This is a genomic window from Micromonospora sp. NPDC049275 (assembly GCF_043197115.1).
In the GTDB taxonomy this organism is placed as follows: Bacteria; Actinomycetota; Actinomycetes; order Mycobacteriales; family Micromonosporaceae; genus Micromonospora.
The window spans coordinates 1-56,682 of record NZ_JBICSN010000023.1 but is presented as its reverse complement, the minus strand read 5'-3'; the positions used below and the strand labels follow the sequence as shown (position 1 = coordinate 56,682).

Sequence of the window (56,682 nt, the reverse complement as noted above, 5' to 3'; positions counted from 1 at the left end):
GATGCCCTGCGCGGCGTCGACAAGCAGCACGGCGCCCTCACAGGCGGCAAGCGACCGGGACACCTCGTAGGTGAAGTCGACGTGCCCCGGGGTGTCGATCATGTTGAGCACCGCGTGCTCGCCGGCCCGCTCGCCCTCGCGGATGGTCCACGGCATCCGGACGGCCTGGCTCTTGATGGTGATGCCGCGCTCGCGCTCGATGTCCATCCGGTCCAGGTACTGCGCGCGCATCTGCCGGGGGTCGACCACGCCGGTGAGCTGCAGCATCCGGTCGGCCAGGGTCGACTTCCCGTGGTCGATGTGGGCGATGATGCCGAAGTTCCGGATGCGACCGGGGTCGGTGGCTCCAGGGGCGTTCGCGCCGGGATCGAGCTTCGGTGGCACAGCGGTCCGTTCTGGTCGGCTGACGTGAACAGGCCGGCGCGCCGCCGACCCCCTCCATGTTCCCACGCCGTCGGGGTACGCCCGCTGCGCGGGCGACGGATGGGCCCCGAGGACCTCTCACTCCAGGGGCGGCTCGACGAACAGCGCGGCCAGCCGGGGCAGGCGACGACGGGCCTCCTCCTCGTCGTCGAAGTCCCAGAAGTCGTTCAGATCGGGCGTCCGCACCGGCTCGCGGTCCTCCGGCAAATCCGACGCGGTGGCCTTGCGGTACGCGTCCCACGGCACCGAGAGCATCTGCTCGGCGGAGAACTCCTCCCCGCTGAGCGAGGCGGCCCGCACCTGGGCCAGCTCGGCCAGCGAGTCGGGGTCGCTGACCGCGCGGGCGAAGACCGCCCGCCCCTGGGTCATCAGCCAACCCCGGAAGTGCTCGAAGCCGTCCGCCGAGGCACCGCCGTTGATCAGGTACGCCGCGCCCCACAGGTCCGCCCTGTGCGAGGCCGCCAGCACCCTGCGCTGGTGGTGGGCGTACCCGATGATGTCCTCCGGGTCGCGCTCGGCGAGCAGGGCGACGGCCCGCGCGGCGACCGGCCCGGGCTCTCCCCCGCCCCCGGCGCGGGCCTGGTCGATCAGCTGCCAGAAGTCCTCGGTCCTCATGGCTTGGCAGTCTGGCAGTGTCGTCGCGCGCCGCGCACGTACCCCGGGGCAGCATGGTGTGGTGTCCTCCCCGCCGCTGCCCCCGCTGCCGTACCACGCGGGTGCGCTGCGCCCGTCGTGGCCGGCGCTGCCGACGGCGCTGCGGGCCGCGATCGCCGGCCGCCTCGGCGCGCCGGTGGTCGCCGCCCGGATCGCCGCCGCCGGCTTCACCCGCGGCTTCGCCGCCGTGCTCGACACCGCCGACGGAGGCCGGGCCTTCGTCAAGGCGGCACCCGCCGTCGCGCAACCGCGCCTCGCACAGGGGTACGCGCGGGAGGCCGCGATCCTCGACCGGCTGCCGACCGGCCTGCCGGTGCCCCGCCTGCGGTGGACGCTCGACGAGTCCGGCTGGTTCGCGCTCTGCACCGACGCGGTCGACGGCCACACCCCGCGCCTGCCCTGGGTGCCCGCCGAGCTGGACGCCACGCTCGCCGCGTACGCCGAGGTCGCCACCGCCCTGGCCGCCCCGCCGGCCGGGCTGACCGCGCTCGGCCTGCCACAGCTCGCCGAGCTGGCCCGCTCGGACATCCTCTGGTGGGAGGAGGTCTTCGCCGGCCGGGAACCGTCCCCGGCGCTGCCCGCCGCAGCCCGGGGTCGACTGCCCGAGCTGGTGGCGCTGGAGTCCCGCCTCCCCCGGTACGCGGACGGCGCGACCGGCATGATCCACGGCGACCTGCGGGTGGACAACGTGCTCATCGACGGAGACGGTCGCGCCTGGTTCTGCGACTGGACCTGGGCCTGCTCCGGGCCGGCCTGGTTCGATCTGGCCGGCCTGCTGCTCACCGCGTACGCCAGCGGCCTGGACACCGACCGGCTCTTCGCGGGGCACCCGGCATCGGCCGGCGCTCCCCCGGACGCGCTGGACGCCACCCTTGCCGCGTTGGCCGGCTACTACCTCACCGGAGCGGACGCGACACCTGTGACTGCCTCTCCGCACCGCTCGGCGCACCAGCGGTGGAGCGGCGAACAGGCTCTCGACTGGCTCGCCCGCCGGCAGCGCTGGCGGTGACGGGACATAACGGCCCGTGACCGCGGCGGCCCGTGACCGCGGCAGACCGTGACCGCGGCAGACCGTGACCGCGGCAGACCGTGACCGCGGCAGACCGTGATCGACTCGGGTTCCTGGAAACCGGGCTTTCGACCGCGGGCGGATACCCTGGTTTCCAGGAACCCGAGGCGCCTGGGTGCCGCCTGCGAACCGGGCGGACGCCGCTTCCGACCGAGCCGTTTTGGCTCGTCCCGGGCGACCTGGTAACCTGGCTCTTCGCGCAGCGATGACGCATGGTCGTCATCCGGCGCACAGAAGCTGACCAACCCGAGCTATCAAGACGAGGCTGTCGCGTGGCGAACATCAAGTCCCAGATCAAGCGCAACCGGCAGAACGAGAAGGCCCGGCTGCGCAACAAGTCGGTCAAGTCGTCGTTGAAGACCGCCGTCCGGAAGTTCAACGAGGCTGCCGAGGCCGGTGACGTCGAGAAGGCCACCGCGCTCATGCTGGACGCCTCTCGCAAGCTGGACAAGGCCGTCAGCAAGGGCGTGATCCACTCCAACCAGGCCGCGAACCGCAAGTCCGCGATCGCGAAGCGCGTGGTGGCGCTCTCCGCCTGACGGCTCACCGTCAGACTGATTCGGAAAGCCCCGGACCCCGGTCCGGGGCTTCCGTGTGCCCACGGACGGGTCGGCGCGCGCCGGCGGTGCGTCGGCGGCGGATCGGCGCGCGAGTGACGCCAGCGGCCCGGCCGGAGCGCGAGTGACGCCAGCGGCCCGGTCGGCGGGCCTGCGGCGTTAGCGAAGCGGCGGATCGGCACGCCTGCGGCGTCAGGGCTGATCAGCGCATCCGTGCTGTCGGCGACGCCGTGGCCCACCGGGCTCGTCGTCCACGACGGCAGCGCGCTCGGCGGCGGTCAGTCCGACTGGTCGGTGCGGCGGGCGGGGCGTATCGGGTCGGCCGTGACCATCACCGGTGTCATGGCGTTCGCGACCCGGGCGCGACCGACCACCGGCTCCATCTGTCGGCGGAAACGGTCCCGCTCCTGCTCGGGCACGAGCGCGGCGGAACGCACCACCACGGCGGCCACCATGTCGTTGAGCTTGACCATCGCCGCCACCACGACGGGCAGCACCAGCACCGCCCACCAGGTCACCAGCTCCGCGAGGGCGAGCAGCACCGCCAGGGCGATGGCGCCCTCGAAGAAGAGGAAGCAGAGCACCCCTCCCGGGTTGACGAACCGCAGGCCGAGGAGCCGGGCGTAGAGCGGCCGGTACCGCTCCTCGTCGGCGGGCATGGTGGCCCACGCCGTACGGTTCGGCCCCGTCACCGGCTGCTGCCCTGCCGGGCGGCCGCCACCGAGAAGACCGCCCGCTCCAGGGCGTACGCCCGGTCGTCCGAGCCGCCCTTGACGGCCGCGTTGCACTCGGCGGCGACCTGCATGGCCCGGACCAGCCCCTCTGGCGTCCAGCCGCGCCCCTGCCGCTGCGCTCGCTCAATCTTCCAGGCCGGCATCCCGAGACTGCTGGCGAGCTGGTACGGGTTGCCCCGCCCGGCCGACGCCACCCGTGCCACCGTACGCACCCCGTCGGCCAGGGCGTCGGCGATGGGCACCGGGTCGACGCCGACGTGCAGGGCCCAGCGCAGCGCCTCCAGAGCGGCCGGCACGTCGCCGACCATTGTGGCGTCCGCCACCGTGAAGCCGGTCACCTCGACCCGGCCCCGGTAGTAACGGGCCACCGTCTCGGCGCTGATCCGCCCGTCGGTGTCGGCGATGAGCTGGGAGCAGGCGGCGGCCAGCTCACGCATGTCATTGCCGACGGCCGCGATCAGCGCCTCGGCGGCGTCGTCGGTGCACTTTCCGCCGGCCCGGCGTATCTCGTCGCGGACGAAGGCGACCCGTTCGCGGTGCCCCTTGAGCTTGGCCGCCGGGACTACCGTCGCGCCGGCCGACCGGAGCCCGTCGGCGAACGCCTTGCCCTTGGCCCCGCCCAGGTGCAGCACCAGCAACTGGACGTCCGGGTCGGGATTCTTCGCGTACGCCAGCAGCGCCGCGACCAGGTCCTTCCGGGCGTCCTGACCGGAGCGCAGGATGAGCAGCCGCCGCCCACCGAACAGCGACGGGCTGAGCATCTCGGCGATCTCACCGACGGTGAGCGCACCTGCCTGGTACTCGCGAACGTCCGCCCCGGCGTCGATGCCGCGGACCCGCTCGACAGCTTCGGTCACGGCGCGCGTGGCGAGCAACTCCTCGTCGCCGAGGACGAGCAGAATGGGTGCGAGGCTGGCGGGGGTCACGTCGCCCATATTCGCACGGCCCATGGCGGGTACGGGCCTGCTCATTCGCCGCCCGGGCGGGGCAGCCCGCACTTAGCGCAAATCCAGACATTTACCTCGGTTCACCATCTAATCCGCAAGACGGCCCTCATTTCACTCCCGGTGCTGCAATTTCCACGCCAGGGCAGGCCGAATGGCGGCGGTCGCCTCCTATGGCGGTCGTCCGGGTGGCACCCCTCGGTGGGCCACCGCGAGGCCGGCGCCGGTTCGGATCGCTGCCAGGTCGCCGTCGGTGTCGGTCCGCAGGACCCGGGTGCCGCTCCTGCTCAGCCGGGCCAGCAGCGCCGGGTTCGGGTGCCCGTAGGTATTGCCCGCACCGACCGGCACCAACGCGACTGCCGGCCGGACGGCGGCCAGGAAGCCGTCGTCCTGATACGCCGAGCCGTGGTGGGCGACCTTCAACACGTCCGCACGTAGCTGTTCCGGCGCCGTACGGGCCAGCACGGCGTGCTGCTCCTCGGTCTCGGCGTCGCCGGGCAGCAGGATTCGTACACCGGCGACGGTGGCGCGCAGCAGCAGCGAGTTGTTGTTCGGGTCGGACCTGGTGCCGGCCAGCGGGTACGGAGGACCGAGCACGAGCAGGTCGACACCGCCGACCCGATGCAGCGCCCCGGCGGTGGTGCCGAGCAGCGCGGCCCGCCCGCTCATCGCCGCCGCGCGGACCGCGTCCCGGCCGCTCGCCGGGTCCGTCGATGGTGGCGTCAGCACGGCGGTCACCCGCCGGCCTCGGAACACCCCGGCCACACCGCCCACGTGGTCGATGTGGAAGTGACTGACCACCAGCAGCGGCACCTCCCGGATGCCCAGCCGCCGCAGGCACCCGTCCACCGCGCCCGGGTCCGGTCCGGCGTCGACCACCACCGCCCGACCGGGGGCGACTGGCAGCACCAGGGCGTCGCCCTGCCCCACGGCACAGGCCACCACCACCCAGCCGGGCGGCGGCCAGCCGGTGGCCAGCAGCCGGACCGGGAGGGCGCCGAGCAGCGCGGCGAGAGCGACGACCGCCACCAGTCGGCGTACCAGCGGTCGACGTGCGGCGACCAGCAGCGCCGCGGTCAGCCCGGCCAACAGCAGGGCACCCCACGCGCCGCCCGGCCAGGGCAGGGTGCCGGCGGGGAGGCGGGCGCCGTGGCGGGCGAGGACGACGAGCCACCAGGCCGGCCAGCTGGCCAGCCACGCGACGAACCCGGCGCCGGCCGGCCAGACCGGTGACAGCACGGCAGCCGTCACGCCCAGCACCGTGGCCGGAGCGATGGCCGGCACCGCCAGCAGGTTGGCCGGCACCGCCACCAGGCTGACCGTGCCGGAGATGCCGGCGACGACCGGCCCGCAGGCCACTTGGGCGGCCGCCGGCACCGCCAACGCCTCGGCCAGCCCGGCCGGGACACCTCGGCGGCGCAGCCCGTCCCGCCAGCGCGGCGCGAGCAGCAGCAGACCCCCGGTGGCCAGCACCGACAGCGCGAACCCGGCGTCGCCGGCCAACTCGGGGTCGGCCAGCACCAGTACCGTGACGGCGGCGGCCAGTGCGGGCAGTGCGGCCCGGGGCCGACCGGCGGCCAGCGCGACGAGCCCGATCGCCCCCATCGTGGCGGCCCGGACGACGCTCGGCGACGGGCGGACCAGGATGACGAAACCCACGAGCGCCACCGCGCAGACCAGGCCGGCGAGCCACGGGCCGGCGCGCGCCCAGCGGGCCACCAACAGCACCGCGCCCAACACGATCGCGACGTTGCTGCCCGAGACGGCATTGAGGTGTGTCATTCCGGTCGCCCGGAAGTCCTCCTCGACGGCGGGTGGCAGGCGGCTGATGTCCCCCACGACCAGCCCTGGCAGCAGGCCACCCGGGTCGTCGGGGAGGGGCGCGCAGGCCCGCTGCAGGCCGGCTCGCAGCGTGCCGGCGGCGCGCTGCGCCCAGGACGGCGCACCGTGACGCTCGGGGGGACCTGTGACGCCGAGCACCGCCGCGGTGAGATCGCCGCCGCGCGGAACACCGAGGCGACCCTCGGCGGTCACGCGCTGCCCGGGCAGCAGACCTCGCCAGCCCGGGTCGGTGGCCAGGACCAGCAGTCGCGCCGATGTGTGGACCCGCTGGCCGTTCGGCCCGGTCAGCCGTTTCAGCTCACTCGACACCAGCAGCATGCCGGGACGGCCGGCGGATCGGATCGGGCGTGGATCATCCCGGACGACCAGCTCGGCGGTGACCGGAGCACGCTCCTCGGCCAGGACGCGGATCGGCGGCGCGTCCCGGACGGCCAGGCGGCCGGCGGTCGCCGCCGCGCCACAGAGCACGCCGAGGCCGACCGCGACGACGATCCAGCCGTGCCGACGGGCGGAAGCCCCGGGGTGACCGAGTCGGCCGAGCAGGTGCAGGGCGCTCAACGCCGACAGCACGGCCGCTGTCCCGCCCACCAGCAGGAGCGGGCGGACGCCGACGTGCAGGCCGGTGAGCGCGGTGAGCCAGGCGGCCACGGCCAGCCCGGCGAGCCGAAGATCGGGCGGCGGGGCCCCGCGTGGGGCAGCCCCGCGTGGGGCAGTGGCGGCGCGACGCGACGGTGCCGGGTGACCGCCGCTCACACCGTCACCAGGTCCTTGAGCTGCTCATAGCGCGCGTCACCGATCCCGTCGACCTGGCGCAGGTCACCGACGCCCTTGAACCCGCCGTGCTGATCCCGGTAGGCGAGGATCCGTTGGGCGAGCACCGGTCCCACCCCCGGCAGCGCGTCGAGCTGGGCCAGCGTCGCGGTGTTGAGGTTCAGCGGACCGCCGGCGGCCGGTGCTCCGCCGGCCGCCGGATCGGCCCCACCGCCCGGTGCCGGTGGTGGCGTCCCCCCGACCACGATCAACTCGCCGTCGGTGACCTTGCGGGCGGGGTTGAGCAGCGCCACGTCGACCCCGGGCAGCGGGCCGCCTGCCGCCTGCACGGCGTCGGCGAGCCGGGCCCCGGCCGACAGGCGCACCAACCCGGGCCTGCGGACCTTGCCCGCGACCGCCACCACCAGCTCGCCGGCCGCCGAGGCGCTCCCCTGCTCCGCCGCGACGGCCGGGGCCGCCTCGGCGGTCGACGGGGCGACCGGTTCCGCGTGCGGCCGGGACCGCCAGGCCCAACCGGCGGCGGCCAGCACCACCACGAGGGCGACGACCGCCAGCGCCCGTACGCCGCGCCGCCCGGGATCGAACGCCCCGGGGCCCGGCAGCCGTGCCGCACCGCCGTCGTCGGGTTCGGGGGGCACGTCCGCCGGGTTGGCCAGCGGCGCACCGGCCCGCGGTGACGGCGAGAGCGCCTCCCCGAACGGCCCGCCGCCACCCGCCCGGGACGTCAACCGGCGCAGACGCTGGCGTACCTCTGTCTCCTCGTCCTGCGACACACCGCGACGCTAGGACGACGGGCGGAACGGCGGGGCGCTGCGACCTCGGCCTGTGGACAACCGGCGCCACTGTGGACAACGCCCTGATCATGTCCGGATCTGCTATCGGCAACCCGGGGCAACGACAGGTCGCGGCGCACCGGGGCCGGGCGCGAGAGGTAGCGCGGGTGCATGGACAACCATTAATGTGAGAGGTGTGACGTGTTACGTCACGGTGAACCAGCGCCCAGCGGATCGATCCGTACCGCGCCCACCCACCGGAAACCCCTCCGTTGACGTCCGTGGGCTCCCCGACCGCCTGGCCGCCACCCGTCCCCACCACCCCACCAGCAGTGAAGAGGAATCCATGGACGTCAAGAGAAGGCTGAGCCGTTTGCTGGCCGCCGCGGGGACCCTGGTGGTCCTCGCCGCCGGCGCCGGCGCCTACGTGGTTTCGGAGACGCCCGGCGTCGCCCGTGCCGCCGGGACCGGCCCGTGCGACATCTACGCCGCCGGCGGCACACCGTGCGTGGCCGCGCACAGCACCACCCGGGCCCTGTACGGCGCGTACAACGGCCCGCTCTACCAGGTCCGCCGCTCGTCGGACAACACCACGCGCGACGTTGGCGTACTCGCTGCCGGCGGCGTCGCCAACGCCGCGACGCAGGACACGTTCTGCGCCAACACGAACTGCGTGATCACGGTCATCTACGACCAGTCCGGCCGCAACAACCGCCTCACCCAGGCGCCTCCGGGCGGCTTCAAGGGTCCCGCCGCCGGCGGGTACGACAATCTCGCCGACGCGAAGGCGGCACCTGTCACCATCGGCGGCCAGAAGGCGTACGGCGTCTACATCGCCCCCGGCACCGGCTACCGCAACAACAACACCAACGGGGTCGCGACAGGCGACCAGCCCGAGGGCATCTACGCCGTCGTCGACGGCACGCACTACAACCAGTGGTGCTGCTTCGACTACGGCAACGCGCAGACGAACGTCCTGGCCGACGAACGCGCCATCATGGAGACGGTCTACTTCGGCGCGAACAAGCAGTGGGGCTACGGGGCAGGGGCCGGCCCCTGGATCATGGCCGACCTGGAGTGGGGGCTGTTCTCCGGCGTGAACGCCGGCTACAACAACATCGCGCCCATCAACCACCGCTTCGTGACCGCCATGGTCAAGGGCGAGCCGAACCACTGGGCGATCCGGGGTGGGAACGCGCAGTCGGGCGGTCTCACGACCTACTTCGACGGTCGACGCCCCAACGGCTACAACCCCATGAAGAAGGAGGGGGCGATCCTGCTCGGTATCGGTGGCGACAACAGCATCACCGGCCGCGGCACCTTCTTCGAGGGTGTGTTGACGTCCGGCTACCCGTCGGCGGCCACCGACGACGCCGTCCAGGCCAACATCGCCGCTGCCGCCTACACCCCCGCCGGCGGCAGCAGCAACCCCCAGCAGAACGTCCAGGTCGTGGGCGCCCAGTCCGGCCGCTGCGTCGACGTCCCCAACGGCACGACCACCAACGGCACCCAGGTGCAACTGTGGGACTGCATCAGCAACAGCGCCGCCCAACGCTGGACCTACACCGCCGGAAAGCAGATCCAGGTGTACGGCAACAAGTGCCTCGACGCCAACGGCCAGGGCACCACCAACGGCACCCAGGTCATCATCTGGGACTGCAACGGCCAGGCGAACCAGCAGTGGAACATCAACTCCAACGGCTCCATCAGCGGCGTCCAGTCGGGGCTCTGCCTCGACGCCAACGCCGCCGGCACCGCCAACGGCACGAAGGTCATCCTCTGGGCCTGCAACGGGCAGCAGAACCAGCAGTGGGCCCTGCGTAGCTGATCACGCAGCCGGGCGTGCTGCCTCGGCGTCAGCACCACGACGCGGAGGCAGCACGCTCGCGCCGAACCAACCGGCCAACCGGCCAACCGAGCAACCGAGCAACCGAGCAACCGACGAGCAGCGGATCAGCGGGCCTCCGGGTCGAGTCCGAGCACCGCTCGTCCGCCGTCGACCGGCAGCGTCACCCCGTTGACGAAGCTGGCGGCCGGTGACAGCAGGTACGCGACCGCCTCCGCCACCTCCTCCGCACGCCCGATCCGGCCCACGGGATGCAGCCGGGTCAGCTCGGCGTCGATCCACTGGGCCTGGGACGGCTCCTGCGCGGCGAGGAACTCGGCGTGCCGCTCGGTGGCGATCGAGCCGAGCGCGACGGCGTTGGCGCGGATGCCGTGCCGCCCGTACTCGACGGCCAGCGCCCGGGTCAGACCCTCCACGGCGGCCTTCGCCGTGGCGTACGGCAGGGCGCCCGACACCGGTCGGCGGGCCTGGTGCGACGAGACGTTCACGATGGCCCCGCCCGTGCCGTGCGCCAGGAACCGGCGGACCGCCACCGCCGCGCCCACCACGGCCGGGCGCAGGTTCAGCCCGATCAGGTCCAGGACGGTGTCGGCCGAGGCCGAGTGCAACGCCGCGTCCCGGAAGACCGCCGCGTTGTTCACCCAGCCGGTGAGTCGGGCGGCGCGCTCCGCCACCTCTGCGGCGTGCTCGGCCACCCGCTCGTCACCGGCGTCGCCGACCACCGACAGCAGGCGGTCGGCTGCCGGATGTCCGGCCAGCCAGTCCACCGCCTCGGCGTCGCGCTCCACGACGACGACTGTGACGCCTGTCGTCACCAGCCGTTGCACCACGGCCCGGCCGACGCCGCGGCCGCCCCCGGTCACCACGCAGGCGGTGGCCACCGGCTCAACCCTCCGACCGGCGGTGTACGACCACGCACGCCAGCCCCGGCCCGGCGTGCGCGGCGACCACCGCGCCGGCCTCGGAGACGTACGTGTCGCGTAGCCGGGCACCGAGCCGCTCGGTGAGCGCGGCGAGCAGCGCCTCGGCGCGCTGCGGCGCGGCCAGGTGGTGTACGCCGAGGTCCACGTCGTCGTCGCCGGCGGCCTCGACGGCCAGGTCGACGAGACGGGCCACTCCCCGGCTGGCGGTACGCACCTTCTCGCGCAGCACGATCGCACCGTCCGGCATGTGCATGATCGGTTTCACCGACAGTGCGGTGCCGAGCAGCGCTTCGGCCGCGTTGATCCGGCCACCCCGGCGGAGGAACTCCAACGTGTCGACGTAGAACCAGACGCTGGTCCGGGCGACGGCGGCGAGCGCCGCGTCGCGTACACCCGTGAGGTCTGCCCCGGCCTCGGCGGCCGTGGCGGCCGCGATGGCCGGGAAGCCGAGTCCCATGCCGGCGGAGCGGCTGTCGACGACCTCGACGCGACCGTCGAGGTCGGCGGCGGCCAGCCGGGCCGCCTCGACGGTGCCGGACAGGCCGGAGGACAGGTGCACCGAGACGATGCCGTCGGCGCCCTCGTCGAGGAGGCGGCGGTACGTCCGGGCGAACTGCTCGGGCGCCGGGCGGGAGGTGGTCGCCGTGACCCGGCGGGCGCTCAGTGCCCGGGTGGCGTCGGCGGGCTGGGTCTCCACCCCTTCCAGCCCTTCCGCGCCGTTGAGCACGACGGTCAGCGGAATCACCGTCAGCCGGTGCGCGTGCGACAGCTCGGGCGGAAGGTAGGCGGTGGAATCGATGACGACCGCGACGGGCATGCCCGGCACGCTAGCCGATCGAGGCCCCGAACGCCGAAGCGCGAACCCTCAGATCGCGTCGACGGCGACCGGCGCGCTGATCAGGCCGACATTGTGGGCCCGCAGCTGCCAACCTCGGACGTCCTGGGGACGGCCGACGGCCGGCGCGCTGGGTGCGCGCCGCAACTCGGTCCAGTGGCAGTTGGCCAGGGAGCCGACGCTGCGCAGCACGCCCGAGTCCCAGCCGAGCAGGTGACCGATGCCCTGCCGGGAGCCGCCACCGTGGGTGGCGATGACCACCGTGCCGTCGGGGGCCGCGTCGGCCGCTTCCCGCAGGGCTGCGGCGACACGTTCACCGAGATCGTGTAGCGGTTCCAGATCGGCGCCCGGGTCGGGGTCGCCGGCTCGCCAGCGGGCGTACTCGGCGGGGAAACGCTCGGCGACCTCGGTGAGGTGCAGGCCCTGCCACTTGCCGAAGTGCCGCTCGCGTAGCCGGGCGTCGGTGCGGACCGGCAGCCCGGTCAGCGCGGCCAACGCCGCAGCGGTCTCCGCGGCGCGGCTCAGGTCGCTGGACACGATGGCGTCGGGATGCAGCGCCGCGAGCAGCGGCGCGGCGGCGCGGGCCTGGTCGCGGCCCCGCTCGTTGAGGGGTACGTCGGTCTGCCCCTGGACGCGGTTGGCGGCGTTCCAGTCGGTGTTGCCGTGCCGCCAGACGATCAGCCGGGTCATTCGGCGGCGGCGGTCCCGCCGGCGTCGGCCTCGACCAGGTCGCGGTCGACGAACGGGATGGTGGGGCAGTCCTTCCAGAGGCGGTCGAGCCCGTAGAACTCGCGCTCCTCGGTGTGCTGGACGTGCACCACGATGTCGACGTAGTCGAGCAGCACCCAGCGGCCGCCCCGCTCACCCTCGCGCCGGATCGGCTTGGCCTTCTCCGGAAGCTCCAGCAGGCGCTCCTCGATGGCGTCGACGATGGCGAGCACCTGACGCTCGTTGGGGGCGGCGGCGAGCAGGAACGCGTCGGTGATGGCGAGCTGGTCGCCGACGTCGATGATCGAGATGTCCTGCGCCTTCTTGTCGGCGGCGGCCTGGGCGGCAGCGATAGCCAGCTCGTGAGCGCGTTCGGAAACTGTCACCGTTCTCCTTCGATCAACCTGCGATGCTCCAAGCGTCTCACACCCGGCGAGGTCCCGACCCGTCAGTTCTGGTCGGTTAGGGGCACGAAACGGTGCATACCGGGCGGGATCAGGACTGATAGAGGCTCCGCTTGGCGATGTACTGCACCACACCGTCGGGCACCAGATACCAGACCGGCTCGCCCCGGGCCACGCGGGCGCGGCAGTCGGTCGACGAGATGGACATCGCGGGCACCTGGATCAGGCTGACCGTGTCCGCCGGTAGGTGCTTGTCGGTCAGCGGGAAGCCGGGCCGGGTCACCCCGATGAAGTGGGCCAGCTCGAAGATCTCGTCCAGGTCCTTCCAGGACAGGATGCGTTGCAGCGCGTCCGCGCCGGTGATGAAGAACAGCTGCACCTTGGGGCCGTACTCGGCCTGGAGGTCGCGCAGGGTGTCGACGGTGTAGGTCGGCCCGCTGCGGTCGATGTCGACGCGGCTGACCTGGAACCGGGGGTTGGAGGCGGTGGCGATGACCGTCATGAGGTACCGGTCCTCGGCGGGGCTGACCGGCTCGTCAGCCTTCTGCCAGGGCTGGCCGGTCGGGACGAAGACCACCTCGTCCAGGCCGAACCGGTCCGCCACCTCGCTGGCCGCGACGAGGTGCCCGTGGTGGATCGGGTCGAAGGTGCCGCCCATGATCCCGATCCGCCGGATATCTTCCTCCACCCCGTGATCGTAGGCCGGGCGTCCGGGGCGGCCATCCCGGCCCGGCAACGGGCGAGGCCGGCCCGGCACGCGCTGATCGACTCGCTTCCCGCGGTGATCGAATCGGCTTGCTGGAAATCGGTGGGTCGCACCGGCCCGGAATCCGCAACTTCATGGAACGCGAGTCGATCACTTGCAGGCGGACCCGGTGCGCGTATACTCGTTTACGAGTAATCGTTCACGAGCAAGGGAGGCAGGTCATGCCGAAGCGGCGCAAGGTCGGCAACCTGCTGGCACTGGCCGTGCTGTCCGCCCTGGTCCAGCGGCCGATGCACCCGTACGAGATGGCCACCACACTGCGCGCCTGGGGCAAGGACCAGGACATGGAGTTCAAGTGGGGCTCCTTCTACACAGTCATCGGCAATATGGACAAACACGGCATGATCGAGGCGGTCGAGAGCCTGCGCGAGGGACGACGCCCGGAACGCACCGTCTACCGGATCACCGATGCCGGGCGGGCGGAGCTTGTCGACTGGGCGCGCGAGCTGGTCTCCACCCCGATGCCGGAGCATCCCCGCTTCCGGGCCGGTCTGTCCGTGCTCGCCGCCCTGCACCCGGACGAGGCCATCGACCTGCTGCGGCAGAGGCTGGACCGGCTGGACGACGCGCTTCGCCGGGACCGCGAGACGCTCGACACCCACCTGTCGGAGATCCCCCGGCTGTTCCTGGTGGAGTCGGAGTACGACCTGGCCATGCGAGCCGCCGAGGCGACCTGGCTGCGGGCCCTGCTCGCCGAGCTGACCTCGGGCACTTACCCGGGGCTGGACATGTGGCGGGCCTTCCACGAGACCGGCGAGATACCGGCCGAGCTGATCGAGCTGGCAGAGAGGACCAGCAGCGCCCCGGACACCACCGACTGAGAAAGACAGCTCCGGCGGGGTGCGCCAACACCCCGCCGGAGCCCTACCTCGAACCGACACCTGAGCAGGCACCCGGCCCGAAGCGGCAACCACGAGGATAACCGGGTTCCCTCCCAGGTCGGTTCGCGCGCACGCACCGACGACACCCAGGGAGAGAGCATGACCACGGTACGAACCGCGATCGTCATCGGCGGCGGCATCGCCGGCCCGGTGACGGCACTCGCACTGCACCGCGCCGGCATCACCGCCACCGTCCACGAGGCGTACCCGGCCACCGCCAGTGGGGTGGGCGGCATCGGCGGCACCCTCGCGCTCGCGCCCAACGGCGTGGCGGCCCTGCGGGCGGTCGGCGCCGACGAGGCGGTGACGGCGACCGCCACCCCGATCCACAGCAGTGTCATGGCCGTCGGCCGTCGACGCATCGACCTGCCCACGCTGGCCGGGGTGCCGCCGCTGCGGGTGGTGCACCGGGCCCACCTGCACCGCGTGCTGCACGACCGGGCGGTCGCCGAGGGCGTCGCCTTCGCGTACGGCAAGCGGCTGGTGGCCGTCGAGCAGACCGACAGCGGCGTGACCGCCCGCTTCGAGGACGGCAGCACGGCCACCGCCGACGTCCTGGTCGGCGCGGACGGGATCCGGTCGACGGTCCGTGGCCTCATCGACCCGGCCGCGCCCGGCCCCCGGTTCACCGGGCTGCTCAGTTTCGAGGCGGTGGCCCGGCACGACGTGGGTGTCGCGCCGGGAACGATGACGTTCGCGTTCGGGCGACGTGGCTACTACCTGTACTGGCCGGAGCCCGGCGGCGGCACCCGCTGGGGCGCCAACCTGCCGCAGCAGCGACCCATGAGTCTCGTCGAGGCCCGCGCGGTGCCGGCGGACCAGTGGCTGGACACGCTGCGCACCAGCTACGGCGACGACGACCCGGGGCGCGAGCTGATGGCCACCAGCGCCGCCGACGAACTTCAGGTGGTCGGCTCGTTGCAGATCATGCCGCCGGTGCCGCACTGGTACCGGGGGCGGATGGTGCTGGTCGGCGACGCGGCACACGCGCCGTCGAACAGCTCCGGGCAGGGCGCCTCGCTCGCCATCGAGAGTGGCGTGCAGCTCGCCCGCTGCCTGCGGGACCTGCCCGACGTGGCGTCGGCGTTCGACGCGTACGTGCGGCTGCGCCGCAACCGGGTCGAGAAGGTCGCCGCCCGCGCGGCGCGGATCAACCACGCCAAGGCGCCGGGGCCGGTGGCCCGCACGCTGATGCCGCTGCTGATGCCGCTGCTGATGCGGACGGCGATGGACCCGGAGCGGACCATCGCCCACGAGCAGCGCTACGTCATCGACTTCGACGCGCCGGTGACGGCGGAGCCCGCGCTGGGCTGAACGCCTGGCGCGGGGTGGCCGTCACGCCACCCCGCGCCCGCCTCGGCTCAGGCCGCCGCGGCGGCCACCGCCGTCCGGGCGACGAGCGCGCGCCGCAGGTCGTCGTCCGCGTCGGTGACCACCCGGCGCAGGCCCGGGGTCAGGTCGTCGCGGGCCAGCAGCGCCGCGGCCGCCTCCCGCGTCGGCTGCGCCACGGCGTAGTGGGGAAACGCCAGCTTGGCCACCCGGTCGGCCGTCCATGCGGTACGCCGACGCGCGGCAGCCGGCATCTCGGTGAAGTACCGCTCGACGTACGGGGCGGTCAGTTCGCCCTGCTCGGGCTGCCAGAACCCCTCGGCCGTCGCCTCCAGCAGCCGGTTGGACAGTTCGGTGTCGCGCACGATGATCTCCCAGGCCGCCTGCTTCGCGGCCGGGTCGGGCACGGCGGCCCGGCAGCGGGCGGCCCGTTCCGCGCCCGTGGAGCTGACGTCGGCGGCCGCCTCGGCGGCGATCTCGGCCTCGCCTGCCGCGCCCAGCACCACGAGCCGGCGCAGCACCGCCCACCGCAGCTCGGCGTCGACCTTCAACCCGGCCGGCACGTCCCGGCCGGCGAGCCAACCGACGAGCAGGTCCGTGTCGGTGGTCGCGGCGATCCAGCCGCGCGCGGCGGCGAGCTGCAACGACTCCCCCGCCGTGGCGCCGTCCAGCAGCTGCCGGCAGGCCAGGGCGATCCGGGCCAGCGCCGCCGACCGGGCCAGCGGGTCGAGATAGCGGTCCACCAGGGACCGGCTGAGGGTCAGCACGTCCTCCGCGATGATCACCTCGGTCTCGGCGGGCAGCGCCGCGACCATCAGGTCGACCAGGCCGCCGACCGGCCGCTCGCCGTCGGTCACCGCGTCCAGTGCCTCGCTCCAGAGCACCGCCCGGGTCAGCGGGTCGGTCAGGCTCGGCAGAACCAGCGCGACGGCGTCCGCCGACGCCTCATCGAGGCGCACCTTGGCGAAGGTCAGGTCACCGTCGTTGAGCAGCAGCAACCGGGCCGCCGCCTCGCCTGTCAACTCGCCGAGCACGGTCCGACCGCCGTCGACGGCCGGGTCGAGATCCACCTCGGCACGCCGCACGGTGCCGTCCGCCGCGTACCGGCCCACGCCGATCCGGTGCGGACGCAGCACCGGATGCGACTCGGGCGCGGTCTGCACCACTGCGACCTCGGTGTAGCGGCCGTCGGCGTCGACGGCGACCTCGGCGCGCAGCGTGTTCACCTGCGGCCGACGCAGCCACAGGTCGGCCCAACCGGACAGGTCCCGGCCGCTGGCCGCGCTCAGGCTGGCCAGCAGGTCGGCGAGGGTGGCGTTGCTGAAGCGATGCGCGGCGAAGTGCGCGTTCAGCCCGGCGAGGAACGCCTCGTCGCCGAGCCACGCCACGAGCTGCCGCAAGACTGAGGCACCCTTGGCGTACGAGATGCCGTCGAAGTTGAGCAGGCCCTCGTCGGCGTCGGCCACCTCCTCGGGGGCCACCGGGTGGGTGGAGGGGCGCTGGTCGGCGGCGTACCCCCAGGCCTTGCGACGCATGGCGAACGTCGTCCACGACTGGTCGAAGCGTGTCGCCTCGGCGGTGACCCGGGTGCCCAGGTACTCGGCGAAGGACTCGTTGAGCCACAGGTCGTCCCACCAGCGCATGGTGACCAGGTCGCCGAACCACATGTGGGCCATCTCGTGGGCGATCGTGGTGGCCCGCAGCTCACGCTGGGTGTCGGTGACCGCCGAGCGGAACACGTAGTCGTCGCGGAAGGTGACGATGCCCGGATTTTCCATCGCGCCGGCGTTGAACTCGGGGACGAACGCCTGGTCGTACTTGCCGAACGGGTAGCGCTCGGTGAAGAGCTTGTGGAACCGGTCCAGGCACTGCCGGGTGACGGTGAAGATCTCCTCGGCGTCGGCGTCCAGGTGCTCGGCGAGCGACAGTCGACAGTAGAGGCCCAGCGGAACGCCGTCGTGCTCGGCCCGCAACACGTGGTACGGACCGGCGATCAGCGAGAAGAAGTACGTCGAAAGCGGCGCGCTCGGGGCGAACTCCCAGCGCCCCGGGGCCGGGTTGGCGGCCACCTCGGCGTTGCTGGAGACCGTCCACTGCGGCGGCGCGGTGACTGAGAGGGTGAACGACGCCTTGAGGTCGGGCTGGTCGAACGCGGCGAAGATGCGCTGCACGTTGTCGAGGAACGTCACCGCGTAGAGGTAGGTCTCGCCGTCGGCCGGGTCGACGAAGCGGTGCATCCCCTCCCCGGCGTTGGAATACGCCATCTCCGCCTCCACGAACAGGGTGTTCGTCGCGGCGAGATCGGCCAACGGCAGCCGGTTGTCGGTCAACGAGCCGGGGTCGAGGTCACGGTCGTTGAGGCGTACCGCCAGGAGGTTGGCGGGCTTGACCTCGGCGAAGGTCGCGGTGCCGGGCGTCGCCCGGAACCGGATCTCGACGCGGGACCGGAACACGTCCCCGTCGCCGGTCAGGTCGAGGTCCACCTGATAGGACTCGACAGTAATCGCCGCGCCACGCGCGGTCGCCTCTACACGGGTCAGGCTCGGCATCCGCTTATCCTGCCCGATGGGGATCGGCACGCGGTCCCCAGACGGCCCCGGCACTGGAGGAAAGAACCATGGCGCAGCACCCCAAGGGCGACTTCGACCTCTCCCGGGCGGTCTGGCAACGGGCCGAGGGGGACACCTCGGAGAGCGCCGTCGAGGTCGCGTTCGTCGACGATCTGATCGGGATGCGCAACTCCGCCGAGCCGGACGGCCCGGTGCTCGTCTTCACCCAGGCCGAGTGGGACGCGTTCGTCGCCGGCGCACAGGACGGCGAGTTCGACCTGGACTGATCGCGCGGCGGTCGCGGGTGGCGAGGAACGACTGCCGCCCGCGACGCCAGGTCAGGCATCACCGTCGCCCCAGCCGAGACCACCGGGCCCCGGCGCGTGGTGGAAGCCGGGATGCTCGGCGACGTCGACGCAACGCTCCCCGTCCGGGCCGACGGCACCACAGAACAGTCGCTCGGCCCGGTGCCAGGCGTCGGCCGGTGACAGGGCCGCCGCACCGAGGGCCACCTCCGGGCGGAGCAGGCTCAGCGCCTCGGCGTACGCCACCGCCTGCTCGCGGGCGTCGGCCGCGCCAGGCGCGGTGAAGCCCAGGTGCACGGTGAAGAACCGGCGCGGCCTCGGCGGCCGACCGGGCGGGCCGATCAGTGGCCGGGCACGATCCGCGCCCGTCGCCCCTACCGCCCGCCGTTGCCGCCAGCGCGGCGACCTGTTGTCGTGCATTCGCCCTCCCCGTGGTCGTGGCCCACCGGGGCCGCACCGGCCGACCGGTGATGCCGGCTCATGGCGGCCCCACCAGCAAGCCAACCAGGTTTCGCCGCCCGTGGGAGGGGCCAGCCGACGCGCTGTCGGCGCGGGGATTCAGCGGCGGCGACACGGGTAGATGCAGCGGGACGACGACGCCGGCCACCACCCGCACCCGAGGAGGCCCGATGGCGACCATGCCTGCCGACCGCACGCCGGACAGCACCCTCGCCCTGCTCCGGGCCGGCTACCGGTTCATCGGTGAGCGGTGCGACAGGTACGGCAGCGATGTCTTCCAGACCCGGATCCTGCTCGCGCCGACCATCTGCCTGCGGGGCCGGCCGGCGGCGATGCTCTTCTACGACAACGAGCGCTTCCAGCGGGACGCCGCCATGCCCCTGCGGGTCCAGCGGACGCTCACCGGCCGCGGTGGTGTGCAGGGGCTGGACGGATCGGAGCACCTCCGCCGCAAGGCCATGTTCATGTCGATCATGACGCCGACGGCCATCCAGCGCCTCGGACAGCTCTTCGACGACGAGTGGCGGGCGCGGATCCCCGCGTGGGAGGCGGCCGGGTCGCTGCCGCTCTACGACGAGCTGGGCCGGCTGCTGACCCGGGTGGTCTGCGCCTGGGCCGGGGTGCCGCTGGCCGAGTCGCAGGTCGACCGCCGCGCCGTCGACCTGCACGCCATGATCGAAGGTCCGGCTGTCGTCGGCTCACGGCACTGGCGGGGTCTCTTCGCCCGCCGTCGCGCCGAGCGCTGGATCGGCGACCTCGTCGAACGCGCCCGGACCGGCATCCACCCGGCGCCGGCCGGCAGCCCGCTGGAGATCGTGTCCGAGCACCGCGACGCGCGCGGGGCTCTGCTCCCCCGCCGGATCGCCGCAGTCGAACTGCTCAACCTGCTGCGCCCGGTGGTCGCCGTGGACCGGTACATCGTCTTCGCCGCGCTCGCCCTGCGCGACCATCCCGGCTGGCGACAGCGGGTCCACGGCGACGGCGAGGCCACCGAGCAGTTCGTCCAGGAGGTACGTCGCTACTACCCGTTCTTCCCGATGGCCGCCGCCCGGGTCCGACGCTCGTTCGACTGGGAGGGCCACCACTTCCCGCGCGGACGGCGGGTGCTGCTCGACCTGTACGGCACCAACCACCATCCGGCGCTCTGGCCCGAGCCGGAGCTGTTCCGCCCCGAGCGGTTCGCCGGCCGCCACGTCGACCCGTTCGAGCTGATCCCGCAGGGCGGCGGCGACCACACCACCGGGCACCGCTGCGCCGGCGAGTGGATCACCGTCGACCTGATGAAGCGGGCGGTCACCAACCTGACCGGCGGCATGCGCTACGACGTTCCGCCGCAGGACCTGACCCTGGACCTGCGGCGGATGCCCGCGCTGCCGCCCAGCGGCCTGACCCTCACCAACATCCGCCGCGCCTGACCCCGTCCCGTCGGTGTCGGGAGGCGCCGACGGGACGGGGTGCGCGACGTTCAGGGGTGCAGGACGCTGCGCAGACAGCCGTCCTGCTTCTTCTCGAACAGCTCGTAGCCTCGGGCACCCTGTTCCAGGGGGATCGGGTGGGTGGCCAGGTAGCCGGGGTCGATCTCACCAGCGGCCAGCCGGTCGAGAAGCATGGGGATGTAGCGCTGCGCGTGCATCTGCCCCATCCGCAGCACCAGGGCCTTGTTCATGGCCGCGCCGAGCGGGAACTTGTCGATCAGGCCGGCGTACACGCCGACGATGCTCACCGTGCCGCCCTTGCGGCAGGCCATGATCGCCTGCCGGACCGAGGTGGGCCGGTCGGTCTGCAACCGCGCCGACTGCTTCACCCGGTCGTACGCGTAGGTCGGCCCGACGTCGTGCGACTCCATCCCGACCGCCTCGATGCAGGCGTCCGGCCCGCGTCCACCGGTCAGCTCGCGCAGCGCCTCCAGCACGTCGGTGTCGGCGTAGTTGATCGTCTCGACGCCGACCCGCTCCGCCGCCGTGGCCAGCCGGTCCGGGAACCGGTCGATCATGATGACCCGCTCGGCGCCGAGGAGTTGCGCCGAGCGGGCCGCCATCTGCCCGACGCCACCGGCGCCCCACACGGCCACCACCTCCCCGCCGGTGAGCCCGCAGAAGTCCGCCGCCATCCACCCGGTGGGCATCGCGTCGGAGGCGAACACCACCGAGTCGTCCGGCACCCCCTCGGGTACGCCGAACGCGCCGACGTCGCCGAACGGCACCCGGATGTACTCGGCGTGCGAACCGGCATAGCCACCCGCCGCGTGCGAGTAGCCCAGGATGCCGGCCGGCGAGTGCCCCCACAGCTTCTCCGTGAACACCGGCTGCGGGTTGGAGTTGTCACAGAGCGAGTACTGCTCGGTCCGGCAGTACCAGCAGCCACCGCAGGCGACCACCGACCCGACCACCACCCGGTCGCCGACCCGGTGCTGCCGTACGCCCGGCCCGACCTCCACCACCTCGCCCATGAACTCGTGGCCGAGGATGTCCCCCTCCCGCATCGCCGGCAGGTACCCGTTGATCAGGTGCAGGTCCGAACCGCAGACGCTGCTGGCCCGTACCCGCACGATGAGGTCTCCCTCGGCGCGGATCGTCGGGTCCGGCACGTCCCGGACGGCCAGCTTGCCGACGCCTTCCCAGCAGAGCGCCCTCACGCCCGTCCTCCCGTCATCAGCTTCTCCCGCATCCGGTCGGTCGCCCGTTCCTGGGCCGGACTGCGGCCGGACGGGTCACGCCGGGTGTCGACCACCTGGCCGCACTCGACGAGCGCCTTCACCCGGCGCAGCGTGTCCCGCAACGCCAGGTCCGGCTCGTCGCCGCCGACCAGCCCGAACAGCCGGCGTACGGGCCCCGAGCGGTAGCGCAGCTCGGCGCGGATCTCGGTGCCCCGGCCCTTTGGCGCGTCGGTCAACTCGATCCGTCCCTCCTGCGGCGTCGACGTGTCCTCGACCCGCCAGCGCAGCGCACCCGGCTCGTCGACGGTGATCTCCGCCCGCCACTCGGTGCCACGACCGGCGGGATCACGTGCCACACAGCGCCAGCGACGCTCGTCGAGCTGGTCCAGGGTCGCCCATTCGCCGAGGGCGCGGTCCAGCCGCTCGCGATCGGTCCAGAAACCGATCACCGCGTCCCGGGGCCGGTCCACGGTCACCGCGCGGCGCACCACGTACCAGCCGTCCTGCCGGTCGGGCTGGTGTCGACGCCGACGGCGCGCGACCACCCGTCCGACGCCGACGGCGGTCGCCGCGCCGACACCGAGCAGCGCCCACCTCGTTCCGTTGTTGGTCATGTTCGTCTCCTTCACCCGTCGTGCGGGGATGGACTGCCGTACCGGCACCGCTACCCCCGGTCCGGCGGCCGAAACGACATCCCGGTTTGGATCGCGCCAGGGCGGGCACGTGCAGCGGGCGGCCCGCCCACCGCCGGGCGCGGACCGCCTGCCCAGGAGGCGCCGATGCCCTCGAAGGCCACCGGTGACGCCGCCCGGCGAGCCGGGCACGGCCACACCGGCACGCCGCCGACCACCCTGCCGATGACGTACGTGCTGCCGCTGCGCTGGCACACCGACGCCGGTCTGGACGAGCTGACCGGCTACCTGCGCTGGCTAAGCGGCCTCGTCGAGGTGCTCGTCGTCGACGGGTCGCCTCCGGAGCTCTTCGCCCGGCACGTGGCGGCATGGCGAGGGCTGGTCCGGCACCTTCCGCCCGACCCCGCCGGGCGGGGGATCAACGGCAAGGTGGTCGGGGTGCACACCGGCCTCGACGCGGCATGCCACGAACACGTGGTCATCGCCGACGACGACGTCCGGTACGACGAGGCCGGGCTGCGCGCCGCGCACCGACTGCTGGGCCGGGTCGACCTGGTCCGGCCGCAGAACTACTTCGACCCGCTGCCCTGGCACGCCTGGTGGGACACCGGGCGGACGCTGCTCAACCGGGCGCTCGGAAACGACTACCCCGGCACCCTCGCGGTACGCCGCAGCACGTTCCTCGCCATGGGCGGGTACGCCTCCGACGTGCTCTTCGAGAACCTGGAGCTGATCCGCACCGTGCGCGCGTACGGCGGGGTGGAGGTCGCGCCGCCCTGGCTGTACGTACGCCGGCTGCCGCCGGACGCGGCGCACTTCCGTGGCCAACGGGTCCGCCAGGCGTACGACGATCTGGCCCAGCCGGCCCGCCTGCTGACCGCGCTCGCGGTCCTGCCGGCGCTTGCCGCGGCTGTCGCGTCCCGCCGGCCCCGGCTGCTGCTCGGCACGGCGGCCGCTGTCGTCGCCGTGGCCGAGATGGGCCGCCGCCGCGCGGACGGCGGGATCGTCTACCCACCGAGCACCTCGCTGGCCGCCCCACTCTGGCTGCTCGAACGTGGCATCTGCAGCTGGCTGGCGGTCGCCCAGCGCCTCGTGTACGGCGGAGTCCGCTACGGCAACTCCCGTATCCGTCAGGCCGCTCGTCGACCGGGCCGAAGCGGGCGCTGAGCCGGCGTCCGCAACGCGACCCTGCCGGGGTGGACGTGCGACAGCTCGCGGCCACCGGAGTGACCGCGAGCTGTCGGCGATTGCGGTGGGCTCAGGAACTGACCTGCTGGCGGGCCTGCTGGGCCTGGTCCTTGACGTCCTGGGCGGCCGAGCGGCCGTCGTCCTTGACCGCGTGCACGGCGTCCTGAGCCGTGGACTTCACCGACTCGGCGGCGTGCTGGGCCGGCCCGCGCAGCTCGTCCTTGAGCTCGCTGGCCACCTCGCCCAGCTTCTCCTTCACGACGCCGCTGTGCTCGCCGACCTTGTCCTTGACCTGCGCGGCGGCCTGCTGCTCCCGCCGCGAGGCCGGGATCAGCGAGGAGGCCAGCCAGCCGACCCCGAAGGCGATCAGGCCGGCGGCCAGCGGGTTGCCCTGCGACTTCTGCCGGATCACCCGGGGCGCGCTGTGGGCGGCGTCGCCGACCGAGGAGGCCGCCGAGTGCGCGGCGTCGCTGACGCTGGAAGCCGCCGACGAGGCGCGGTCACCCACCGAGTGGGCGGCCTGGCCGGTGCCGTGGCCGAGGTCGGAAGCGGTTCCCATGACCTTGTCCCTCACATTCTGCAGCGCGGAACGGGCCCGCTGCTTGCGGTCGTCGACGATGCGGCTCGGGCTGACCTTGTAGGCCAGGGCGTCCACATCGGAGCTGAGGCTGTTGCGGGTGGCTTCGATCTCCCGGCGGATCTGGTCGGGATCGGTGCTCATCGGGTGACTCCCTCCGGGTGGGGCTTGAGCGCGTCGGGGATCCGCTGCACGCTGTCGTTGGTCTGCTTGAGCCCGCGGACGTGCTGGGCGTTCTTCTTGGCCATCGAGTAGAGGACCGCGGCGACCACGGCCCAGATGACGGCCACGATCAGCGCGGCCAGGCCGGAGTCCATGACGTTGTCCAGGAACTGCCAGATGGCGATGGAGACGAACAACGCCACCATGTAGCCGCCGAAGCCGGCGCCGCCGAAGAGGCCCGCGGCCTTGCCGGCCTTCTTGCCCTCCTGGCGGATCTCGGCCTTGGCCAGCTCGACCTCCTGGCGCATCAGCGTCGACAGGTCGGTGGTGACCTGGCGCATCAGGTCACCGAGTGAGCTGCCCTTCACGTCCGCCGCGGTGTGCGGGGCGCCCGCGTCGGGGTGGTAACCGGAGTCCAGGCCGGACCCCTGCGTCGGCATGGTCATGCCGTCGCCTCCCTTCGGATGACTCGGCGCCTCACGGGCGGGGGCTGCCGCTGGACGGCACGCCCGGCAGCGGGTCGGTCTGGGTCACCGGCGGCAGCGGCTGACCGGTGCTGGCCGGCTCGGAGTAGCCACCCGCACCGCCCGGCGTGGGGTCGCTGTAGCCGCCCGGCGTCGGGTCGCTGTAGCCGCCCGGCGTGGGGTCGACGTAGCCGCCCGAGGTCGGCTCGGTGTACGTCCCGGGGGTCGGGTCGAGGTAGCCGCCCGGCGGGGTGGCGTCGGGGGCCGTCCGGGGCGCCGGCGGCGGCGTGGGGATCACCGCGGTCTGCTCCGGGTCGTACGCCCCGGCGCCGCGGTAGCCCGCGGAGCCGTTGCCGGAGTGGTCACCGGAGTCGGAGATGCTGCGGGTCAGACGCCCGGCCAGTACGCCGAGCACCGCCGCGCCGACCAGGAAGGTGCCCGGGTTGCGCCGCGCGTAGTCGCGTACCTCGTTGATCAGGTCGCCGGGCTCGCGCTCCTCCAGCCAGCCGGCCACGCCGTGCACCCGGTCGGCGGCCTGGCGGGCCAGCTCGCTCACCGGGCCGGCCTGGCCACCCTGCTCGGCCATGGTGCGCATCTCGTCGGCGATCGATCGCAGTCCACCGGCAGCCCGGCGCTGCTGCTCACCGGTCTGGCTGGCGAGCTGGCTGCGGGCCTCGCCGTAGAGGTTGCGGGCCTGCCGGGCGGCCTCGCGGCCGACCTCGGTGCCCTGCTCCTTGGCGGTCTGGGCGACCGCGCCACCGGCGTGCGCCGCTTCGGACCCGACGTGGCGGGCCTGCTCGCGGACGCCGCCGCCGTTGGTGGACTCGTGCCCGTACGTGGAAGACGTGGGTGACAGATCGTAAGTCATGATTTCCCTTCCGCTCAGAGGTGTCGTCGCGGTTGTGCTGGGGGATGCGGCCGTGACGCCGTGGCCGCTGACAACTCACCTACCCTGCGTTTCGGCTTCCATACCTCTTCGTGCATTTCTCTGCGGAGGCGGCGGGATCGACTTCAAAATGGAGGATCGTCGGGCTGCGTCACGTCGCCGCTGCGGACAGCGAGGTTCGCCGGACGGCAGATCCACCGGAGGGGGCAGGAATGGCACGAGACGCGCGAGGTGGCCGACCTGCCGCACCCCGGCCCCGGGTGCAGGTGGTCGCGCTGGCCGTGGCCGGGGTCTTCCTGCTGATCGGTATCCTCGGCTACATCCCCGGCATCACCACCGACTACGGCGAGCTGACCTTCGCCGGGCACCACTCGGACGCCAAGCTGCTCGGGCTGTTCCAGGTGTCGATCCTGCACAACGCGGTGCACCTGCTGTTCGGCCTGGTGGGCCTGGTGCTGGCCCGCAGCGTCGCCGGCGCCCGGCTCTTCCTGGCCGGCGGTGGGGCGATCTACCTGGCCCTCTGGCTGTACGGCCTGGCGATCGAGGCGGTCGACGAGGACGGCGGCGCGAACATCCTGCCGGTCAACTCCGCCGACAACTGGCTGCACCTCGCGCTCGGCTTCGGCATGCTCGCGCTCGGGCTGCTGCTGTCCAACCAGGCGGGCACCGGCGGACGCCTGGACACCCCGATCGACAGGCCCTGAGCTGCTAATTCACTGGTTTGGCGGCGCCCGTGGCATGGGTAGGTGACCAGCCGAGAATCCGTGAAGGGGGTCGATGATGCCTCGCTGGATACGCGACAACGCGCTGGCAGCCGCCATGCTGGGCGCCTTCCTGGTCTTCCTGGCGTTGCAGAGCGTCTTCGGCTGGCAGACCCACAACGAGGAGCTGACCGAGTTCGGCGCCGCCCCGCTCAGCTGGCCGGCGTACCTGGCCAGCGGGCACTTCGCCGAGGCGGTCTTCGAGAACTGGGAGTCGGAGTTCCTCCAGATGGGCGGGTACGTGCTGCTCACCGCGTACCTGGTGCAGCGGGGCTCGGCCGAGTCGAAGCCGGTGGACCAGACCGACCGGCCGGAGGACGATGAGCGCCGCGCGACAGCCCGGTCACCGTGGCCGGTACGCGCCGGTGGCCTTCCGCTGGTGGTCTACCGCAACAGCCTCTCCCTCGCGCTGCTGCTGATCTTCGCCGGCTCGTTCGTCGGGCACCTGCTCGGCGGCACCGCCGCCTACAACCAGGAGCAGGCGTTGCAGAGCGGTGCGCCGCCGATCGGCGTGTGGGACTTCCTCGGCACCAGCGACTTCTGGTTCCAGTCGATGCAGAACTGGCAGAGCGAGTTCCTGGCGGTCGGCGCCCTGATCCTGCTGAGCATCGTCCTGCGCCAGCACGCCTCGCCGGAGTCGAAGCCGGTCACTGTGGCGCACGCCGAGACCGGCGCCTGACCCCAGGCGCGGCCGGGCCGACCGCCGCCGTCAGGCCGCGACGGGGAGCCGCTTGGCGAAACAGACGCTGTACGGATTGCCGACGTACTCGCCGTACACCGGGATCGGTTCGTAGCCGCACGAGGTGTACAGCGCGATGGCCGCCGGGAGGTACGTGCCGGTCTCCAGGCAGACCACCGCGTGCCCCTGCCGGAAGGCGCACTCCTCCAGCGCGGCGACCAGCTGACGGGCGACGCCCCGCCCCCGGTACGCCGGCCGGACGTACATCCGCTTGATCTCGCCGGTGGCGGCGTCGAGGGCCTGGAGCCCACCACAGGCGACCGCCCGACCGTTCACCACCACCGCGAGGTAGCGGACGTCGTCGTGGGGAACAAAGACCTGCCCGTCCACCCCGCCGTCGGCCTCGCGCAGCTCACGCTGCTGGGCGACGAGCAGGGCGGCGACCTCGGGATCGGTGGCGGGCCGCGACTCGATCAGCATCACTCCACGCTAGGCGGGGTGGATTTCGCGAAGGTTTCCGGAAGTCGTCCCGATCACGGAGAGCAACGGGCTACTCGGCGTCGTCCTCGTCGATGTCGACGTCGTCGTCGGACGCGTCCGCGCCCACCTCGTCCGCCGAGCGCACCCGGCGGGCCTTGCGCGCGGCGAGCCGCTCCGCCGCCGAGGCCCGGTTCGACTTCTCCTCCAGGCGGACGTCGGTGCCCCGGTTGCCGGGCACGAAATCCACACCCGCGAACAGCGTCGGCTGCCAGTCGAACTCGCGCACACCGATCCGGACCAGGTCACCGGGCTGGGCGCCGGCCTTGGCGAGCTTGTCCTCCACGCCGAGCCGGGCCAGCCGGTCGGCGAGGTAGCCGACGGCCTCGTCGTTGTCGAAGTTCGTCTGCTTGACCCACCGCTCCGGGCGTACGCCGCGCACGGTGAACGAGCCGTCGGCCTCGGTCGTGATGGTGAAGCCGTCGTCGTCCACTGCCATCGGCCGGATCACGATCCGGGTCGGCTCGGCCGGCGGGGCTGCCTTGCGCTCCGCGTCGACCAGCTCGGCCATCGCGTAGGTCAGCTCCTTGAGCCCCTCGCGGGTGGCCGCGGAGACCTCGAACACGCGGTAGCCGCGCTCCTCCAGGTCCGGGCGCACGATCTCGGCGAGGTCCCGGCCGTCGGGCACGTCGACCTTGTTCACGGCCACCAGTCGCGGGCGGTCGGTCAGCCCGCCGTACTGGCTCAGCTCGGCCTCGATGGCGTCGATGTCGGCTACCGGGTCACGGCCGGGCTCCAGGGTCGCCGAGTCGATGACGTGCACCAGCACGGCGCAGCGCTCGATGTGCCGCAGGAACTCCAGCCCCAGCCCCTTGCCGTTGGCCGCGCCCGGGATCAGGCCCGGCACGTCGGCGACGGTGAAGGTGTGGTTGTCCATCCGGACCACGCCGAGGTTGGGCACGAGGGTGGTGAACGGGTAGTCGGCGATCTTCGGCTTCGCGGCGGAGATCACCGAGATCAGCGACGACTTACCGGCCGACGGGAAACCCACCAGGCCCACGTCGGCGACGCTCTTCAGCTCCAGCACGATGTCCAGCTGATCGCCCGGCTCGCCCAGCTCGGCGAAGCCTGGCGCCTTGCGCTTGGCGTTGGCCAGCGAGGCGTTGCCGCGACCGCCACGCCCGCCCCGCGCCACCTCGAAGGTGGTGCCGGCACCGACCATGTCGGCCAGCACGGTGCCGTCGGTGGTCTGGACCACCGTGCCGTTGGGCACCTTCAGCACCAGGTTGTGGCCGTTGGCCCCGTCCCGGTTCGACCCGGCGCCGCCCTTGCCGTTGTCGGCCTTGACGTGCGGGTGGAAGTGGAAGTCGAGCAGCGTGGTCACCTGCGGGTCGACGACAAGCGACACGCTGCCGCCGTGCCCGCCGTTGCCGCCGTCCGGCCCACCGAATGGCTTGAACTTCTCGCGGTGGATCGAGACACAACCGTGCCCACCATCGCCGGCCTGCAGATGCAGGACGACCCGGTCAACGAACGTCGCCACGGCGTCAATCCTTCCAGCGAGGTCCAACCCCGCACTTCGAAAAAAGCCAAACGGGCCGGGACCCGTAGGTCCGCGGCCCGCTTGGCTCGAGAACTACTGCTGCGGAACGATGCTGACGGTCTTGCGACCGCGCTTGGTGCCGAACAGAACCGCACCGGCCGACAGCGCGAACAGCGTGTCGTCGCCGCCACGGCCGACCAGGTCACCGGGGTGGAACTTGGTGCCACGCTGCCGGATGATGATCTCACCGGCGCTGACGACCTGACCACCGAAGCGCTTCACGCCGAGTCGCTGGGCCGCGGAGTCACGACCGTTACGCGAGCTGGACGCACCCTTTTTGTGAGCCATTGGAGGACGACCTACTTCCCGCTGGAGATGCCGGTCACCTTGACCTGGGTCAACGGCTGGCGGTGACCCTGGCGCTTGTGGTAGCCGGTCTTGTTCTTGAACTTGTGGATCCGGATCTTCGGGCCCTTGGTGTGCGCGGCGATTTCGCCGGACACCGCGACCTCGGCAAGCTTCGCCGCGTCGGTCACCAGGTCGTCACCGTCGACGAGGAGCACCGCGGTGAGCTTCACCGCGTCACCGGGGGCACCGGTGAGCTTCTCGACCTCGATCACGTCGCCCTCGGCGACCTTGTACTGCTTGCCGCCGGTCTTGACGATCGCGTACATCGGAGGCGGACTCCCTGTCGTTGAGGCTGCTGGCGGTCGTCCCCGTGGCGGCTCGCCGGGTAGCAGTGCACGGCGGCGCGGGCACACGGGAACTCGGCACACCAAAGGTGGGCCGCAGGCAAGAGTACGCCATCGCCGGCCCGGACCCCAAACCGGCCCGCCCTGCTCAGCGCGCGCAGAGCTGGTCGAGGCGCTGCTGAAGCCGGTCCAGCTCGGTCTCGTCGATCGACTCGACGTCGGCGCCGAGCGCGGCGACCTCCGTGCCGATGTCACTGAGCAGCGTTTTGAGCTGCGGATCGGTGGACCGTGCCGACTGCTCCCGCAGTGCGGCCCGCCAGCCGGCCAGCGCCGTCTGCGCCCTCGTGCGGGCCGCATCGGCGGTGGCGGTGTCCCCCGCACCCACCGCCGCGACCATCCGGCCCAGCTCCGCCACGTACTCCCGGACGGCGGTGGCGCCGGCCTGCTGCGCCTCGGCGCAGACCTGCGCGTTGCCGCCCGCGACACCGCCACCCACCGGCGCACCGATCGAGCCTCCGGGAGCACCCCCGGACCCGGCAGCCGACCCGGAACCCCCGGCTGTCGGACCCGCCGGACCCGCACCGCCCGACCGGTCGGCGGAGCAGCCGGCGCCCATCACGAGCACGGCGACCAGCAGATTGACGGCAAGCAGGCGACGCATCTTCTTCTCCTGACCGGGGGCCGACCACTCCCGGCCCGGGGCGACCGGAACGGCGAGGTCCCTCCCCCGTCACATTGCCGGGAAAGGGACCTCGTCAAACACCGGGCCGGTCAGGCGTCAGGGGCGGGTCCGCCGCCGGGTGCCACCGCGACGGGAGCGGCGACGCCCCGCACCGCCCTCGGCGGCCTCCTCGTCGGTGTCACCGTCGGCGAGCGCGTCCGGATCGTCCGCAGCGGCCAGCCGGGCCGACTCGCCCTGCTGACTGTCGGACACCGCAGGCGCGGCCTCGGTCTCCGCCTCGTAGCGGGACAGGTCGTACCCCATGGTGTCCTGGTAGTCGGCGTCCGGTTCGACGCTGGTGTCGGTGTCGACGACCTCGACCACCGCGCGCTCGGCCGGAGCGCTCTTGCGCGACCGGCGGCGGGAGGACGCGGTGCCGGCCTCGACGGGCGGAGCGGCCGGCGCCGACGAGGCGACCGCCTTGACCTTCTCCGCGGTCCCACCGGTACGTGGCTTCTCCGGCACCGGCTCGGTGTGGATGATGACGCCCCGACCCTTGCAGCACTCGCAGGTCTCGCTGAACGCCTCCAGCAGGCCCGCGCCGATCCGCTTACGGGTCATCTGCACCAGACCGAGCGAGGTGATCTCGGTGACCTGGTGCTTGGTGCGGTCCCGACCCAGGCACTCGGTGAGCCGACGCAGCACCAGCTCCCGGTTCGACTCCAGCACCATGTCGATGAAGTCGATCACCACGATGCCGCCGATGTCGCGCAGCCGGAGCTGGCGGACGATCTCCTCCGCCGCCTCCAGGTTGTTGCGGGTGACCGTCTCCTCCAGGTTGCCGCCGGAGCCGGTGTACTTGCCGGTGTTGACGTCGACGACGGTCATGGCCTCGGTCTTGTCGATCACCAGCGAGCCGCCGGAGGGCAGGAACACCTTCCGGTCCAGGCCCTTGATGATCTGCTCGTCGATCCGGTACTCGGCGAACACGTCGCTCGTGCCGACGTGCCGGCGCACCCGGTCGACCAGGTCCGGAGAGACGTGCGACAGGTACGACTCGACCATGCCGAACGACTGCTCGCCCTCGATGACCAGCTCGCGGAAGTCCTCGTTGAACAGGTCCCGGACCACCCGGATGACCAGGTCGGGCTCCTCGTAGAGCAGCACCGGCGCGCCGCCCTCGGCGGCCTTGGCCTGGATGTCCTCCCACTGCGCCTGGAGCCGCTTGACGTCGCGGGCCAGCTCGTCCTCGCTGGCGCCCTCGGCGGCCGTACGGACGATCACGCCGGCCCCGTCCGGGACGAGCTTCTTGAGCACGTCCCGCAGACGCTTGCGCTCGGTGTCCGGCAGCTTGCGGCTGATCCCGGACGCGTTGCCGTTGGGGACGTAGACCAGGTGCCGGCCGGAGAGGGCGATGTGGCTGGTCAGCCGCGCGCCCTTGTGCCCGATCGGGTCCTTGGTGACCTGGACCAGCACCGAGTCGCCGGAGCGCAGCGCCTGCTCGATCGAGCGGGCACGCCCCTCCAGCCCCGACGTGTCCCAGTTGACCTCGCCGGCGTACAGCACCGCGTTGCGGCCCCGGCCGACGTCGACGAACGCCGCCTCCATGCTGGGCAGCACGTTCTGCACCTTGCCCAGGTAGACGTTGCCGGCCATGGTGCCCGAGGAGTTGCGGGTGACGTAGTGCTCGACCAGCACGCCGTCCTCCAGGACGGCGATCTGGGTGCGGTCACCGCGCTGCCGGACCGCCATCACCCGATCGACCGCCTCCCGGCGGGCCAGGAACTCCGACTCGCTGAGGATCGGCGGCCGCGTACGCCGCTGCTCCCGGCCGTCCCGGCGGCGCTGGCGCTTGGCCTCCAGCCGGGTCGAGCCGGACACGCCCTGGACCTCGTCGACAGTGCGACGCGGCTCACGGATCTTGACCACGGTCGGCACGCCGTCGTCGGCGGCGGCGCCCTCGGTGTCACCGGCGCCCCGGCGGCGGCGGCGACGGCGACGGCGGGTCAACCCGTCCCCGCCCTCGGGCTCCTCGTCCTCGTCGCCCTCGGCCTCGGCCTCGGCGGTCTCCTCCTCGTCGGCCTGCGCGGCCTCGTCGGACTCGTCGTCGTCGGCGTCGTCGGCGCCGCCCTTGCCCCGGCCCCGACCTCGGCGGCCACGGCGGCGGCGACGGCGCGCGGCGGCGCTGTCGTCGTCGTCCTCGTCCGCCTCGGTGGCCTCGTCGGCCTCCTCGGTCGGCTCCTCCTCGACCTCGACCTCGACGGCCTCGACCGGCTCGGCGTCGCGGCGACCGCGCCGCCGTCGACGGGACGGCTCGGCCTCGACGGCCGGCTCCTCGGCGACCGGAGCGGGCTCCGCCGGCCGGGTCACCGGCACGGCGTCCGGCTGGGGCGCCATGAACAGCACTGTGGGCGCGGAGAGCGCGGCCCGCCGACGGCGGGTACGCGGCTGCTCGGCCTCGATGACCTCGGCCGGCTCGATCGGCTCATCGGCCACGTTCGCCACTGCCACACCGGGCGCGACGTCGCCAGAGCGCTCCTGCCCGGCGCCGAAAGCCTGCTCGGCGACGGGACCGCCCGGCAGGGTACGCGCCTCGTTCAGCTCGGCTTCCGCCGCCCGCAGGTCGGACTCCGCCGGCGTCTCGGCGGCGTCCTCCTCGGCGACGGGCTCCTCGACAGCCGGTGGCGCCGCGGCGGGCGGCTCCTCGACGGCTGCGGGCTCCGCGACGGCGGGCGGCTCCTCGACGGCGGGCGTTGCCTTCTTGCGCCGGGTCCGGGTCACCTTGACCGGAGGAACGACCTCCGGGGAGGCCAGCTCCGCGCTGGCGGCGACCAGCGGCTCCTCGGCGGTCGTCTCGACGGGGGCCGCCTTGCGCCGGCGTCGGGGGGTCTTCGGGGCGACGTCCAGGTCACCGGAGATCGGGGCGAAGACCTCCGCCTGCGGTGACTCGACGGCGCCGGCCCCGCCGGTGGACGCCTCGACGGGCGCCTCGGCCTGCTCCGGCTGGTTGAGCGGGGCGGCCCGACGCCGGGTGGCCCGCGCCCGCCGCGGCGGTGCGGTCGGCTCGGCGCTCGCCGCGCCCGCCTGCTCCGCGCCGGTGGCGCCGTCGGTGGTGGTGCTCTGGTCAGCGGTGTCCCCGGCCGGCTGTGAACCGGTCCGTTCGCCGCCCTCGGGCTCGTTCTCGAGCATGGACGTTCTCCAGTTCTGGCTGCCCCGGGCGCGGGTGAGCGCTGCCACGCAGGGTCGCCGCAAAAGTGTTTCCGCCGGGCGCGCGTGGTGCGCGACCGCCGAAGTCTGCCTGCAAGAGCGCTGACCGTCGGTCAGTGCCCAACGATGGCTGCCCCGCCGCGGTCCGCATCCAACGGATCCACGATCGCACCCTGCGCGGTCAGCGTGCCCTGAGCCAGCCGGGTCACCCTCGGCGAGACCGGCGGCTCCAGGTCGGCCACCACGCGGAGGCCGGAAAGGACGTCATCGGGCCGTACGGACGGGGTGACCTGCCGCACGACCAGTTCGAGTATCGCACACGGTACGGCCGGCGCCCCGGAAGGCGTCTGCGTCGGGGAGATGACATCGATCGACATGACCGCCGCGCGGGCGTCGAAGGTGCGTCGTCCCTGCTTGGTCATCCGCTCGACAAGCACCTCGTCGGCGGCGGTGAAGGCGTCGACGGCCGCGCGCAGCGTCACCGGCTCGACCTCGGGCAACTCGATGTGCCAGTGCGACGCCTCGATCCGGTCCGCCAGGCTGCCACCGTCGGCGATCACCACCTCCAGCACGTCCAGCCCGGGCGAGAGCGCGGCGTCCAGCGCCGCGCGCAGCGCCTCCGGCTCGACCGGCGCCTGGAGGCCGATCTCCAGGTACTCGGCCTCGCTCGCCACTCCGGTGGGCGCGGCGCTGGCGTAGGAGATCTTCGGGTGCGGGGTGAAGCCCTGGGAGAAGGCGATCGGTACGGCGGCACGGCGCAGCGCACGCTCGAACGCCCGGGCGAAGTCCCGGTGCGAGGTGAACCGCAGCGGCCCGCGCTTGGCGTACCGGATGCGGGCGCGCTGAACGACAGGCGCCTGCCCGCCCTCCGGCTGGTTTTTCTTACTGATCGTCTCGCTCCTCAGGCGGTGGGGGTTTTGAGGCCCTTGATCGGCGTCAGCGGCAGGAGCTTCTTGCCGGTGGGGCCGATCTGGATCTCGGTGTCCATCGAGGGACAGACACCGCAGTCGAAGCACGGGGTCCACCGGCAGTCGTCCTGCTCGAACTCGCTGAACGAATCCTGCCAGTCCTGCCAGAGCCAGTCCTTGTCCAGGCCCGAGTCCAGGTGGTCCCAGGGAAGGACCTCCAGCTCCTCGCGCTGCCGGGTGGTGTACCAGTCGAGATCCACCCCGAACGCCGGCAGCGTCTCGGCCGCCGCGTCCACCCACCGCTGGTAGGAGAAGTGCTCGCTCCACCCGTCGAACCGACCGCCGTTCTCCCACACCTTGCGGATCACCGAGCCGACCCGGCGGTCGCCCCGGGAGAGCAGGCCCTCGATCAGCGACGGCTCGCCGTCGTGGTAGCGGTAGCCGATGGCCCGACCCAGCGAGCGGTCCGAGTTGATCGCCTGCTTGAGGATCTTGAGCCGGTGGTCGATGACCTCCGGACGGTCCATCGCGGCCCACTGGAACGGGGTGTGCGGCTTCGGCACGAAACCGCCGATGGAGACCGTGCAGCGGATGTCCTTGGAGCCGGTGGCGGCCCGACCGGCCCTGATCACCTCGTGCGCCATCTCGGCGATCTCGAGGACGTCCTCGTCCGTCTCGGTGGGCAGGCCGCACATGAAGTAGAGCTTCACCTGCCGCCAACCGTTGCTGTACGCGGTGACGACCGTCCGGATCAGGTCTTCCTTCGACACCATCTTGTTGATGACCTTGCGGATCCGCTCCGATCCGCCCTCCGGGGCGAAGGTCAGACCGGTACGCCGCCCGTTGCGGGACAGCTCCTGCGCCAGGTCGATGTTGAACGCGTCCACCCGGGTCGACGGCAGCGACAGCGAGACGTTCGTGCCCGCGTACTGCTCGGCGAGGCCCGAGCACATGTCGCCGATCTCCGAGTGGTCGGCGGAGGAGAGCGACAGCAGGCCCACCTCGTTGAAGCCGGAGAACTCCAGGCCCTCGCGGACCATCTGCGCGACCGTGGTGATCGACCGCTCACGCACCGGACGGGTGATCATGCCGGCCTGGCAGAAGCGGCAGCCCCGGGTGCAGCCCCGGAAGATCTCCACCGCGTACCGCTCGTGCACCGTCTCGGCCAGCGGAACGAGGGGCTTCTTCGGGTACGGCCACGCGTCCAGGTCCATCGTCGTGCGCTTGTGCACGCGGAACGGCACGTCCGCCCGGTTCGGCACGACCCGCTGGATCCGGCCGTCCGGGAGGTAGTCGACGTCGTAGAAGCGCGGCACGTACACGCTCTCGGTGCGCGCCAGCCGCAGCAGCAGCTCGTCACGGCCACCCGGGGCACCCTCGGCCTTCCACTCCCGGACGATCGCGGTGATCTCCAGGACGGCCTCCTCGCCGTCGCCGAGCACGGCGGCGTCGATGAAGTCGGCGATCGGCTCCGGGTTGAAGGCGGCGTGCCCACCGGCCACGATCACCGGGTCGGCGTCGGTGCGGTCGGCGGCCAGCATCGGAATGCCGGCCAGGTCGATCGCGGTGAGCATGTTGGTGTAGCCGAGCTCGGTGGAGAAGGAGATGCCGAACACGTCGAAATCGCGCACCGGCCGGTGCGCGTCGACGGTGAACTGCGGCACGCCGTGCGTGCGCATCAGGTTCTCCAGGTCGGGCCAGACCGCGTACGTCCGCTCGGCGAGGGTGTCGGGCAGCTCGTTGAGCACCTCGTAGAGGATCTGCACGCCCTGGTTGGGCAGGCCAACCTCGTACGCGTCGGGGTACATCAGCGCCCAGCGCACGGTCGCCGCGTCCCAGTCCTTGACCACCGCACCCAGCTCACCGCCGACGTACTGGATGGGCTTGGAGACCTGAGGGAGCAGCGGTTCGAGCCGGGGCCAGACGGAATTGGTCGCGGCCGCACGCGGCGTCGTGGACGGGGCACTCATGATGCCCAAGGGTACGCGCCCACCGGCCGGCGACCGCGCGCACGCCACGATGCCGCCCGACCGGCCACCAGTTCACGCACTCCGTCTCGGTGCCCGGGCGGCGGTGGTGGCGGCGCGGTACTAACCTCGGACCGGCGCGAGAGGAGATTGCCGCGATGCCGGAGCCCCAGCCGGGAGCACGGCCGGCCGACGGGCGCACCCCGGGCCCGGAGCTGGACGACGCTCCGGCGGTCGCCGACGAGTCGACCTCCCCACCCGTACCGCCGGACCAGCCCGCCACCCCCGACCAGCCGGAACCCACGGCCGAGCCCACCGCCCGGTCCCAGCCGGAACCCGCGGCCGAGCCAGCGCCGACGGCCCAGGAACCCGGGGCCCAGCCCGAGCCGACGGCCCAGGAACCCGCGGCCGAGCCGGCAACGGCCCCGGCGTCCGCGGCCCAGCCCGACCCCACGGCCCCGGAGCCCCAGGCCCAGGCGGGGCCGACGGCCCAGGCCGGGTCGGCGGACTCCCCCGCCGCGCCCACGGTGGTCCCCGCGCCCCGATGGAGTGGGTCCGCGCCGGTCCCTCCCCCGCTGCCGCGCAGGCGTGCCTGGGGTGAGTCGGCCGAGCCGACTCCGCCGCCGCCCCTGCCCGAGCAGCCGCCCGAGCACCGCACCCCTGTCGATCCCTGGGCCGGGGTGGACACCGGAGGCTGGGACCTGCCCTCCGCCGAACTGCCCCCGCTGCCCCCGACGCTGGACTACCCGGCGCCCCCGTCGACCCGGCAGTGGTCCGGGCCACCCGCACCGCCGGTCGGCACGCACCCGGTCTCGCCATCGCCCGCCCACCCGGCAGCGTCCGCCTATCCGACGTCGCCCGCCTACCCGGCACCCGCCTACCCGGTGCCGCCGGCCCATCCGGTGCCGCCGGCACGGCCCACCCTGCCGGCTCAGCCCGGCACGGCCCGGCCCACCGCGCCGGTCCGGCCGGTGCCGCCGGTTCGGGCGCCGAAGCAGCGGGGTCGGCGGTCGGCCACGCCACCGCCGGTCACGCCACCACCGGGCTGGGAAGCCCCCAGGGGGTACGTTCCGGTCCCGGTCCGCCGTCGACGTCGCTGGCCGTGGCTGCTGCTGCTCACCCTGGCCTGTTGCTGCGGGTGCCCCGCCTACTACGGCCTACCGATCTCGTCCCAGTACCCGGCCCGCGCCGCCCTGCCCGAGCAGGTCGTCGACCTGAGCCTGCGCCAGGACGACGGCAGTGCCGCGACGGCCCGACAGTTGGAGAACGAGGTACGCCAGGAGCACTGGCTGGCCGAGGACACGTTCGCCGGCGTCTACGGCACGGCGGACGGCAAGCAGGTGACGGTCTTCGGCGGCACCGGCTTCCGGCTGAACCCGGAGGCGGACGCGGAGGCGGAGATCGCCCGGCTCACCGACCGCTACGCGCTGGAGGCGCCCGAGACGGTGCAGACCAGCGTGCGAGGTCGGCACGAGCGCTGCGCGATCGGCCGGCCGGCCGACGGTGACGTGGTGGTGTGCACCTCGGTCGACCACGGCAGCATCGCCACCGGGGTGTTCACGCGGCTCTCCGTCCCCGACAGCGCCGACCTGCTGAACACCCTGCGCAGCCAGATCGTCCAGCCCAAGAGCTGAGCCCCACCCGCGCGCCGCGCTGGCCTGCCGCCGGCAAACGCGTAGCGTCGGCGAACGCGGTAGCCCCGAGGTCAGGCGTCGCGGGTCGGGTCCGGGTGGGCGCGCGGCGGGGCGTAGCGCGGGACGTACTCCTGGCCGGTGAGCTTCTGGATCTCGCTCATCACCTCGTCGGTCATCTGGCGCAGCGAGGTGCGGTCGTCCGGGCGACCGGTGAAGTCCAGCGGCTTGCCGAACCGGACGGTGATCTTGGCGCTGCCGGGGCGGGGCACCCGGGCGCCGATCGGCTGGGCCTTGTCCGTGCCGATCGTGCCGACCGGGATGATCGGCACACCGGCGGAGATCGCCAGCCGGGCCGCGCCGGTCCGCCCCCGGTAGAGCTTGCCGTCCGGGGATCGGGTGCCCTCCGGGTAGACCACCACCAGGTCACCGCCCTGCAGCGCCGGAACGGCGGCGTCGAACGCGGACAGCGCGGCCCGCCCACCGGCCCGTTCGACGGGGATCGCGCCCAGACCGGTGAGGACGAACTTCGAGAACGCGCCCTTCACACCGGTGCCCTTGAAGTACTCCGACTTGGCCCAGAACGCCAGGTGTCGGGGCACCACAGTGCCGAGGAACAGCTCGTCGGCCACCGAGAGATGGTTGCCGGCGAAGATGGCGCCGCCGGTCTCCGGCACGTGTTCCAGACCCTCCACGGTCGGGCGGAACGCCAACCGCAGCGTGGGCGCCACGGTGAGCTTGCCGATGGTGTAGAGCAGGGGCACTGGTCCTCCGGCAGATGAGGTGCGAGCAGGCGGTGTCACGGTAGCGGACGCCTCCACACCTCCCGGACGGAGGTGTCGAGGCGTCCGCACCCGCGCTCTACGACCGGCGGACGGTGACAGTCACCCGCTCACCCTCGCCCACCTCGCCGGCGAAACCGTCGAGGCCCTCGGCGAAGTCGATGGAGTCGGCCAGCACCTCACCGGCGACGAAGTCGACGTACGCGCTCACTGCCGCGCGCACCTCCTCGGACGCCGACACCGACACCACGATCCGGTCCGACACGTCCAGGTCGGCGTCGCGGCGGGCCTGCTGCACCACCCGCACCACGTCGCGGGCCAGCCCCTCGGCCGCCAGCTCCGGGGTGACCTCGGTGTCCAGCACGACCACACCCTCGCCGCCGGGCAGCGGCGCGGAGTGCTCGGCGTCGGCCGCCACGAGACGCAGCTCGTACTCGCCCTCGGCCAGGGTGACGCCGGCGGCCACCGGGGCGCCGTCGACAAGCTCCCAGTCGCCCGCCTTGACCGCCTTGATCACCTGCTGGACCTGCTTGCCCACGCGCGGGCCGAGCGCCCGGGGCACCACGGTCAGGACCTGCTGGCAGTACTCGGACAGCTCCGCGCTGAACTCGACCGCCTTCACGTTCACCTCGTCGGTGATCAGGTCGGCGAACGGTCGCAGTTGCTCCGCCGCCGGCGAGGCCACGGTCAGCGTCGACAGCGGCAGCCGTACCCGCAGGCCCTTGGCCTTGCGCAGCGACAGCGCCGCCGAGGCGACCGCCCGCACGTTGTCCATCGCCGCGACCAGGTCGTGGTCGGCCGGGAACTCGCTCGCCTCCGGCCAGTCGGTCAGGTGCACCGACCGTTCCCCGGTCAGCCCACGCCAGATCTCCTCCGCGGTCAGCGGCGCGAGCGGCGCCACCACCCGGCAGAGCGTCTCCAGCACCGTCGACAGGGTGTCGAACGCGTTGGCGTCCCCGGACCAGAACCGGTCCCGCGAGCGACGCACGTACCAGTTGGTGAGCGCGTCCAGGTAGGACCGGACGGTGGCGCAGGCGCCGGAGATGTCGTACGCGTCCATCTGCGTGCCGACAGTCGACACCAGCTCGTTGGTCTTCGCCAGGATGTACCTGTCGAGCAGGTGCGTCGAGTCGGTGCGCCGCCGCGCCTGGTACCCGTCCGCGTTGGCGTACAGCGAGAAGAAGTACCAGACGTTCCACAGCGGCAGCAGCACCTGCCGGACGGCGTCGCGGATGAGCGTCTCGGTGACCGCCATGTCCCCGCCGCGCAGCACCGGCGAGGACATCAGCATCCAGCGCATCGCGTCCGAGCCGTACGAGTCGAAGACGTGGTAGACGTCCGGGTAGTTGCGCAGGCTCTTGGACATCTTGCGCCCGTCCGAGCCGAGCAGGATGCCGTGGCTCAGGCAGTTGCGGAACGCCGGCCTGTCGAACAGCGCGGTGGCCAGCACGTGCATGGTGTAGAACCAGCCGCGGGTCTGCCCGATGTACTCGACGATGAAGTCACCCGGGTAGTGGTGCTCGAACCAGTCCGCGTTCTCGAACGGGTAGTGCACCTGGGCGAACGGCATCGACCCGGACTCGAACCAGCAGTCCAGCACCTCCGGCACCCGGCGCATCATCGACTGACCTGTCGGGTCGTCCGGGTTGGGGCGGACCAGGTCGTCCACCGCCGGCCGGTGCAGGTCGGTCAGGCGTACGCCGAAGTCCCGCTCGATGTCGGCCAGCGAACCGTAGACGTCCAGGCGCGGGTAGTTCGGGTCGTCGGACTTCCACGCCGGGATCGGCGAGCCCCAGAACCGGTTCCGGCTGATCGACCAGTCCCGGGCGTTGGCCAGCCACTTGCCGAACGAGCCGTCCTTGATGTGGCCGGGCGTCCAGTTGATCTCCTGGTTCAGCTCGACCATCCGGTCCCGGAACGTCGTCACCGCGACGAACCACGACGACACCGCCTTGTAGACGAGCGGGGTGTCGCAGCGCCAGCAGTGCGGGTACGAGTGGGTGTAGGTGTCCTGCTTGAGCACCACCCCCCGCTCCTTCAGCTCCCGGATCACCGGCTTGTTGACGTCGAAGACCTGCTCACCCTGGTACGGCGGGACGAGCGCGGTGAACCGGGTGTGGTCGTCCACAGTGACGATGGTGGGGATGCCTGCGGCGTTGCAGACGTTCTGGTCGTCCTCACCGAACGCCGGGGCGAGGTGCACGATCCCGGTGCCGTCCTCGGTGGTGACGAACTCCGCGCCGAGCACCTGGTAGGCGTTCTCCCCGGCCTGCTCGACGAGGAAGTCGAACAGCGGCGTGTAGCGGCGTCCGACCAGGTCCCGGCCGTACACCGTGCCGACCTGCTCGAAACCGTCCAACTCCTTGGCGTACGCGGCCAGCCGCGCCGCGCCGACCACGTACCGGTCGCCGTCGCGCTCCAGCACCGCGTACTCGATGTCCGGCCCGACGGCGAGCGCCAGGTTCGACGGCAGCGTCCACGGCGTGGTCGTCCAGACGCCCAGCCGGACCGGCCCGCGCACCAGCTCCGGCGCGGACTCGTCGGCGGTCAGCCCGAACCACACCGACAGGGTCGGGTCGTGCCGGTCCCGGTAGACGTCGTCCATCCGGGTCTCGGTGTTCGACAGCGGCGTCTCGCAGCGCCAGCAGTACGCCAGCACCCGGAAGCCCTCGTAGATCAGACCCTTGTCGTGCAGGGTCTTGAAGGCCCACATGACGCTTTCCATGTAGTCCAGGTCGAGGGTCTTGTAGTCGTTGGCGAAGTCGACCCAGCGGGCCTGCCGGTTGATGTACCGCTCCCAGTCCTGGGTGAACTCCAGCACCGAGGTGCGGCAGGCCTCGTTGAACCGGGCCACCCCCAGGTCGATGATCTCGGCCTTGCTGGTGATGCCGAGCTGCTTCTCAGCCACCACCTCGGCGGGCAGGCCGTGGCAGTCCCAGCCGAAGCGCCGCTCGACGTGCCGGCCGCGCATGGTCTGGTAGCGCGGCACCACGTCCTTGACGTAACCGGTGAAAAGGTGGCCGTAGTGCGGCAGGCCGTTGGCGAACGGCGGGCCGTCGTAGAAGACGTACTCGTTCTTACCGTCGTCACCGGCCGGCCGGGCCTCGACGGACGCCTCGAAGGTCTTGTCGGCCGTCCAGTGCTCCAGCACCCGGCGCTCGACCGCGGGCAGGTCCGGGCTCGCCGGGACACCGGCGGCGGTCGGGTCGTGCAACGGATAGGCCATCGGGGGTCGCTCTCCTCATGCAGCTCACTCAACGTGGGTCTGCGAGGACGAACCGTCCGGGGTACGCCTGGAAAACGGCGCTCCCGGGTGGTCCGCGGTACCACCCCGCTTGGCGGTCAGGATCGACCGCCCGCTCATTTGCCGGCTGTGACGGGCCGCACCCGTCCGGTTCTACTGGGCCGGTTGCCCGGCTGTTCTTCCGGAGGCTCACCGGTGATGGCCGGGTCATCGCCTTACGGTGCTCAACGATACTCGACCCGCCCACCGCCGCGCCGCCGAGTAATGGCGCGCGGGGGGACCCTAGGCTTGCCGGGTGATCCGGATCGAGTTGGACGAGCCGACGCTGGCCCGCACCCGGATCGCCACCAGCCCGCTGTGGGAGGTGTTGACGAGCCTGTACGTGCTCAAGCGCAATCCGGGCGAGGCGCCGTGGCCGTACACCGGTTGGGCGCGGCACGCCCGGCGGGTCCTCGCCGAGGTGCCGGCGACCGCACCGGTCCGGCTGCTGAGCGTCGGCTCGCGGGCGCCGGACTTCCTCAGCCCGGTCCCCACGTCCGCCGCGCCGACGCTGGGCGAGCAGCTCGCCGAGCTGCGCGCGACGCCCGGCGAGGTCATCGCCGAGCAGATCCCCCGCTACCACCGCCTGGACGACCTGCCCGGGTGGCTGAGCCCGTTCGTGACGGACCGGCAGGCCGCGCTGGACCGACTCGCCGAGGGCATCGAGGCGTACTGGGACGCGGCCATCGCGCCGTGGTGGCCGGCGATGCGGGCGGCGCTGGACGAGGAGGTGCTGCACCGGGCGCGGGCGCTCGCCGCGGACGGCCCGGACGCGCTGCTTGCCGACCTGCACGAACGGGTGCACTGGGAGAAGCCGGTGCTGACGCTCAAGAAGCCGTTGGAGCAGCGCTTCGAGGCCGTGAACCAGCGACTGCTGCTCGTTCCGCTGATCTTCTCGCGGGGTGCGCTCACCTGCTCCACCGATCATCCGGAGATCGTCGCCGTCTCCTACCAGGCCCGCGGGGCGGTGCTGCTCGCCGAGGGCACGCCGGCTTCGGCGTCTCCGGCCGCACCGACCACCGACCGGTTGGCGGTGCTTGTCGGCCGGGGCCGGGCCCAGGTGCTGCGGGCGTTGACCAGACCGGCGACCACTGCCGGTCTGGCCGCGACCCTGGGACTGGCCCCGAGCACCGTCTCGGAGCAGCTCTCCGCGCTGCTCGCCGCCGGCGTGGTGCACCGCCGCCGGGTCGGACGTCGGGTGCTGTACGGCCTGGAGCCGGCCGGCGTGGCCCTGGTACAGCTCGTCGGCGACGGGCCGACGTCCGCCTCGGCCTGAGGATTCGGCCCGGCCCGAATTCGTTTCCCACCCGCCCCGGCCACTCCTAGCCTCCGGGGATGAGCGAACACGCGATCGAGGCGGTCGGGCTGCGCCGCACGTACCGCAGCCGTACCGGGTGGTTACGACCCCAGCGCCGGGAGGTCCAGGCGGTCCGCGGCGTCGACCTGACGGTCGGCAACGGGGAGCTGTTCGGCCTGCTCGGGCCGAACGGCGCTGGTAAGACGACGACCATCAAGCTGCTGAACACGCTGCTCATCCCGACCGCCGGCGAGGCCCGGGTCTGCGGGTTCGACGTGGTCCGGCAGACCCGGGAGGTACGCCGGCGGATCGGGTACGTCTTCGGCGGCGACCGCGGCCTGTACGACAGGCTCTCCGCGCGGGACAATCTGCGCTACTTCGCCGAGCTGTACGGCGTGCCGGGGCGCGAGCAGAAGCGGCGGATCGCCGAGCTGTTCGAGCTGGTCCGGCTGACCGGCCGGGAGAACGACAGGGTGGAGGGCTACTCGCGGGGCATGCGGCAGCGGCTGCACATCGCCCGGGGCCTGCTGCACCGGCCGAGTGTCCTGTTCCTCGACGAGCCGTCGATCGGGGTGGACCCGGTGGCGGCCCGGGAACTGCGGCAGACAGTGGCCGACCTCGCCGCCACCGGCACCACAGTGCTGCTCACCACCCACTACATGGCCGAGGCCGACGAGCTGTGCGGCCGGATCGCCGTGATCGCGAACGGCACGATCCAGGCCCTCGGCACCCCTGCCGAGTTGCGGCACCACGCCGACGGCCGGCAGGTGCTGGAGGTGGAGGCGTACGGGGTGGGCGACTCGCAGCTCGCCGCCATCCACGCCCTGCCGGGGGTGCGTGAGGCGAGCGTCGTCGTCGCGGGCGCGGCGCAGATGCTGACCGTGCAGTCCGACGCGGGGGTGGACGTGCAGGCGGACGTGCTGCGGGCGCTGGACGGGGTGCGGCTGGGTCGGGTCACGGCCCGGCAACCCACCCTGGAGGACGCGTACGTGGCGATCGTCAACCGCGTCGACGCGCAGGCCCGCCCCGCCGAGGCGGTGGGGGTGTGAGGACGCTGCGCATGATCGCCGTCGGCGCGCTGCTGCACGCCAAGCAGCTCAGCCGCTCACCGTTCGAGATCGCCACCGCGTTGATCGTCCCGGTGGTGCAGGCGACCCTTGCCGTCTACCTGTTCCGGGCCGGCGGTGAGCCGGGTCGGCTGCTGGAGGCCGCCGTCGGGGCCGGGCTGATGGGCATCTGGTCGTCGGTGCTGTTCGGCTCGGGTGGCGCCATCCAGAACCAGCGCTGGCAGGGCACCCTGGAAATGATCATGTTGGCGCCCCGGCCGCCGGCCCTGGTGGTGCTGCCGATCACCCTCGCGACCGCGCTCACCGGCACGTACGCCATGCTCGCCACCCTGGCCTGGGGTCGCCTGCTGTACGGCATCCGGCTGACCTTCGCCGACCCGCTGGCGTTCGCGGTGGCGGTGCCCGGCTGCATCATCGGGCTCGGAATGTTCGGCCTGCTGCTCGCCTCGACGTTCGTGCTGCTGCGCAACGCCAACGCGCTCACCAACACGCTTGAGTACCCCATCTGGTTGGTCTCCGGGATGCTCATCCCGATCACCGCCCTGCCCGGCTGGACCGGCCCGATCGGCGCCGTGCTGCCCACCACGTGGGGAGCGCGGGCGGTCCGGGAGGCGGCCACCGGCAGCGGACCGGTCTGGCCCTCGCTCGGCATCTGCCTGGCGATCAGCCTGGCCTGCCTGGCCCTCGGCGCGCTCATGATGACCCACGTCGAGCGGCGGGCCCGCGCGGCGGCCACCCTCGCCCTGGCCTGAGGAGGCGACGATGACCGCACTGCTGCGCCTGATCGGCACCGGTGGCGTGATCGCCTACCGTGCCCTGTTCAACTGGACCACCCCGGCGATGTTCGTCGGCACGCTGCTCGTCGGCCCGCTGTTCCAACTGCTCTTCTTCGCCTACCTGGGACGACAGCTCGGCGTCGCCGACGACGGTTTCTACATCACCGGCAACGCCGTGCTGGCGGCCTCACTGGCCTGCGTGTTCGGCGGCACCATGGCCGTCTCCAACGAACGGCGCTTCGGGACCCTCGGCCACGTACTGCTCTCCCCCCGCAGCCGCACCGCGGTGTTCCTCGGTCGGGTCCTGCCGTACGCCGGAAACGGGCTGCTGATCGCGGTGACCACGCTTACCGCAGCCTCGCTGCTGCTGGGCCTGCGGGTGCCCGTCGACGCGCTGCCGGGGTTGCTGCTCACCCTGGCGGTGGCGGCGTTGGCCTGCGGGTTCTTCGGCCTGACGCTTGGTGCGATAGGGCTGCGGTTCCGCGACGTCTGGCTGGTCTCCAACGTGTCGGTGGCTCTGCTGCTCCTGCTGACCGGGGTGAACGTGCCGGCCGCCGGGCTGCCGGCCTGGATGCGGGTCGCCGGCGAGCTGCTGCCGATCACCCACGCGGCCGAGGCGGCCCGCCGGCTTGTCGCCGGCGAGGGTTTCCGGGCCGCCGCGCCCCAACTCGCCGCCGAACTGGCCATCGGCGTCGGGTACGCGATCCTGGCCGCCGCCCTGCTCAGGGTCTTCGAAGCCGAATCCCGCCGCCGAGCCTCCCTAGAAACCCTCTAACCCCCGCCCGGCCCCGCCCCGCCCCGCCCCGCCCCGCCCCGCCCCGCCCCGCCCCGCCCCGCCCCGGTGATCATGAAGTTGTTGCCCGTCACAGCGGCGTGTCGTGACAACAACTTCATGATCGACCGAAAGGGGGTGGGGTTACGGGGCCGGGAGGGTGGTGTTCCAGAGCGAGGCGCCGTCGCGGTCGCGCAGGTGGACCGTCAGGGCCGCCGACTCTCCGTCGATGGACACCTCGCCGAAGTGTTGGAAGCCCTCCGCCGGTGAGCTGTTGGCCTGCGGCGGGGCGTGCACGAAGGCCGCCTGCGGGCCGAACGTGCCGTCCAACGCGTTCGGGCCGAACGCACCGGCGTGCGCGGGTCCGGAGACGAACTCCCAGAACGGGGTGAAGTCACCGACCGCCGCGCGGGACGGGTCGTAGTGGTGCGCGGCCGAGTAGTGCACATCGGCGGTGAGGAAGACCATGCCTGTCACGCCGGCCCGGTGGGTGGCCCGCAGCACCTCGGCGAACTCCAGCTCACGCCCGGCCGGTGCGCCCGGGTCGCCCTGCGCGACGCCCTCCTGGGCGGTCGGACCGTCCGGCACCACCACCCCGATCGGCAGGTCGTTGGCGATCACCTTCCAGGTCGCCGTGGACCGCTTGAGCTCCCGGATCAGCCACTCCCGCTGCTCGCGGCCGAGCAGACCGCGCTTCGGGTCGGCGTACGTGTTGCCGTCGTTCGGGTCCTTGTGGGTCCGCATGTCGAGCACGAACACGTCCAGCAGCGGCCCGTACGGGATCCGCCGGTACAGCGGCCCGTTGTCCGGCACCGGCAGCCACTCGTGGAACGCCTGAGCGGCCCGCGCGGCGAGCACGTCGACCCGCTGCTCGGTGTAGCGCGGGTCGTCCAGGATCTCCCCCGGGTACCAGTTGTTGAGGACCTCGTGGTCGTCCCACTGGTTGATCTGCGGCACCGCCGCGGCGAACTCCCGCAGGTGCGCGTCGAGCAGGTTGTAGGCGAACTGGCCCCGGTACTCGGTGAGCGTCTCGGCGACCTTGCTCTTCTCGGGGGTCACCAGGTTGCGCCAGATCCGCCCGTCGGGCAGCGTCACCGACTCGACAAGCGGGCCGTCGGCGTACACGGTGTCGCCGCTGCACAGGTAGAAGTCCGGACGCGTCTCCCGCATCGCCCGGAAGATCGACAGTCCGCCGAAGTTGCTGTCGATCCCCCAGCCCTGCCCGACGATGTCACCGGTCCAGACGAACGTCACGTCGCGCCGCCGGTGCCGGCCCGGTGCGGTGGTCAGAGACCCGGTCAGCGGCTCGCTGACCACTCCGTGCCGCTCCAGACTCTCCACCCGGACCCGGTAGTGCAGCCGCTCGGCGTCCGGTAGGCCCCGCAGCCGGACCTTGCCGGTGAAGTCCGTGCTCGGGCCGAGCACCGGGCCACGCAGTTGCCGCGCGCCCCGGAAGTCGGGCCGCCGGCTCACCTCGACAAGCATCCGACCCGGGCGGTCGGCCCGCGTCCAGACCAGCGCCGAATCGGCTGTCACGTCGCCGCTCTGCACACCGTGGGTGAGCACGGGGCGTCCCGCCGGGCGCCAGGCCGGAGCGGCGTTCGCGCCGGCGCCGCCCCGCAACGCGCCGCCGGCGACTCCGGCCCCGGCCACCAGGCCGGCACGCAGCAGGGTACGTCGATCAAGCTCGGTCATGCTTCCTCCCGGTCATGGGTTGACCCCGTCGGTCTACCGGGCGGAGATGACCGCGATCGGCGGCCCGGATGTCCGCGGTCGGAACGCCTGTTGTCCGGACGACACGCCCCGGCGACGTGACCCGGGTCACCGCCGCGATTGTCACGGCACGCCCCGGTTCCCGCGTCGTAGCGGTGTCGGATCGAACAGGGAGTTGGTCATGCAACGAATGAAGCTCTTCGAGGTCGCGCCGCAGGGATACCAGGCCGTGTCGGGCCTGGAGAAGTACGTCCAGGCGAACGTCGACCACACCGTGCTGGAGCTGGTCAAGCTGCGGGCGTCGATGCTGAACGGCTGCGCGTACTGCGTGGACATGCACAGCCGCGACGCCCTCGCCGCCGGCGAGTCGAGCCGGCGGCTGTTCGCGGTGTCCGCCTGGCGGGAGGCACTGTCGCTCTTCGACGAGCGGGAGCAGACCGCGCTGGCGCTGACCGACGCGGTGACCCGGCTCGGCGAGCACGGAGTGTCGGACGAGGTGTGGGACGCCGCCGCGAAGGTCTGGTCGGAGAAGGAACTAGCGGATCTGGTCCTCGCGATCGCCACAATCAACGTGTGGAATCGCATCGCCGTGACGACGCACACGGAGCCCCCGGCGCAGGTGTGACGACCGAGGCGGCAGAGGCGGCCGGTGCGCTCCAGGCGCACCGGCCGATGCTGCTCGGGCTCGCGTACCGGCTGCTCGGCAGCCGGCACGACGCGGAGGACGTGCTCCAGGAGGCGTACCTGCGCTGGGTCGGCGTGGACCGGTCGGCGGTCGAGGAACCCCGCCGGTACCTGTCCCGGGTGGTCACCCGGCTGGCCCTGGACCGGTTGCGGTCCCGGCAGGCGGCCCGCGAGACGTACGTCGGCACCTGGCTGCCCGAGCCGGTGCCGACCGCGCCCTCGCCGTTCGGGCCGCTGGACCGCGCGGAGTTGCGCGACTCGCTCTCCACCGCGTTGTTGCACGTCCTGGAGCGGCTCACCCCGCCGGAGCGGGCGGTGTACGTCCTGCACACCGCCTTCGACCTGCCGTACGCCGAGATCGCCGAGATCCTGGACCGGACCCCGGAGGACTGCCGCCAACTCCATCACCGGGCGACCACCCGGGTCCATCAGGAGCAGCGTCGCTTCACCGCCAGCCGGGCCGAACGGGAACGGTTGCTGGACGCGTTCCTCGCCGCCGCCCGCGACGGTGACCTGGCGACGCTCACCGGCCTGGTCGCGGCGGACGCCACGGCCTGGAACGACGGCGGTGGTCGGGTCCGGGCCGCCCGAAACCCGGTCACCGGCGCGGACCGGATCGCCCGGTTCTACGCCGGGATCTACGGCCCCGGCCGCCGCCCCATGACCGTGCGTCCGGTCGAGCTGAACGGGGAACCCGCCGTGTGGATCATGCGCGCGGACGGCAGTCGGTACACGCTGACCATCGCCGCGGCCGACGGACGGATCACCGGGATCTACGTGGTCGGCAACCCGACGAAACTGCCGCCGGTCGACTGAATCCCGGTGCCGTCGGCGGGCCCAAACCGTGTCGCGTCAGCCCGGCACCGGGCGTCAGCCCTGACCGTGTCGCGTCAGCTCAGCTCAGCGTCAGCCCAGTTCGGGGAACCAGAGCGCGATCTCGCGCTTGGCGCTGTCCGTCGAGTCGGAGGCGTGCACCAGGTTCTCCCGGTTGGACAGCGACAGGTCACCCCGGATCGTGCCGGCGGCGGCCTTGCGGCCGTCGGTGGCGCCGACCAGCCCGCGGACCACGTCGATGACCTGGTCGCCGGAGAGCACCAGGGCGACCAACGGGCCGCCCGTCATGAAGTCCTTCAGCGGCGGGTAGAACGCCTTGTCGACGTGCTCGGCGTAGTGCTCGTCGGCGAGCGCGGCATCCATCGTCCGGTGCACCATCGCGTCGATCCGCAGCCCCTTGCGCTCGAAGCGGGAGAGGAGCTCGCCGACCAGGCCACGGCGGACCGCGTCGGGCTTGATCAGAACGAGGCTGCGCTCATCCGGACTGTTGCTGGACACGCTGGGTTCCTCCTGTGCACGCTGAACGCCTGGGATCGGTACGGTCAGCGTAGCGACCCGGTCCCGGCGCCGGCGCGGCGGCCGGCCTTTCGCCCGGTGGCCGATCCGGCCTAGCCTGGCCCTGACCCCGGGAGGTCCACTGTGGCGAATGGCGGGAACCGACCCATCGCGCCGGTACGCAAGCTGGTCGGCGTGGTGCTGGGCACCGTGGCCACCTTCGTCGTCGTCTTCGGGCTGGGCATGCCCAGTTGGGCCATCGTGGCTCTCGGGGTCGCCCTGCTGGTGCTGGCGATCGCGCTGGCCACCGTGCGCGGCGGCGGGCGCACCTGGGTGGTCGGCGTGGCGCACGTGCACAGCGCCTCCGAACCACCCACCCAGTACGCGTTCGGCCGGTGTGAGCTGCAACTGGTCATCGACGCGCCCGGCCTGCCGCCCCGATCCAAGAAGATCATCGAGCCGCGGGTGCCGGTCTCCAAGTGGCCGTCGCTGGGTCAGACCCTGCCGATCCGGGTCGCGCTGGACGACCAGCGGCACGTCAAGGTTCTCTGGGACGAGGTGCCCACCCACGCCGAGACCGCCGCGGCCGTCGGCGACCTGCCACCGGAGTTCGGCGACATCGACGCCGTGGACGACGTGCTCATCCAGCAGGACGCCCCTCCGTGGGCGGACCGCGCGACGGAAGACGACTTTCGTGACGACTACCGGGATCCGCGCGACAGCGAGGGGTTCCGTGAGCCGCGTGGCGGTGAGGTGTTCCGCGACGCCCGCGACGGTGACCCGTTCCGCGACGCCCGCGACGGCGATCCCTTCCGCGACCCGCGCGGCCCCGACGTGTTCCGCGACCCGCGCGGCCCGGACCCGCTGCGCGACGACCCGGCGGTCGTCCCCGACGAGCGCGAGCCTGTGGTGATGAGCCAGAGCCCGGGCGGCCCGGTGGTGCTCGAAGGCGTAGTCGTCGAGCCGCAGAGCGGCCCGGGGCTGCCCCGACGCGCCACTCCCGCCCCACGCCCGCCGGCGGAGGAGCACTTCGACCAGCCCGGCCCCGACCCGCTCGACGACCGCGTCGACCGACCAGGCGACCGCTTCGACCCGGGGCCCGCCGACCGCTTCGACCCGGGGCCCGCCGACCGCGTGGACCCGGGGCCCGACGACCGCTTCGGCCCGGGGCCCGACGACCGCTTCGGCCCGGGGCCCGACGACCGGCCCGCGAAGGCCGAGGACCGCCTCGAACCGCCCGGTGCTCCGCGCGTCGACCCAGCTCCGGCGCAGCGCACCGGCCCGGTCGCCATGGACCCACTGGACCCGCTGGACCTGCCACTGGACGATCCGACCCCGACCGGGACGGCCCGCGAGACCGTCACCGCCGAGGCCCTGGACGAGGCGATCTTCGGGTACGACGGCGCGTCCGCCGCTGATCCGGCCGGCCCGATCAGCGGTGTCGGCCTGACCCTGCTGGTCACCGACCTGTCCCGGTCGCTCGGCTTCTACCGCGACATGCTCGGCTTCACCGAGGTCGACCAGGGCGCCGGCAATGCCGTGCTCGCCTCCGGCACGACCCGGCTGGTGCTGCGCGAGGTGACCGGGGCGGCGCCGATCAGCCGCCGGCTGGTACACGTCAACCTCGAGGTGGACGACATCGAGGCGGCGTACGGCCGGCTGCGTGACTCCGGCGTCCGCTTCACGTACGCGCCCCGGGTGGTCAACCGGGGCAGCAGGCTGGAGGTGTGGGCGGCGGCCTTCCGGGACCCGGACGGGCACGGCATCGCCCTCACCCAGTGGCGCGAACGGGCCGACGCCTGACCCGACCCGGCCGGACCGTCAGCCGAGGATGACCCGGCGGACGTGCAGGGCGTACGCCCAGACCAGGGCGAAGATGATGCCCAGCACGAGCAGCGACCAGTGCAGCAGACCGGCCAGGATCAGCAGGCCCTGCAGCACCGTGCCGGCATGCCAGGCCCAGGGGCGGCGCATCGTGCCGGCGAGCACGACGGCGGCCACCGCCAGGGCCACCACCGCCGCGATTGCCGCCCCGCCGAGGTCGCCACCGACCACCCGGATCGGCTGGATGGCCAGCAGCAGCACCAGCGCCTCCAGACTGAGCGTTCCCGCGCCCAGGCCGCGTACCGCCCGCTCCGGGTTGCGCAGCCCGGACCGCCGCGCCGGGCCGACGCCCGGCTCCCCCGCCGAGGCCTCGGCGGGGTCCTTCGTGGTGTGCGGGTCCGGTTCCGGGCCGGTCATCGCTTGAACAGCCGGCGCGCGTCGGCCACCGTGACCACCGAACCGGTCACCAGGACCCCGACGCCGCTGAGCTCGCCCGGGACGTCCTCCTCGGCCAGCGCGACCGCCAGCTCGATCGCGTCCGGCATCTCCTCGGCCACCTCGACGCGCTCCTCGCCGAAGATCTCGGCGGCCAGCGCGGCGAGTTCCTTCGTCGGCATCGCCCGCGGCGAGCTGTTGCGGGTGACCACCACGACGTCGGCCACCGGCTCCAGCAACTCCAACAGACTGCTCGCGTCCTTGTCGGCGAGCACGCCGATCAGCGCCACCAGCTTGCTGAACGCGAACTCCTCCTGCAGTGCGGTGACTGTCGCGGCCATGCCGTGCGGGTTGTGCGCGCCGTCGAGCAGGACCGTCGGGGCGTTGCGGACCCGCTCCAGCCGGCCCGGCGAGCTGGCCATGGCGAAGCCCTCCCGGACGGCCTCGACGTCCAACTGCCGCCGGGCCCCGGCACCCAGGAAGGCCTCCACCGCGGCGAGCGCCACCGCGGCGTTCTGCGCCTGGTGCGCGCCGTGCAGCGGGAGGAACACGTCGTCGTAGACGCCCCCGAGGCCCTGCAGTTTGAGCACCTGCCCGCCGACGGCGACCGCCCGGCTCAGGACCCCGAACTCGCCGCCCTCGCGGGCGATGGTGGCACCCACCTCGGCGCAGCGTTCGAGGAGGGGGCGCGCGGCCTCCTCCTCCTGCGCCGCGGCGATCACCGTGGCGCCCGGATGGATGATGCCGGCCTTGGCCAGTGCGATGTCCTGGAGGGTGTCGCCGAGCCATTCGGTGTGGTCGAGGCCGATCGGGGTGATCACGCAGACCCCGGCCTGGATGACGTTCGTGGCGTCCTCGGCGCCGCCGAGGCCCACCTCGACCACGGCGATGTCGACAGGCGCGTCGGCGAACGTGGCGAACGCCAGCGCGGTGGTCATGTCGAAGTACGTCAGCGGCTCGTCCGACCGCGCGTCGACCAGCTCAGCCAGCGGCTTGATCTCCCGGTACACCGCGGCGAACCGCTCCTCGCTCACCGGCTCGCCGTCCAGGCTGATCCGCTCCCGCACCGTCTCCAGGTGCGGGCTCGTGTACCGGCCGGTGTGCAGCCCGAACGCCCGCAGCAGCGAGTCGATCATCCGCGCCGTGGAGGTCTTGCCGTTGGTGCCGGTCAGGTGGATCGACGGGTACGCCCGCTGCGGGCTTCCCAGCAGGTCGAGAAGCGACTCGATGCGGTCCAGCTCGAAGACCATGCGGGTGAAACCGCGGGCGTTCAGCTCGGCCTCGGCGGCGGCGAAATCGGTACGGTCGGTCACGAGGGCAGTGTCTCCAGAGCAGCGGTGATCCGGACCAGGTCGGCCTCGGCGGTGGCGAGCCGTTCGCGGATCTTCGCGACGACCGGCTCGGGGGCCTTGCCGATGAAGGCAGGGTTGTCGAGCTTGGCCCGTGCCTGCGCGATCTCCTTCTCGGCCGCGGCACGGTCCTTCGTCAGCCGGGCCCGCTCGGCGGCCACGTCGATCGACCCCCGGGTGTCCAACGCGACACCCACCGCGCCGGGCATGGCCAGCGTGGCGCTGGCCTGGAAGTCGTCGCCGGCCGCGTCCAGCCGCACCAGCGACCGGATCAGCGGCTCGTGGGCCGCGATGCCGGCCCCGGCCAGCCCGTCCAGGCGGGCGGCCACCCGCTGCGTCGGGCGCAGCCCCTGGTCGGAACGGAACCGGCGGATCTCGGTGACGACCCGCTGCACGCCGGCCAGCTCGGCCTCGGCGGCGTCGTCGACGAGCGACCGGTCGGCCACCGGCCAGGCCGCGGCCTGCACCGTCTCGCCACCGGTAAGCGCGACCCACAGCTCCTCGGTCACGAACGGGATGACCGGGTGCAGCAGCCGCAGCAGTTGGTCGAGCACGTGCCCGAGCACCCGCCGGGAGGCGTCGGCCCGCTCGCCGCCCTCGGCGAGCACCGGCTTGCTCAGCTCCACGTACCAGTCGCAGACGTCGTCCCAGGCGAAGTGGTAGAGCAGGTCGCACACCTTGGCGAACTCGTACGCCTCGAACTGCTCGTCGACCTCGGCGGTGACGTGCGCCAGCCGGGACAGGATCCACCTGTCGACGGTGGAGAGCTGCTCGACGGGCGGCAGGTCGCCCGTGGTGTGCGCGCCGTTCATCAGGGCGAACCGGGTGGCGTTCCAGAGCTTGTTGCAGAAGTTGCGCGAACCCTGGCACCACTCCTCGCTGACCGGCACGTCCTGGCCGGGGTTCGCGCCCCGCGCCAGGGTGAACCGGGTGGCGTCGGCGCCGTACCTGTCGATCCAGTCCAGCGGGTCGACCACGTTGCCGAACGACTTCGACATCTTCTTGCCGAACTGGTCGCGGACCATGCCGTGCAGCGCGACCACGTCGAAGGGCGGCCGGCCGTCCATCGCGTAGAGGCCGAACATCATCATCCGGGCGACCCAGAAGAACAGGATGTCGTACCCGGTGACCAGCACGCTCGTCGGGTAGAACTTCGCCAGGTCCGGGGTCTGCTCGGGCCAACCGAGGGTGGAGAACGGCCACAGGCCGCTGGAGAACCACGTGTCCAGGATGTCCTCGTCCTGGTGCCAGCCCTCCCCGGTCGGCGCCTCCTCGTCGGGGCCGACGCAGACGATCTCGCCCGCCGGGCCGTACCAGACCGGGATGCGGTGCCCCCACCACAGCTGGCGGGAGATGCACCAGTCGTGCATGTTGTCGACCCAGGCGAAGTAGCGCTTGGCCAACTCGGCCGGCTCGATGCGAACCCGGCCGTCGCGGACCGCGTCGCCGGCGGCCTGCGCGAGCGGGGCGGTGTTGACGAACCACTGCAGCGACAGCCGCGGCTCGACAGTTGTCTTGCAGCGGGAGCAGTGCCCGACCGCGTGCACGTACGGACGCTTCTCGGCGACGATCCGGCCCTGCTCACGCAAGGCGGCCACGATCGCCGGCCGCGCCTCGAACCGGTCCAGTCCCTCGAACGGGCCGGGCACGGTGATCACGCCGCGCTCGTCCATCACTGTCAGCGCGGGCAGGTCGTGGCGCTGGCCGATCTCGAAGTCGTTCGGGTCGTGCGCGGGCGTCACCTTCACCATGCCGGTGCCGAAGCTCGGGTCGACGTGCGCGTCGGCGACGATCGGGATCCGGCGGCCGGTCAGCGGCAGCTCGACCTCGGTGCCGATCAGGTGCTGGTAGCGCTCGTCGTCGGGGTGCACCGCCACGGCGGTGTCACCGAGCATCGTCTCGGCCCGGGTGGTGGCCACCACGACCTCGTCGCTGTAGCGGATGGAGATCAGCTCACCGTCGTCGTCGGTGTGCTCGACCTCGATGTCGGAGAGCGCGGTGAGGCAGCGCGGACACCAGTTGATGATCCGGTTGGCCCGGTAGATGAGGCCGTCGTCGAAGAGCTTCTTGAAGATCGTCTGGACGGCGCGGGTCAGCCCCGCGTCCATCGTGAAACGCTCCCGGTCCCAGTCGACGGAGTCACCGAGGCGGCGCATCTGGCCGAGGATGGCGCCACCGGACTCGGCCTTCCACTGCCAGACCCGCTCCACGAACTTCTCCCGGCCGAGATCGTGGCGGGAGAGGCCCTCGGCGGCGAGCTGACGCTCGACCAGGTTCTGGGTGGCGATGCCGGCATGGTCCATGCCGGGCAGCCACAGCGCCTCGAAGCCCTGCATCCGCTTGCGCCGGGTCAACGCGTCCATGAGCGTGTGCTCGAACGCGTGGCCCATGTGCAGCGAGCCGGTGACGTTCGGCGGGGGGATGACGATGGTGAAGGGGGGCTTGTCGCTGTCGGAGGAGGCCCGGAAGTGCCCAGCGGCTACCCACTGCTCGTACCGTCGCTGCTCTACCTCGCCGGGCTGATACTGGCCGGCAAGGGTCGGGGCGTCGGGGCGTCGGGCATCCAGTCTCTCGGTCACCTGACAAGTCTACGGAGGGCTTCCGCGGACCTGACGTGCGCCACCTGTCGTTCGCGTACGGTGTCGGCTATGTCCGACGCACATCTCACCCAACGTTCGCTCGACGACAGTCGCGAGCCGGTCGAGCTGACCGAGGAGCCGATCCAGCTGAGCACCCGGGACACCGGGGGCGACCCCGACGAGCGGTCCGGCGGCTGGTCCCGGCGCCGCAAGATCGGTTGGACGGTCGCGCTGGTCGTCGGTCTCGCGGGTGCGAGTGTGCTGGGGGTCGGCGGGTGGCGCGTGGCGCAGCAGAAGGACACCCGGCTGAGTTCGCCCGACCAGGTGGCGGGGCTGACCCGGGACGACAGCGAGCGGGCCAGGAGCACGGCTGACTATCTGCGCAGCGGCCTGGCCGCCGACATCGAGCTGGACCGTAGCTTCGGCACCGTCTACCGCGATCCGGCCGACGACAAGCGCTCGGTGCTGATCTTCGGTGGCACCACGCTGCTCTGGCAGCCCGAACGCGACCTGGACAGCCTCTTCGGCCTGATGTCCGACGAGACCGGGGCAGTGGCAGACCTCCGCGAGGTGCCCGCGGGTGACCTGGGCGGCGTCATGAAGTGCGGCAGCACCAGCGGCGACGGCGGCGACTTCGCGGTGTGCGGCTGGGCGGACCACGGCAGCGTCGTGATGGCGATGTTCCCCGGTAGGTCGGTGACCGACGCCAGCGCCCTGTTCCGCGACCTTCGCGGGGACATGCAGACCCGCGACTGATCCCGCCCTTCCGGTGTCGGGGCCTCCACGATCGGGGGCGCCGGTGCCAGGCGCGCAAATGCAGAAAAGCCCACCCCGGAAAGGGGTGGGCTTTTCTGAAAGATTGTCCGGCGGTGTCCTACTCTCCCACACCCTCACGAGTGCAGTACCATCGGCGCTGGAGGGCTTAGCTT

Annotated in this window: 52 protein-coding genes (1 of these 52 only partly in view); 19 read left to right on the top strand and 33 right to left on the bottom strand. The window is 72.6% G+C overall.

Translation table 11 applies throughout. The features are described 5' to 3' along the window. A protein-coding gene (lepA, locus tag ACGFIE_RS33000; protein ID WP_393302325.1) for a translation elongation factor 4 crosses the window boundary here: on the bottom strand, positions 1–384 show its start. The gene continues 1,491 nt to the left of window position 1, outside the view; the window shows 384 of its 1,875 coding nt (coding positions 1–384); the start codon lies at positions 382–384; the stop codon falls past the left edge of the window. Between the two features lie 117 nt (positions 385–501). Then, on the bottom strand, positions 502–1,038 hold the full coding sequence (locus ACGFIE_RS32995) for a DUF4240 domain-containing protein (protein WP_393302322.1): 537 nt from the start codon (positions 1,036–1,038) through the stop codon (positions 502–504). 61 nt (positions 1,039–1,099) lie between these two features. Between ACGFIE_RS32995 and ACGFIE_RS32990 the strand changes: the two genes are divergently transcribed. After that, on the top strand, positions 1,100–2,086 hold the full coding sequence (locus ACGFIE_RS32990) for a phosphotransferase (RefSeq protein ID WP_393302319.1): 987 nt from the start codon (positions 1,100–1,102) through the stop codon (positions 2,084–2,086). 332 nt (positions 2,087–2,418) lie between these two features. Then, positions 2,419–2,685 (top strand): 30S ribosomal protein S20, encoded by a 267-nt coding sequence (gene rpsT, locus ACGFIE_RS32985; protein ID WP_007464006.1) that lies wholly within the window; start codon positions 2,419–2,421, stop codon positions 2,683–2,685. 296 nt (positions 2,686–2,981) lie between these two features. Here rpsT and ACGFIE_RS32980 read toward each other — a convergent pair whose 3' ends face one another. From ACGFIE_RS32980 to ACGFIE_RS32965, 4 genes are all read right to left on the bottom strand, one after another. Further along, the gene (locus ACGFIE_RS32980; RefSeq protein ID WP_393302316.1) at positions 2,982–3,395 is read right to left on the bottom strand and encodes a hypothetical protein; all 414 of its coding nucleotides are present in this window, start codon (positions 3,393–3,395) and stop codon (positions 2,982–2,984) included. Then, positions 3,392–4,372, bottom strand: coding sequence for a DNA polymerase III subunit delta (gene holA, locus ACGFIE_RS32975; RefSeq protein WP_363689368.1), 981 nt, complete (start codon positions 4,370–4,372; stop codon positions 3,392–3,394). The genes ACGFIE_RS32980 and holA overlap by 4 nt, the downstream gene beginning before the upstream one ends. Positions 4,373–4,552: 180 nt before the next feature. Further along, positions 4,553–6,976: a ComEC/Rec2 family competence protein gene (locus tag ACGFIE_RS32970; RefSeq protein WP_393302313.1), complete on the bottom strand. Its 2,424-nt coding sequence runs from the start codon at positions 6,974–6,976 to the stop codon at positions 4,553–4,555. Next, entirely contained in the window at positions 6,973–7,767 is a 795-nt protein-coding gene (locus tag ACGFIE_RS32965) for a helix-hairpin-helix domain-containing protein (RefSeq protein WP_393302311.1), read from the bottom strand. Before ACGFIE_RS32965 ends, ACGFIE_RS32970 begins: the two co-directional genes overlap by 4 nt. Before the next feature lie 346 nt (positions 7,768–8,113). Between ACGFIE_RS32965 and ACGFIE_RS32960 the strand changes: the two genes are divergently transcribed. Further along, the gene (locus tag ACGFIE_RS32960) at positions 8,114–9,595 is read left to right on the top strand and encodes an arabinofuranosidase catalytic domain-containing protein (protein ID WP_393302308.1); all 1,482 of its coding nucleotides are present in this window, start codon (positions 8,114–8,116) and stop codon (positions 9,593–9,595) included. A 125-nt stretch (positions 9,596–9,720) separates the two neighbouring features. Here ACGFIE_RS32960 and ACGFIE_RS32955 read toward each other — a convergent pair whose 3' ends face one another. From ACGFIE_RS32955 to nadD, 5 genes are all read right to left on the bottom strand, one after another. Then, a complete protein-coding gene (locus ACGFIE_RS32955) occupies positions 9,721–10,494 on the bottom strand; it encodes an SDR family NAD(P)-dependent oxidoreductase (RefSeq protein WP_393302305.1) in 774 nt (257 codons plus the stop codon). Positions 10,495–10,498: 4 nt separating this feature from the next. Beyond that, positions 10,499–11,353, bottom strand: coding sequence for a DegV family protein (locus tag ACGFIE_RS32950; protein WP_393302302.1), 855 nt, complete (start codon positions 11,351–11,353; stop codon positions 10,499–10,501). Between the two features lie 48 nt (positions 11,354–11,401). After that, positions 11,402–12,061, bottom strand: a complete 660-nt coding sequence (locus ACGFIE_RS32945; RefSeq protein ID WP_393302299.1) for a histidine phosphatase family protein — start codon at positions 12,059–12,061, stop codon at positions 11,402–11,404. Continuing rightward, the gene (rsfS, locus tag ACGFIE_RS32940) at positions 12,058–12,465 is read right to left on the bottom strand and encodes a ribosome silencing factor (protein ID WP_266245157.1); all 408 of its coding nucleotides are present in this window, start codon (positions 12,463–12,465) and stop codon (positions 12,058–12,060) included. Before rsfS ends, ACGFIE_RS32945 begins: the two co-directional genes overlap by 4 nt. 109 nt (positions 12,466–12,574) lie before the next feature. Continuing rightward, positions 12,575–13,171, bottom strand: a complete 597-nt coding sequence (nadD, locus tag ACGFIE_RS32935; protein WP_393302295.1) for a nicotinate-nucleotide adenylyltransferase — start codon at positions 13,169–13,171, stop codon at positions 12,575–12,577. 239 nt (positions 13,172–13,410) lie between these two features. On the opposite strand from nadD, the gene ACGFIE_RS32930 reads away from it, so the two are divergent. Together ACGFIE_RS32930 and ACGFIE_RS32925 are read left to right on the top strand one after the other, a co-directional pair. Further along, positions 13,411–14,070, top strand: a complete 660-nt coding sequence (locus tag ACGFIE_RS32930; protein ID WP_393302292.1) for a PadR family transcriptional regulator — start codon at positions 13,411–13,413, stop codon at positions 14,068–14,070. A 159-nt stretch (positions 14,071–14,229) separates the two neighbouring features. Next, positions 14,230–15,444 carry an FAD-dependent monooxygenase gene (locus ACGFIE_RS32925; RefSeq protein ID WP_393302289.1) on the top strand — a complete coding sequence of 405 codons (1,215 nt, stop codon included), beginning with the start codon at positions 14,230–14,232 and terminating at the stop codon, positions 15,442–15,444. Between the two features lie 47 nt (positions 15,445–15,491). Here the strand turns inward: ACGFIE_RS32925 and pepN are convergent, their stop codons facing one another. After that, on the bottom strand, positions 15,492–18,008 hold the full coding sequence (pepN, locus tag ACGFIE_RS32920) for an aminopeptidase N (protein ID WP_393302286.1): 2,517 nt from the start codon (positions 18,006–18,008) through the stop codon (positions 15,492–15,494). 68 nt (positions 18,009–18,076) lie between these two features. Here pepN and ACGFIE_RS32915 point away from each other — a divergent pair, with 68 nt between their 5' ends. Continuing rightward, a complete protein-coding gene (locus tag ACGFIE_RS32915; protein ID WP_091346888.1) occupies positions 18,077–18,295 on the top strand; it encodes a DUF397 domain-containing protein in 219 nt (72 codons plus the stop codon). Positions 18,296–18,346: 51 nt separating this feature from the next. Here ACGFIE_RS32915 and ACGFIE_RS32910 read toward each other — a convergent pair whose 3' ends face one another. Next, positions 18,347–18,733: a hypothetical protein gene (locus ACGFIE_RS32910; protein ID WP_393302282.1), complete on the bottom strand. Its 387-nt coding sequence runs from the start codon at positions 18,731–18,733 to the stop codon at positions 18,347–18,349. A 209-nt stretch (positions 18,734–18,942) separates the two neighbouring features. Between ACGFIE_RS32910 and ACGFIE_RS32905 the strand changes: the two genes are divergently transcribed. Next, positions 18,943–20,187, top strand: a complete 1,245-nt coding sequence (locus ACGFIE_RS32905) for a cytochrome P450 (RefSeq protein ID WP_393302279.1) — start codon at positions 18,943–18,945, stop codon at positions 20,185–20,187. 50 nt (positions 20,188–20,237) lie between these two features. Here ACGFIE_RS32905 and ACGFIE_RS32900 read toward each other — a convergent pair whose 3' ends face one another. Both ACGFIE_RS32900 and ACGFIE_RS32895 read right to left on the bottom strand, forming a co-directional pair. Then, the gene (locus ACGFIE_RS32900; RefSeq protein ID WP_393302276.1) at positions 20,238–21,407 is read right to left on the bottom strand and encodes a zinc-dependent alcohol dehydrogenase; all 1,170 of its coding nucleotides are present in this window, start codon (positions 21,405–21,407) and stop codon (positions 20,238–20,240) included. After that, positions 21,404–22,042 carry a cyclase gene (locus ACGFIE_RS32895; RefSeq protein ID WP_393302273.1) on the bottom strand — a complete coding sequence of 213 codons (639 nt, stop codon included), beginning with the start codon at positions 22,040–22,042 and terminating at the stop codon, positions 21,404–21,406. The genes ACGFIE_RS32900 and ACGFIE_RS32895 overlap by 4 nt, the downstream gene beginning before the upstream one ends. A 165-nt stretch (positions 22,043–22,207) precedes the next feature. Between ACGFIE_RS32895 and ACGFIE_RS32890 the strand changes: the two genes are divergently transcribed. Continuing rightward, positions 22,208–23,227, top strand: coding sequence for a glycosyltransferase (locus ACGFIE_RS32890; protein WP_393302270.1), 1,020 nt, complete (start codon positions 22,208–22,210; stop codon positions 23,225–23,227). Between the two features lie 91 nt (positions 23,228–23,318). Here ACGFIE_RS32890 and ACGFIE_RS32885 read toward each other — a convergent pair whose 3' ends face one another. From ACGFIE_RS32885 to ACGFIE_RS32875, 3 genes are read right to left on the bottom strand one after another with little or no spacing between them, the layout of a single operon-like run. After that, on the bottom strand, positions 23,319–23,969 hold the full coding sequence (locus ACGFIE_RS32885) for a DUF3618 domain-containing protein (protein WP_393302268.1): 651 nt from the start codon (positions 23,967–23,969) through the stop codon (positions 23,319–23,321). Beyond that, the gene (locus tag ACGFIE_RS32880; RefSeq protein ID WP_393302265.1) at positions 23,966–24,433 is read right to left on the bottom strand and encodes a phage holin family protein; all 468 of its coding nucleotides are present in this window, start codon (positions 24,431–24,433) and stop codon (positions 23,966–23,968) included. Before ACGFIE_RS32880 ends, ACGFIE_RS32885 begins: the two co-directional genes overlap by 4 nt. A 31-nt stretch (positions 24,434–24,464) precedes the next feature. Beyond that, positions 24,465–25,319, bottom strand: a complete 855-nt coding sequence (locus ACGFIE_RS32875) for a hypothetical protein (protein WP_393302263.1) — start codon at positions 25,317–25,319, stop codon at positions 24,465–24,467. A 230-nt stretch (positions 25,320–25,549) separates the two neighbouring features. Between ACGFIE_RS32875 and ACGFIE_RS32870 the strand changes: the two genes are divergently transcribed. Next, the gene (locus ACGFIE_RS32870; protein ID WP_393302260.1) at positions 25,550–26,041 is read left to right on the top strand and encodes a DUF4383 domain-containing protein; all 492 of its coding nucleotides are present in this window, start codon (positions 25,550–25,552) and stop codon (positions 26,039–26,041) included. A 76-nt stretch (positions 26,042–26,117) separates the two neighbouring features. Next, positions 26,118–26,777, top strand: coding sequence for a DUF6766 family protein (locus ACGFIE_RS32865; protein WP_393302257.1), 660 nt, complete (start codon positions 26,118–26,120; stop codon positions 26,775–26,777). A gap of 30 nt (positions 26,778–26,807) precedes the next feature. Here ACGFIE_RS32865 and ACGFIE_RS32860 read toward each other — a convergent pair whose 3' ends face one another. From ACGFIE_RS32860 to ACGFIE_RS32825, 8 genes are all read right to left on the bottom strand, one after another. After that, positions 26,808–27,257 carry a GNAT family N-acetyltransferase gene (locus ACGFIE_RS32860; protein ID WP_393302255.1) on the bottom strand — a complete coding sequence of 150 codons (450 nt, stop codon included), beginning with the start codon at positions 27,255–27,257 and terminating at the stop codon, positions 26,808–26,810. Between the two features lie 70 nt (positions 27,258–27,327). Further along, positions 27,328–28,797, bottom strand: coding sequence for a GTPase ObgE (gene obgE, locus ACGFIE_RS32855; RefSeq protein ID WP_393302252.1), 1,470 nt, complete (start codon positions 28,795–28,797; stop codon positions 27,328–27,330). Positions 28,798–28,890: 93 nt separating this feature from the next. Further along, positions 28,891–29,145, bottom strand: a complete 255-nt coding sequence (gene rpmA, locus ACGFIE_RS32850) for a 50S ribosomal protein L27 (RefSeq protein WP_007464062.1) — start codon at positions 29,143–29,145, stop codon at positions 28,891–28,893. Between the two features lie 11 nt (positions 29,146–29,156). Continuing rightward, positions 29,157–29,471, bottom strand: a complete 315-nt coding sequence (rplU, locus tag ACGFIE_RS32845) for a 50S ribosomal protein L21 (protein WP_007464063.1) — start codon at positions 29,469–29,471, stop codon at positions 29,157–29,159. A 166-nt stretch (positions 29,472–29,637) separates the two neighbouring features. Further along, positions 29,638–30,150 carry a hypothetical protein gene (locus ACGFIE_RS32840; RefSeq protein WP_393302249.1) on the bottom strand — a complete coding sequence of 171 codons (513 nt, stop codon included), beginning with the start codon at positions 30,148–30,150 and terminating at the stop codon, positions 29,638–29,640. Positions 30,151–30,267: 117 nt separating this feature from the next. Continuing rightward, on the bottom strand, positions 30,268–33,339 hold the full coding sequence (locus tag ACGFIE_RS32835) for an Rne/Rng family ribonuclease (RefSeq protein ID WP_393302246.1): 3,072 nt from the start codon (positions 33,337–33,339) through the stop codon (positions 30,268–30,270). 131 nt (positions 33,340–33,470) lie between these two features. Then, complete coding sequence (locus ACGFIE_RS32830; protein ID WP_393302331.1) at positions 33,471–34,190, bottom strand: TIGR03936 family radical SAM-associated protein; 720 nt, start codon at positions 34,188–34,190, stop codon at positions 33,471–33,473. Between the two features lie 68 nt (positions 34,191–34,258). Continuing rightward, complete coding sequence (locus ACGFIE_RS32825; RefSeq protein WP_393302243.1) at positions 34,259–36,235, bottom strand: TIGR03960 family B12-binding radical SAM protein; 1,977 nt, start codon at positions 36,233–36,235, stop codon at positions 34,259–34,261. A 155-nt stretch (positions 36,236–36,390) separates the two neighbouring features. On the opposite strand from ACGFIE_RS32825, the gene ACGFIE_RS32820 reads away from it, so the two are divergent. Beyond that, complete coding sequence (locus tag ACGFIE_RS32820) at positions 36,391–37,866, top strand: hypothetical protein (protein ID WP_393302240.1); 1,476 nt, start codon at positions 36,391–36,393, stop codon at positions 37,864–37,866. 71 nt (positions 37,867–37,937) lie between these two features. Here the strand turns inward: ACGFIE_RS32820 and ACGFIE_RS32815 are convergent, their stop codons facing one another. Both ACGFIE_RS32815 and ileS read right to left on the bottom strand, forming a co-directional pair. Then, positions 37,938–38,627 (bottom strand): lysophospholipid acyltransferase family protein, encoded by a 690-nt coding sequence (locus ACGFIE_RS32815; protein ID WP_363689328.1) that lies wholly within the window; start codon positions 38,625–38,627, stop codon positions 37,938–37,940. Between the two features lie 97 nt (positions 38,628–38,724). Continuing rightward, complete coding sequence (ileS, locus tag ACGFIE_RS32810; RefSeq protein WP_393302238.1) at positions 38,725–41,871, bottom strand: isoleucine--tRNA ligase; 3,147 nt, start codon at positions 41,869–41,871, stop codon at positions 38,725–38,727. A 313-nt stretch (positions 41,872–42,184) separates the two neighbouring features. Between ileS and ACGFIE_RS32805 the strand changes: the two genes are divergently transcribed. From ACGFIE_RS32805 to ACGFIE_RS32790, 4 genes are read left to right on the top strand one after another with little or no spacing between them, the layout of a single operon-like run. Then, positions 42,185–43,204 carry an ArsR family transcriptional regulator gene (locus ACGFIE_RS32805; protein ID WP_393302236.1) on the top strand — a complete coding sequence of 340 codons (1,020 nt, stop codon included), beginning with the start codon at positions 42,185–42,187 and terminating at the stop codon, positions 43,202–43,204. A gap of 59 nt (positions 43,205–43,263) precedes the next feature. Further along, the gene (locus tag ACGFIE_RS32800; protein ID WP_393302233.1) at positions 43,264–44,274 is read left to right on the top strand and encodes an ATP-binding cassette domain-containing protein; all 1,011 of its coding nucleotides are present in this window, start codon (positions 43,264–43,266) and stop codon (positions 44,272–44,274) included. A gap of 11 nt (positions 44,275–44,285) precedes the next feature. Next, positions 44,286–45,044 carry an ABC transporter permease gene (locus tag ACGFIE_RS32795; protein ID WP_393302230.1) on the top strand — a complete coding sequence of 253 codons (759 nt, stop codon included), beginning with the start codon at positions 44,286–44,288 and terminating at the stop codon, positions 45,042–45,044. 10 nt (positions 45,045–45,054) lie between these two features. Beyond that, positions 45,055–45,843 carry an ABC transporter permease gene (locus ACGFIE_RS32790; RefSeq protein ID WP_393302227.1) on the top strand — a complete coding sequence of 263 codons (789 nt, stop codon included), beginning with the start codon at positions 45,055–45,057 and terminating at the stop codon, positions 45,841–45,843. A gap of 141 nt (positions 45,844–45,984) precedes the next feature. On the opposite strand, the gene ACGFIE_RS32785 is transcribed toward ACGFIE_RS32790, so the two are convergent. Continuing rightward, on the bottom strand, positions 45,985–47,535 hold the full coding sequence (locus ACGFIE_RS32785) for an alkaline phosphatase D family protein (RefSeq protein WP_393302224.1): 1,551 nt from the start codon (positions 47,533–47,535) through the stop codon (positions 45,985–45,987). Between the two features lie 199 nt (positions 47,536–47,734). On the opposite strand from ACGFIE_RS32785, the gene ACGFIE_RS32780 reads away from it, so the two are divergent. Together ACGFIE_RS32780 and sigJ are read left to right on the top strand one after the other, a co-directional pair. Further along, complete coding sequence (locus ACGFIE_RS32780; protein WP_393302222.1) at positions 47,735–48,178, top strand: carboxymuconolactone decarboxylase family protein; 444 nt, start codon at positions 47,735–47,737, stop codon at positions 48,176–48,178. Next, complete coding sequence (sigJ, locus tag ACGFIE_RS32775) at positions 48,175–49,053, top strand: RNA polymerase sigma factor SigJ (protein WP_393302219.1); 879 nt, start codon at positions 48,175–48,177, stop codon at positions 49,051–49,053. The genes ACGFIE_RS32780 and sigJ overlap by 4 nt, the downstream gene beginning before the upstream one ends. Before the next feature lie 90 nt (positions 49,054–49,143). Here the strand turns inward: sigJ and ndk are convergent, their stop codons facing one another. Continuing rightward, positions 49,144–49,569, bottom strand: coding sequence for a nucleoside-diphosphate kinase (gene ndk / locus ACGFIE_RS32770; protein WP_393302217.1), 426 nt, complete (start codon positions 49,567–49,569; stop codon positions 49,144–49,146). Positions 49,570–49,710: 141 nt separating this feature from the next. On the opposite strand from ndk, the gene ACGFIE_RS32765 reads away from it, so the two are divergent. Then, positions 49,711–51,369: a VOC family protein gene (locus ACGFIE_RS32765; RefSeq protein WP_393302214.1), complete on the top strand. Its 1,659-nt coding sequence runs from the start codon at positions 49,711–49,713 to the stop codon at positions 51,367–51,369. Between the two features lie 18 nt (positions 51,370–51,387). On the opposite strand, the gene ACGFIE_RS32760 is transcribed toward ACGFIE_RS32765, so the two are convergent. From ACGFIE_RS32760 to ACGFIE_RS32750, 3 genes are read right to left on the bottom strand one after another with little or no spacing between them, the layout of a single operon-like run. Continuing rightward, the gene (locus ACGFIE_RS32760) at positions 51,388–51,807 is read right to left on the bottom strand and encodes a DUF4233 domain-containing protein (protein ID WP_393302211.1); all 420 of its coding nucleotides are present in this window, start codon (positions 51,805–51,807) and stop codon (positions 51,388–51,390) included. Beyond that, positions 51,804–53,138 (bottom strand): bifunctional folylpolyglutamate synthase/dihydrofolate synthase, encoded by a 1,335-nt coding sequence (locus tag ACGFIE_RS32755; RefSeq protein ID WP_393302208.1) that lies wholly within the window; start codon positions 53,136–53,138, stop codon positions 51,804–51,806. Before ACGFIE_RS32755 ends, ACGFIE_RS32760 begins: the two co-directional genes overlap by 4 nt. Continuing rightward, positions 53,135–55,753, bottom strand: coding sequence for a valine--tRNA ligase (locus ACGFIE_RS32750; RefSeq protein ID WP_393302205.1), 2,619 nt, complete (start codon positions 55,751–55,753; stop codon positions 53,135–53,137). The genes ACGFIE_RS32755 and ACGFIE_RS32750 overlap by 4 nt, the downstream gene beginning before the upstream one ends. 69 nt (positions 55,754–55,822) lie before the next feature. Here ACGFIE_RS32750 and ACGFIE_RS32745 point away from each other — a divergent pair, with 69 nt between their 5' ends. Next, a complete protein-coding gene (locus ACGFIE_RS32745; protein WP_393302202.1) occupies positions 55,823–56,509 on the top strand; it encodes a hypothetical protein in 687 nt (228 codons plus the stop codon). Positions 56,510–56,682: the final 173 nt, after the last annotated feature.

Coding starts and splice junctions, on each gene's coding strand:
- ACGFIE_RS32995 (WP_393302322.1), bottom strand. CDS start 1,038: ATGAGGACCGAGGACTTCTGGCAGCTGATCGACCAGGCCCGCGCCGGG.
- holA (WP_363689368.1), bottom strand. CDS start 4,372: ATGGGCGACGTGACCCCCGCCAGCCTCGCACCCATTCTGCTCGTCCTC.
- ACGFIE_RS32960 (WP_393302308.1), top strand. CDS start 8,114: ATGGACGTCAAGAGAAGGCTGAGCCGTTTGCTGGCCGCCGCGGGGACC.
- ACGFIE_RS32950 (WP_393302302.1), bottom strand. CDS start 11,353: ATGCCCGTCGCGGTCGTCATCGATTCCACCGCCTACCTTCCGCCCGAG.
- ACGFIE_RS32945 (WP_393302299.1), bottom strand. CDS start 12,061: ATGACCCGGCTGATCGTCTGGCGGCACGGCAACACCGACTGGAACGCC.
- ACGFIE_RS32930 (WP_393302292.1), top strand. CDS start 13,411: ATGCCGAAGCGGCGCAAGGTCGGCAACCTGCTGGCACTGGCCGTGCTG.
- ACGFIE_RS32925 (WP_393302289.1), top strand. CDS start 14,230: ATGACCACGGTACGAACCGCGATCGTCATCGGCGGCGGCATCGCCGGC.
- pepN (WP_393302286.1), bottom strand. CDS start 18,008: ATGCCGAGCCTGACCCGTGTAGAGGCGACCGCGCGTGGCGCGGCGATT.
- ACGFIE_RS32915 (WP_091346888.1), top strand. CDS start 18,077: ATGGCGCAGCACCCCAAGGGCGACTTCGACCTCTCCCGGGCGGTCTGG.
- ACGFIE_RS32910 (WP_393302282.1), bottom strand. CDS start 18,733: ATGCACGACAACAGGTCGCCGCGCTGGCGGCAACGGCGGGCGGTAGGG.
- ACGFIE_RS32905 (WP_393302279.1), top strand. CDS start 18,943: ATGGCGACCATGCCTGCCGACCGCACGCCGGACAGCACCCTCGCCCTG.
- ACGFIE_RS32895 (WP_393302273.1), bottom strand. CDS start 22,042: ATGACCAACAACGGAACGAGGTGGGCGCTGCTCGGTGTCGGCGCGGCG.
- ACGFIE_RS32890 (WP_393302270.1), top strand. CDS start 22,208: ATGCCCTCGAAGGCCACCGGTGACGCCGCCCGGCGAGCCGGGCACGGC.
- ACGFIE_RS32885 (WP_393302268.1), bottom strand. CDS start 23,969: ATGAGCACCGATCCCGACCAGATCCGCCGGGAGATCGAAGCCACCCGC.
- ACGFIE_RS32880 (WP_393302265.1), bottom strand. CDS start 24,433: ATGACCATGCCGACGCAGGGGTCCGGCCTGGACTCCGGTTACCACCCC.
- ACGFIE_RS32875 (WP_393302263.1), bottom strand. CDS start 25,319: ATGACTTACGATCTGTCACCCACGTCTTCCACGTACGGGCACGAGTCC.
- ACGFIE_RS32870 (WP_393302260.1), top strand. CDS start 25,550: ATGGCACGAGACGCGCGAGGTGGCCGACCTGCCGCACCCCGGCCCCGG.
- ACGFIE_RS32865 (WP_393302257.1), top strand. CDS start 26,118: ATGCCTCGCTGGATACGCGACAACGCGCTGGCAGCCGCCATGCTGGGC.
- ACGFIE_RS32860 (WP_393302255.1), bottom strand. CDS start 27,257: ATGCTGATCGAGTCGCGGCCCGCCACCGATCCCGAGGTCGCCGCCCTG.
- rpmA (WP_007464062.1), bottom strand. CDS start 29,145: ATGGCTCACAAAAAGGGTGCGTCCAGCTCGCGTAACGGTCGTGACTCC.
- rplU (WP_007464063.1), bottom strand. CDS start 29,471: ATGTACGCGATCGTCAAGACCGGCGGCAAGCAGTACAAGGTCGCCGAG.
- ACGFIE_RS32840 (WP_393302249.1), bottom strand. CDS start 30,150: ATGCGTCGCCTGCTTGCCGTCAATCTGCTGGTCGCCGTGCTCGTGATG.
- ACGFIE_RS32835 (WP_393302246.1), bottom strand. CDS start 33,339: ATGCTCGAGAACGAGCCCGAGGGCGGCGAACGGACCGGTTCACAGCCG.
- ACGFIE_RS32825 (WP_393302243.1), bottom strand. CDS start 36,235: ATGAGTGCCCCGTCCACGACGCCGCGTGCGGCCGCGACCAATTCCGTC.
- ACGFIE_RS32820 (WP_393302240.1), top strand. CDS start 36,391: ATGCCGGAGCCCCAGCCGGGAGCACGGCCGGCCGACGGGCGCACCCCG.
- ileS (WP_393302238.1), bottom strand. CDS start 41,871: ATGGCCTATCCGTTGCACGACCCGACCGCCGCCGGTGTCCCGGCGAGC.
- ACGFIE_RS32800 (WP_393302233.1), top strand. CDS start 43,264: ATGAGCGAACACGCGATCGAGGCGGTCGGGCTGCGCCGCACGTACCGC.
- ACGFIE_RS32795 (WP_393302230.1), top strand. CDS start 44,286: ATGATCGCCGTCGGCGCGCTGCTGCACGCCAAGCAGCTCAGCCGCTCA.
- ACGFIE_RS32790 (WP_393302227.1), top strand. CDS start 45,055: ATGACCGCACTGCTGCGCCTGATCGGCACCGGTGGCGTGATCGCCTAC.
- ACGFIE_RS32785 (WP_393302224.1), bottom strand. CDS start 47,535: ATGACCGAGCTTGATCGACGTACCCTGCTGCGTGCCGGCCTGGTGGCC.
- ACGFIE_RS32780 (WP_393302222.1), top strand. CDS start 47,735: ATGCAACGAATGAAGCTCTTCGAGGTCGCGCCGCAGGGATACCAGGCC.
- ACGFIE_RS32760 (WP_393302211.1), bottom strand. CDS start 51,807: ATGACCGGCCCGGAACCGGACCCGCACACCACGAAGGACCCCGCCGAG.
- ACGFIE_RS32745 (WP_393302202.1), top strand. CDS start 55,823: ATGTCCGACGCACATCTCACCCAACGTTCGCTCGACGACAGTCGCGAG.